This is a genomic window from Haloferula sargassicola (assembly GCF_040362925.1).
Lineage (GTDB): Bacteria > Verrucomicrobiota > Verrucomicrobiia > Verrucomicrobiales > Akkermansiaceae > Haloferula > Haloferula sargassicola.
The window spans coordinates 57,672-115,342 of sequence record NZ_BAABRI010000008.1 but is presented as its reverse complement, the minus strand read 5'-3'; the positions used below and the strand labels follow the sequence as shown (position 1 = coordinate 115,342).

The following is a 57,671-nucleotide window of genomic DNA, read 5'->3' as shown; positions in this document are numbered from 1 at the left end:
CCGCTGAAGTCGTTGTAACCGGTGATCGCCAGTGTTCCCTCACCCGTTTTGAGGATCCCACCTGCGCCGGCAATGTAGCCGGACAACTCGATGGTATGCTCGCCCGTGTTGATCTCCACATCTTCACCGAGACCCGTCAGGTTCATGTCGATGTCCGAACTCCAGTCCGCCAGCGCACCGATCATGGCCTCACCCACGTTGAACTCGTAGAGCGAGGATGCAGAGGTAATCCCCATGTCTCCGATATTCATCTCCCCGCCGTTGAGGTTGAAGATGCCGGTTCCCGTCGTCAGGAAGGCCCCGAGCTCAAGATTCCGCGCATTGAGCACCCCGCCGTTCTGAGTGAAGGTGGCGGCGATCGGTCCGAGAGCGATGCCGAGGCGTTTCGCCGGCATGTCGATCAGACCGTCGTTCAACACATACGACGCCACCGTGGCGGGATCGTTGGTGGCACCGACAAAGACATACTCATGACCCGTCGGATTGAAGGTGAAAACGCCTCCGTTCTGCACCACGGATGAACTCCCGCCATCTCGGCCGAACACCAGCGAGTCGTTGATGGCGCCCTCGACCGTCAGCGAGGCCCCGGGCTGAATCGTCACATTCGATGAATTGCCCGGACCGCTGCCGAGCCAGACCACACCTCCCCCGGTGATGGTGGTATCACCTGTCAGAGTGAAGTCGGCATGGTAGCCGATCAGCCCGGCGAAGGAGTTGGTTCCCTCCAGGGAAACATCCCCCTCCTCGGCAAGCATGCTGCCGGTGAAGACCGAGGTCCCCGTCAAGTTCGCTGCCAGCGTGCCGGCCTCCAGGGACAACTCGCCCCCGATCTGGTTACTACCCGCCATCGTCAGTGTTCCGCCCTTGACCACCAGAGAGCTCCCGGAGTTCAGGTCGACGCCGAGTGTCAATTCACCGTCGCCTGTCTTCTCAAGCCCGCCGGAGGTCTCGATCGAGCCGCTCCCTGTGAAGGTGTAATCGTTTGTCGCATTATCGACCACCAGTGTGCCGGTCGACACGTCTTCGGTCACATCGATGTCCGGGACCGAGGAGCCGGAATCATCGAACGTCACCGGATCGCCATCGGCGAAGGCCACCGCCGACGATCCGTCGCTCCAGTTCGGGCTGGTGAAATCCCACTGGTTCGCGGTGCCGTCACCGGTCCAGACGAGATCACGGCGACTGGTACCGAAGACCACATCCGACCAGGACTGGCCGATGCGTATTTCATCATGCTTGACGGTTCTCCCATTGACAAAGGCAGCCATGGAAAGGCCATTAAATGACATATCGGAGGCAGCGATCTTTGACAGGGTAGGAATTCCGGGCTCGGTGGCGGACACCGGGTTTTGATAGACGTAAACGTCGTCGTCACCGGGCTGGAAGTCGATGCGCAGGACGTAGAAATTCACGCCGGTGCTGCCGGGGCCGATGGTCGTGGTGGTGCCCCCGGTTCTCAGCCCGACGACGGGGAGATTGGTATCGTTCCCCACTCCGCCGATCCGGCCGGGATCACCCAGGTCATCCCGGTGAAATTCGAATTCGTAGAACAGGCTCGTACCATCGGGCTGTTGCAGGAAGCTGATATAGAGTGTTTTGCCGTCGGCGCCAACATTCCCATCGGCATCCAGAAATCCGGCGGCATCAAAGACGCCACCCGGCGAGGTATCAAGATAACGTCCGGCCCGCTGCTGGTTTAGGACACGGGAGGCGTTCCCGGTCGATTCGTCATCAAGTCCGTCGGGAGCGTTGGCTCCGGCGGAGAGGCTTCCGTCCACCACCAGTCCCCCCGCACCATTCACAGCGGCCCAGTCACCGTTCCACCCGAGCCCGCCACGGTCTCCCGGCAGTGTCCCCGAAGGATACGCGAAGCCATCGTAGGCAAGCAGGCCGGGAGGAGCCGCCAACACCGTCAGATTCGCCGCGTCGGTCGTCACGCTGCCGGCCCCGTTGGTGGCGGTGAGGGTGTAGTTTCCCTCGCTTGCGGCAGCCAGGTTCTCCAGCACGAGCGAGCTTGCCGTTTGGCCGGGCAGGACCTCGCCATTCTTGGACCATTGCAAGCTGGGAGCCGGCAGGCCGAAAGTGCCGGCGGTCAGCTTGACGCTCGACCCCTCGTAGCCGGTCACCGTGGCAGCGGGCTGCTGTGTGATCACCGGAGCCACGTCCGCGGGAGCCGCGACTTCTTCCCAGCTCAACCCGAGGCGTACCTCGTCGTGGGCCACGGTGCGGTCGTTGTCGAAGGCACCGAAGGAAATCCCGTCGAAAGACATGTCGGCGGCACCCAGACGGGTCAAGGTGGCGGTTGCCGGCTCGCTGACCGAGCCGGGATTCCGATACACGTAAACATCATCATTGCCGGGTTTAAAATCGATCCGGACGATGTAGAAGTTCACCTCGGTGCTGCCCGTTCCAATGAGGGTATGCGTTCCGTTGGGGGCCCTCAGATTGACATTGTCACCGCCTTGGTCGTTGCCGATGCCGGCGATCCGGCCCGGGTCGCCAAGATTGCCGCGGTGAAACTCGAACTCGTAGTATTTGCTCGTTCCGTTCGGCTGCTGGGTAAAGCTGACGTAAACCGTGGTGCCATCCGCGCCGATGCGATTCGAGCCGTCCACCAATCCCGCTGCGGCAAACGGCCCGGTGGAGGAGACATCCAATGCCCTGCCCACCCGCCGGGAGTTGATCAAGGCACAGTGGTTTCCCGAAGACCGGCTGTCATAGCCCGGGGCGGCGTGGGAGCCGGCCGTCAGGCTTCCCGGCTCCACATCGCCTGTGCCATTGTTGACGGTGATCCAGGGACCGGACCAACCGATGCCTCCATTTTGACCGCTCAGCGTGTCGAAGCCCTCGGGATAGTCGAATCCCTCATAAGCCAGAGGAACCGCGGTCAGTTCGTGAGTGATGAGCCCACAGCAGAATACTCCCAACAAGGCCGGGAAAGGCCGGTATCTCAATTTCATGGGTTTGAAGGGTTTTTCCATCCCCCCCGCGATGCCCGCTGAGCCGGGATCGGAGGACGATGGATGTCTCCCCTTCTGTTAACGGAACGAGGCCGGCATGGAGATGCCTGAATGACAGACCGGCAACGAATGCTGAAGTTACCGTTCGGAGAAGCTGGAAAGGAAAGCTGTAAAGCCCGACGCCGCCGCCGAGGGATGGCTTACGCCTTCCACATCGCTTCGATTTCCTCGAGCGAGCGGCCCTTCGTTTCCGGCATCATGAAGCGCACCCACAGCAGCTGGAGAAGCATCATGGCAGCGAAAAAGGCGAACAGATAGCCCGGTTCGACACGGCTGATGACGAAGGGGAACACGGTGGTCAAGAGAGCTGCGCAAATCCAGTGGGTGGAGCTCCCGAGCGCCTGCCCGGCCGCCCGCCGGTCGTTGGGGAAAATCTCCGAAATGAACACCCAGATCACCGCTCCCTGACCGACGGCATGAGCGGCGATGAAGGCCATGAGAGCCGCCAGCACCATCAGCCCGACCGGCCCCAGCATCTTGGAAACCTCCGTCTTGGTGTCGCTGGCCATGCCCTCGACCACGGACGGCGACGCGTTTTCGGGAAACACCACTTCGTCGCCGGGATACCATGGTTCCGCCGTCAGCGCGGTGAGCTTTTTCCTGGAAGCGGCATAGCCCTCGTCGAACGCCTGCCGGTCCTTCCCGGCCATGAAACGCTCGCCCCTTTCGACTTTCGCCAGCGTGGAGGCCGAGGCGGCAAGGTCGCCGGCCGCCGAGGCCACCTTCAACACCGGCGTGGACAGGAAGACCCAAGAACAAAGCCCCAACGATACGATGTAGCCGAAGGACCCGATGTAGAGCAACGCACGTCGGCCGATGCGGTCGATCATCCACAGCCCGACGAACGTGAACACGAGGTTGGTGAGCCCGAGGGCGATCGACGCCTTCAGGGTATCATCGACCCCCGCCAGGCCGAGCAGGCGCGGCGCAAAGTAGAAGACGATGTTGATTCCGGAAAACTGGTTGAAGACCGCGATCAGAATCGCCAGCAGGATCGGAGTCTTCAGACGCTTGGACCAGAAGCTGCCGCTCGGCCCCGCGATGCTGGCGGACTCCGAAACCTCGGAGCAGAGCCTCTCGATCTGCTGCGCGTTGAAGCCCGGATTGATTTCCCGGAAAATCCGGGCGGCCTCCTCTTTCCGCCCGGCGTGAGTGATCAGCCACCGCGGGCTCTCGGGCAGCCCGAAGGAGAGCACCAGATAAACCAGCGCCGGCAATGCCTCGATTCCCAGCATCCAGCGCCAAGCCACATCCATGTCCATGCTACGGCCGAAGGCGTAGTTGGACACGAGGGCGATGAGGATGCCGAACACGATGTTGAACTGGAACATGCCCGCGAGCTTCCCCCGCGAGCCGGCGGGCGAGATTTCCGAAATGAACATCGGGGCCGCCACCGTCGCCGCCCCGACTCCGAGCCCGCCGATGAAGCGCGCGACCATGAAAGTGTAGACCTCCGGCGCGAGACCGGATCCCAGCGCCGAGACGAAGTAGAGGAGACCTACCCAGATCAGGGTCTTACGTCGCCCGAGCTTTTCGGCCGGGATGCCTCCGAACATCGCTCCGATCACCGTCCCCCACAGGGCCATCCCCGTCGCGAGCCCGTGGGTGGCGGCATCGAGCTGCCAAAGCCGCTGGAAGGTTTCCTCCGCTCCGGAGATGACAATGGTGTCAAATCCGAAAAGAAATCCGGCCAAAGCCGCCGTAATCGACCAATAGATGAGCCTGTTCATGATGGGTTTCCCGATTGCTCGAATCGGTCTGGGGATCGAGGCGGATTCCCGGCCATCACGCAAGCCATCAGGCTGTCTCCGCACGGGCGATGCTTGGCAGCTTTGCCACGCTGCAAGGACAGGAACTGTTCCCCGCACCATTTCCAACGCGATATCCCGGGCAAGGTTTTGCTACTTCCCAGCTGCTTTGCAGACCTTCCGACCTTTCCCTGACATGAGTGCCTCCACCTCTCGATTGCTTTCGTTTCTGCTCGTCCTGCCCGCCGCGGCCGCGCCCATCGACACCGGACGGCTGCTTCGGGAAATGACCGACTACGACGCGGTGGCCCGCTGGCCCGGTCCGGCCTATCACTGCCTTCAGGCGAGCAGCCACGACCGGCGCACCACCGCACCGGGCGAGCCGGGGTGGTTCGCCAACGACGACCACACCCAGTATCTCCGGGAAGAGCGGAAGCACGGCCGCGCGGAAAAGGTCATGCTCGATGAGGATGGCCCCGGAGCCATGGTGCGCTTCTGGCTGACCACCGTGGAAAACAAGAGCGGTACGCTGCGCGTCTACCTCGATCACTCGGACGAACCTACTCTGGAGTTCCCGGCCTTTGACCTCATGTCCGGCAGCCTTGAGCTGGACCGCACCCTGCTCCTGCCCCATCCCGGGTATGCCCGCGAAGGCAATGGCGGAAACACGCTCATGCTTCCCGTTCCCTTCGCCCGGCATTGCAAGGTGACGTGGGAAGAAAAGGGCTCCGGACCCAGATACTACCAGATCAACGTCCGCCGCTACGCCCCGGGAACCGAAGTGCGGACCTTCACCCGCAGCGATCTCGTGACCTTCAGGGACGCGCTGAACGAAACCGCCACCCGTCTCGCCTCCCCGCCCGAACCGCCACGCACCGGCACCGCCCGACTTGAAGGACCCCTGGTGCCGAAGATTACAAAAACCCTCGATCTCCCCCCCGGCCCGGCCGCCGTTTCATGCATCCGTGCGAAAATCCCCGTCAGCGAAGACGCCGGCACCACCCGCCTGCTCCGCTCGTTGATCGTGAAGCTGGACTTTGATGATGAAACCACGGCGTGGTGCCCGCTCGGGGATTTTTTCGGTAGCGGAGCCGGTCTCAACTCCCTGCAAAGCTGGTACCGCACCATCGATGCCGACGGCACGCTCACCTGCCGTTGGGTGATGCCCTATCGCCGCTCGGGATCCATCAGCATCGAAAACCTCGGAGACCTGCCTGCCGAGGTCTCGCTGGAAGCCTCCACCAAGCCATGGTCGTGGGACGCAGACTCCATGCACTTCCACACCGCGTGGCACTCGGAGCACGATCTCGACACCCCGCCGGTGCGCGACTGGAACTTCGCCCGACTCAGGGGCAGGGGCGTCTATGTGGGCGACACCCTCTCCCTCTTCAACCGCATCGCCACCTGGTATGGCGAGGGCGACGAAAAAATCCTCGTCGATGCCGACCCGGCCCTCCGGCACTTGGGCACCGGCACCGAGGACTATTACAACTATTCCTTCGCCCCGAGGGGCATCATGCAGACCCCCTTCGCCAACCAGATCCGTGTCGACCAGCCGGCCACCCAGGGCCACAACGTCCTCACCCGGACCCGTCACCTGGACGCCATACCTTTCGAGCGCTCCCTGGATTTCGATATCGAGTTGATGTCGTGGAAAAGGACACGCCTCAACTATGCCGCTACCACCTACTGGTATGGCTTTCCCGGCATCACCGCCAACGTCACCCCGGAGCCCGACGAGGCGCTTGCGCCGGTTCCCACGCTCGAGGAAGCCATGAATCCACCGGCTTTCGAGGGCGTTTCCGACGCGGAGCTTCTCCGAATCGTGGACCAAAGCGACGGTCTGGTGACGGAGGTTCAAGACATGAGCCCCTTCGGATTCGACAGCTGGAGCCGCGGAGCCCAGCTGCTCGTCAAGGCATCGAAGAAAGGCGACTTCGTAACCATGGATCTCCCTGCGCCGAACGCTGGGAACCACCGGATATGGGTCGCCGCCACCCAAGCCGTCGATTACGGGAACCTCCGCTTCACTATCAATGGGAGTCCTTCCCGGGCCATCCACCGCGGCTTCGCTCCTGAGGTGCGAGCCGCAGAACCCCTGGACCTCGGCGTGTTCAAGCCGGTCGATGGCCGATACCGGATCACCGCCGAGGTTTCCGGCACCTCGGCATCCTCGGAAGGTGCCCGCTTTTACTTCGGTCTCGATTCTTTCCGGATGGAAAAGCCCTGAGCGGAAAAGGCCGTCTTACGCTCCGCTTCGCGAGGCCTTCGGAAGACGCTTCCGGATCGATTGCTTCAGCGAAAAGAATCGGCCGCCACGTGAACTCCCACGCAGCGGCCGACCCACCCAATACCTTGAACGAAAGCTCAAATCCGTCGGCGAACCAGCAGGAAGGGCAGCGCGCCAAGCGAGAGCAGCAAGCTCGAAACCTCGGGCACGGTGTAAACCGCCTGGAGACCATTGAATGGAGCCTCGCCCGACCCCAGGCCGTTGTCGTATGAGACCGTGATCATCCCCGTGGCATCTGCGACCAGTCCACTCAGAACCACGTAGTCGCCTCCCAGCGTCAGCGTGTGGGACACCGGGCTGCCCCCGTCTCCAGTGATCGTTCCCGTAGTGGTTGCCGTATGCAGACCGTTGACGTCGGTGACGGCGAAAGTGGTGTCACGGTTGTCGGTATCACCGGCACCGTAGAGATAGAGATCCACCATCGTGCCCGGGCCGAACCCGGTGATTTCCACGGTGCGGGGATCACCGAAACCGATGAGATAGTCGCGCATCAGGTTGACTGCATCGGTCGCCACGGCGCCAATGTTGGTCGATCCGGCGAGAATGCCGAAGGCACCCGTCCCGTCCGGACCGGCGGCATGGATCGTTACTCCGAGCGTGGTGGCGAGGCCTTGGGAGTCCACCAAGCCCGGAACGGAGACGTTGGTGGTCCAGAATCCGAATTCGCCCGGCGGACCGGTGAAGGCCGAATTGTCCACGACCGTCACTTCATTCCAGACCGTTCCGGAGTCAGGAGCGGCGGCGGTTCCCGAATACAAGGCCGTGACCTCTCCGTCCGGGTGATTGTCGGTCAGACCGAAATCAATGTTCACGGTCACAGCCGAGACCACCGAACCGGCGGTCGTCAGCAGGGGCAGGGCGAAGCCCAGCAGGCAGGATCTGGATGTCGATTTTTTCATGTTGCGATGGGGATTTTGGAAACCGACCACCCTCATCCTGAGAGCAATCGGCTCCTCATAAGATCGCCCGTACTGAAGGCTCAGAAAAAGGAGAATGGGAACGGCTCCGAACCAAGCTGCCATCACAAGTTCGTGATGATGTCAGCCCGCCACCACGAATCCCCCGCCTCCCGGCTCGCTATTTCCAGACCGAATCCAATGCGAAGAGGCTGAGTCGGTCGAAGTGGACCTTGCCCCCCTCGGCGATCAGCTCCACGGGGGGGGCCTGCTGCTCCAGATAGCGGGCCACATAGGTTCCATTCACGAAAACCTCACAGGTCCCCACGTCGGAAAAGACCCTCAGGTGCACCTTTCCTTCATCCTCCACCTGCGTCCCTCCGGCGCCGGAAAACGTCTTCGTCGCCGAATCCCAGGCAAAGGGCTCCCCAAAAATCCGGAAGCCGAAGCGCTGGGCATCGGTTGCCTCCAGATCAATGGTGGCATCGATTTCAAACGACTTGCCCTCAATCGAGGCCAGGCTGCCGAGGTCGGTGCCATCGGTCGTGATATCCGTGTTTTCGGCGATCGCTTTTCGGAGAGATTCCACCTCCTTGGACGGTTCGATCCACAAACGCGGTTTGCCATCGAAGCTGCGCAGGCGAAAATCCATCGGCAGTGACATCTGAAGACTGAAAGGCGCTCCGTGAAAGGAAGCGATGTCACCCCGCATCCAGCCGATGTGAACCCGCCGGCCGTCCGGGGCATGGTCATAGCTCTGACCGGCATAGACATTGCCCCAATAATTCCGCTGCGGCGCGCTGCTTGGCTCGAATTTGCGGCCGTCGAAATCTCCGATCATGTAAACCCCGTTCGCCCCCCATACGATCCAGCGAACCTGGTCCGGATCCCCTTCCAAGGGCAGCGGGAACAGGTCCGGGCACTCCGAGTCACCCGGGATCTGATAGGTGGAGGTCTGTTCCCAGCTCACCAAATCCTTGGAGACATGAATTCCGTATTCGCTGCCATCATGATAGAGCGCCATGACCCAACGCCGGCTCGGGTCATGCCAGAACACCTTCGGATCCCGGTTGCCGCCGATGATATGATCGATCACCGGATTGCCGGCGAACTTGCTGAATGTCCTTCCCCCATCGTTGCTGTAAGCCACTCCTTGCGTGGCCTTTTTTCCCGGCACGATGCTACCCTCACCCCAAGCGGTGAAAGCGAGGCCGATGCCGGGGTTCGAGGTGATCGGCAGGCCGCTGTGCTTCGGGGGCACGATAAAGCCCGAACCTGAAAACATCACCCCCAGCTCGCCCGGCCACAGTGCGGGCGGCCTCTCCACCCAATGGAACAGGTCATCGCTCACCGCATGACCCCAGGTCATGTTGTCCCAGAAGACGTTGTAAGGATTGTGCTGATAGCATAAATGCCATTTCCCCTCCGAATACACCAACCCGTTCGGATCATTGAGCCAGCCGCGGCGGCTGGTGAAGTGGTACCGGGGACGCCGGGATTCATGATAAACCTCCTCTTCACCGGGAAAGGTGTCGGAGAGCACCACCTTGTCCCACGCCGCCTTCAGGTCACTGGAAATCCGGCCTGACACGGTGATCGTCTCACCCTGCAGATTCGCCAGATCCGTGAAGACCCAGTGGTCCGGCCGCTCGGCCAGGGCCACCGTCGCATAACTCATCCAGCCGTCCTGGGAGCGGAATACGAATCTCCGGCTTTTGCCCTGATCCATCACGATGGGCCAGACGAGGTAACGCTTGTTCACCATCAGCTTTTTCTCCACCTCCAGCACCCGCGCATCGCTGCTCAGCCCAAACTGATCGACGCTGATGTGGCCCCATCCCTCCTTGCGGCGGTCGATCACCTCGATCCGGACCCGATCCCCATCGAACTTCGAGACGTCCCACGTGTGCCATTCGAGCTTTTCGCTCCCTCCGGGATGCACATTCGGCCCCACGGCCGTGAACAGCAGCTTGCCGGTTTCCGAACGCAGGTTCACGCAGGTTTCCCCCTCGAAGCCTCCGCCTCCGATCAGGAAATTCAGATACGGTCGGGTGATTTCGAACGCCGGTGAAACCGCTTTGCCGGTCGCTTCGTCGCCCCCGTGATAACTTGAAAGGTAGCCCGCGCCTTCGAAGCCGGAAACTTCCATCTGGTTCGGCAAGGAGCCCGTCACCGGAGCTTCGCCGAAGGCCTTCCCCGTCACTTTCCAGTCTCCGAAGCCGCCGTCGTCGAAGCCGGCCACCAGCACGTCCTCGGCACTCCGCGCCGGCACGACGGAACCCAGGAGACAGCCGGCCATCACGGTTTTCAAAAAGTGGTTCACGATTCTTTGCATGTAAGGTATGTGCCCGTTTTACGTAGAAGCTGGAAAGCGCCCTTTCACCAATCAGCCACCTCTTGCCTTATCAGGTTCAACAAGTTGTAAACCCCAAAACCCATGAAAACCCCCGACGCGGCCCGTCCGCGATTTCAGGTAATTGCAGCGCAGATCCGGGAGGACCTCGCCTCCGGCCGCTATGGATCGGAGGGCCGCATGCCCAGCGAATCCCAGCTCACCAAGCGTTTCAGTGTCTCCCGGCCAACCATCGCGCGGGCGCTGCAGGTGCTCTCCAACGAAGGCCTGATCGAACGCCGTGCCGGCTCCGGCACCTTTGCCAGGCCGGGTGGCAAGCTGTCAGCCTCCAGCAAGCTTTTCGCCCTCCTCATCCCCGAGCTGGGGAATACCGAGATCTTTCAGCTGATCTGCGGCGAGCTCGCCTCCCTGGCCCGCATGCATGACTACGGCCTCGTCTGGGGGAACTCGGAACACCCCCGGCTCGACTCCGAACTCACGGTTCAAAATGCCATCCAGCTCTGCCGCCAGTTCATCGACCGCAACGTGTCCGGCGTGTTTCACGCCCCCCACGAACTGGTGAAGGAAAAGGAAGAGGGTAACCGGCAAATCGCGGTCATGCTGCGGGAGGCCGGCATCCCCGTGGTGCTGCTCGACCGCGACCTCACCCCCTTCCCCTCACGCAGCGACTTCGACCTCGCCAGCGTCGATAACGTGGCGGGAGGTTTCATGCTGGCCGACCACCTGCTGAAACTCGGCTGCCGCCGGCTCCACTTCGTCGCCCGGCCGCTCTCCGCCCAGACCGTCGAAGCGCGCATCGCCGGCGTGCGCGAGGCCGTTTCCCGTCGCAACCTGCCCTGCGATCCGAACTGGGTCCACATCGGCAACCCGGAGGATCGGAAATTCGTCAAAAGCCTGCTCGGGCCCGCCCGACCGGATGCCTACCTCTGCGCCAACGACCACACGGCCGCCATCCTGATGCGGGAATTTCAGAAAATGAACGTCCGCGTTCCCGAGGACATCCGCGTGGTGGGTTTTGACGACGTCAAATTCGCCACCCTCGTCTCGCCCCCGTTGACCACCATTCAGCAGCCCTGCCGGGAAATCGCGCTCACGGCCTTCCGTGCCATGATGGACCGGGTCTCTGACCCGACGCTGCCACCATGCCACATGTCACTGCCCCCGCGGCTTGTCATCCGCGATTCCTGCGGAGCCTACATTCAACAGAGCCCCGCCAAAACCCACGACAATCCGTGGGCGAGCTGACGGCCGGTCAACCGGCCCGCCGGACGGCGAGCCTCACGAAGCGGCAGCGGGCCGACTTTTCCAGCCTCACCGTGACTTCGAAGGGCGGAGAGCTTCCCTCGACCGAAAGCGTGATTCCTCCGAGATAAGTGCCCATTCCCCGGCTGATCGGAATCGCGTGCCACGGCCCCGCGAGATCGTCGCTCCACTCCAGAACCAGCTCATCTCCTTCCAGAGGCAGCGCTCTGAGCTGGAAATCCAAAACCAGTCCGCTCCCCGGCTCCCGGACCTCCGGCGACGGAGCATCCGCCTGCCGGGGATCGCCACCCAACAGCCACTCCAGACCATTCGGCACGCCATCTCCGTCCGGATCCTGATTGAAACCGGAGTCAGCTCCCCGCAGGTCAACCGTTGCTTCCCAGCTGAGATAGGGATCGATGGCCAGGGCCTGCTGCCAGGTCGCTGACAAGCGCACCTCGTCATGGGCCACGGATCGACCGTTCACGAAAGCACCGAAGGAAAGCCCGTTGAAGGAGAGATCCCCCACATCCGCCATCTCCAGCGTGGCCACCGCCGGCTCGGACAAGTCGGTGGGATTTCGGTAAACCCGGACGTCATCGCCACCCGGCTTGAAGTCGATCCGCACCACGTAAAGGTTCACGGCGGTATTTCCCGGCCCGATCACCGGCTGCCCGCCGTTCGGCAAACGCAGGTGGACATCGTCACCGGAGCGATCATTGCCCACGCCCGCGATCCGCCCCGGATCGCCGAGGTGATCGCGATGAAATTCGAATTCGTAAAACAGGCTGGTCCCGTTCGGCTGTTGCAGAAAGCTGACATACAGCGTTTTGCCGTCCGCCCCGATGCACCCTCGATCGTCCAGATAGCCGGCAAGCCCGAAAGGCCCGACCGGGCGGGTGTCCAACCACCTCCCCACCCGCCTTCCATTCGGCAGATCGCTGTGTTGACCTTGGGATTCCTCCGCGTAGCCCTCCGGAGAAACCGCGGCTGCATCGAGGCTGTCCGCCACGAGATCGGCGCTGCCATGGTCGACCAGCTCCCAAGGGCCCAGCCAACCCGTGCCACCGTCTTTTCCCGACAAGGCCGCCGAACCGCTTGGATAGTCGAAAGGCTCATACGCCATTGGACCGGAAAAGGGCAGCGGCGATCCCGTGCTTAGCGCCACGTCGTCCACCAGAAGTTCCATCATGGCGGCCGGCGGGCTCGTGCTCATGCGGGCCAGATCGAGGACCAGAAAAACCTCCGTGCCGAGGTCTGCCGCGGCAGGCGTGAAGCTCGCGCTGCGGGGCGAAAAGCCGGCCGTCTCCAGCGTTGGCGGATCCCCCGATCGACTCGTGATCACCCGTGATGCGGCTTCTCCCAGAAGCGTTCCCCGGTTTCCCGCAAGGCCACCATTCACGCCCTTGCGGAAGGAAATCGTCAGCTCACCGGTCTGCGATGCCCCGCCTGCCTCCGTCGGGATCCGCGCGCCGAACTGCGCCCCTGCGGTCAGCGTTTTTCCCACATCTTCCAGACCGATCACCCCCAGCGATTGATAGATTCCGGCAGTAGGCGGATTGTCAGCCTCTCTCGTTCTCAGGGCGACCGCACCGAGCCCGTGGAAAGCGGGATAGCCCGCACTTTCCGAAAACGCATCCCCCGAATCGTCCAGCAGCTCCACCGCCTCATCCCACGCTCCGAAGCTCCCCCACTCCGCCACCGTGGGGCGGGTCGCGCCTGCCAGCGGAAGTCCCTCCTCGAAATCGGGATTTGCCAGCGCCCCCGCAAGGCCCGCCTGGGAATTCCATGCGGAATCCAGAGACTTCACGCTCAAGGCGGACACCTGCACATTCCCACCCACCGCATGAATGGAGGGAGTCTCGGTGCCATGGTCGGGACCCACGTAATGGCTGCCGAAGCGCTCACCGTCGAACACATAGGCCTCGACGCTCAGGCGGTCGAGCAGCAGGCGCAGCCGAACCTTTCCATCGCGCGGCATCACCGGCCCATCGACCAACTCGCTGACATTTCCGCCGGCATCGACGAAGGTCAACTGCCCGGATTCCCGTTGATACCGGATCGAGGTTCGCGGCAGGTCCATCACCAGAGCCTGTGCCTGACCGGGCGAGAACTCGATCGACAGATCCATCAGGTCGAGATCGCCCGCGCCCGAGAGCAGGTTCATCCCCGGCTCCAGGACCGTCGCTTCCGGCTCGAAGGTGGTCGTGACCAGCCCATCGATCTCCACCGCCGGCGTGGCACACAGGCGGATCCCCTCCGGCGTCGTCCGCAACGAAAGATCGCACGGAAACGACATCTGTTGATTGTAGGGCAGGCCGTAGGCGGCGGCGGAGTCCGGGCCGTTGGCCATCCAGCCGATCTGCACGACCCGCCCTCCCGGGGCCTGGTTGAAGGTCTGCGCGGCATAGAAATTCCCCCGGCCGGCATGAAAGGGACCCAGCTCGGTGGTGAACGAAGTGCCGTCGAACGTCCCGATCTCGTAGTCGAAGCTCGCATCATAGATCAGCCACTTGGTGCGGCCCGGATCGCCATCCACCGGCAGGGCCACCAGGTCCATGCACTCGAAAGCCCAGTCCCGCCGCAGGTCTGAGGCAAAGGTCCAGTCGGTCAGGTTCGGCGATGTGAAAAACCGCACCCTGCCCGGGCTTCGCTCAACCCACAATGCCATCACCCATTGCTGGCTCTGCTCGTGCCAGAACACCTTGGGATCCCGCTCGCCGACATCGAATCCCTGGTTCGGCACCACGGCTCTACCATGATTCCAGTAGGTCCACGTCACCCCGCCATCGGTGCTGTAGGCCATCGCCTGGTAAAAGGGATCCCGCATCCCGGCAAAGGTGAAGAACGCCACCAGGGTCTTCCTTTCCCCCTGCTGGACCCCCAGGCTGTTGTGGAGATCCACCACCGCCGTCCCGGAATAGATGGTGCCATACTGCCCGTCCACCTGGTATGGCAGCAGGGCGTGCGGCAGCTGCCGCCAATGCACCATGTCCGGACTGATGGCGTGTCCCCAGGTCATGTTGCCCCACCCGGTGCCGATCGGATTGTGCTGGAAGAACAAATGATACGCCTCGCCATCGAACACCATCCCGTTCGGATCGTTCAGCCAATGGCGGCGGGAGGAAAAGTGGAACTGCGGCCGCAGATCCTGCGTGTATCCCACCGCTGGCAGGTCCGCCACGGGCAGTCCGGGGGTGATCTCGAAGCCGCCATCCTCTCCAGGCAGCTCCTCATCACTGGCGCGGAAGTCGTCCACATTCACATGCCCCCACCCGCCGACCGCCTCGTCGAACACCACGATCCTCGCGGTTTTCCCCATCAAGGCCACCGCGTCGAAACTCACCGGCACCATCGCCTCGCTGTCATTGCCGGTGGCCATGAAGTAATCCTCTCCCTCACATTCGAGCTTCACCCCCACTTCCGCCGGCAGTCTGCCGCCGCCGATGCGAAAGGCGATGTAGCGGCGATTGATGACGAACGGCTCCGAAGTCAGCGTCCCGGTCGCCGCATCACCCCGAGCCGCCCCCGGGTTCCCCTGCTCCCCGTCGTGAAATTCAAAAGTGCCGATCCAGCGTTCGCCCTGAGGGAAGGCCGACTCCCGCCCCCGCTCGATCGGATTGTCCCCCAGGGTTGGCTGGGCGTTGTCAAACGCGTCGCCGACCGCCGTCCAGTGCTCGAGCGTTCCACTCTCGAAGTCCGAGTTGGGAAACAAGGGCGTGGCCGCGGCATGCAGCGGCGCGGCGGCAACCAGCATCGCCGACACGGGGCGGAAGATTTCAATGGGTGAAAGCATGGGTTTGATCGACCAAGTCGAAGCTCATTGATCCGACCGATCCCGCGGTGCCTCAAGCGGCAAGCCGCCCTCTGGCAGCCTCCCGCCTTACCAGATTGCGATGACAGGCACCTCCGAGCTGTCACCCCGCGACCTGCTACCATCCCGCGCGAAGGACCTTCTCGCTGACCTTTCCGACCAACGGGACATCCGGCGCGAAGAGGGAAATCCGGAACTCCTCCAGCGCCCATCCGTAGTCCCACAAACCCGGATCGGCCGGCCTGGCCGTCCACTCGCGGAACCAGGGAGTCCATAACTCCCGCACCCGGTCCATCTTCTCAAGATCTTTGCCAATCGGGAGGCTTTGCAGCCGCCCCAGCCTGGATTGGATTCCTTTCACAAACCGCCCGTAGCCCGCCGCCCGGGAATGCCCGGCCTGCCAGGCGAAGCGCCGCCGAAAAAGCCACTGCAGCTCTTCGTCGATATCATCGGCGATCTCGCCCAGATTCCGGTCCCCGCGCATCGGGGCCAGCCGTTCCTTGACCGGCTGCAGCCCCTCGATGGTGGCATCCATGCCTTCACCCAACGCCAGCGCGGCGCGCCACCACTCGCTGCGCGCCCGTTCAGCGCGGCGGTCGAATTCTTGCCGATCCGAGATCCGTCCCCCGCCCAGCGTGCCTTCGGCGGAAAGCGCGATCAGGTCCTCGACCGGGCAGCCCATTCGGGGAAGTTCGAGCTTTGCCATCAGACCCAGCGGCAGCTTCTTCTGCAGATAGGCGACCTGATCCGGCTGACGGAGCATCAACAGCCTCACGGTTCCCGCTCGATGGGCCTGCTCCGCTTCCTCCGATTTGGAAAACGCCCGCGTTCCCACGCTTTTCCCCTCATCGACCAGCGCCGGAAACGCCGGCCCCGCCGAAGTTTCCACCTGCTGCGGCACCTCGAAGTCCGGCCATGCCGTGTGCCCGCTCGATTCCCACTCCTGGTTCGCGGATTCCTCGAAGCGCTCCTCCAGCATCCCCGCGAGCTTGCTCTGCAGCGACGTGACGTCCGTGCCGAAGGCCACCTCGTCGCCCGCGTCATCGCAGACCCACACTTTCGTCACCCACTCGTCGGGCATCCGCGACAAGTCGAAGTCCCGGGCCTCCACGGGAAATCCCGACGCGGCACTCAAATACTGCGCCAGCCGTAGTTCCAGCGGGCCATCCTTTTCCCGGTCGCGCCATTCATTGGAAAACCCCGCCGCCCGGTCCGCCACCGGCTGGCAGGCGCGGCGCAGGTCCTTGGGCAGGGAGCGGATCATCCATTCGGCCCGCAGCTCCAGGTTTCCCGGCACGCCCCAGCCCGGCAACCAGCCGGGCAGATGAGGCAGCTGGTCGATGTGCACCCCCAGCGTCACGCCGTCGTCGCGCGCGCCGGGATCGCACTGGTAGTAAACGGCGAACTGCTGACCCTCGTGCTCGATCCAGTCGGGAAAGCCGGAAAGGTCGAACTCGTCGAGGTCCTCCAGCACCACATCCGCGCGCCCCGGCAGATTCTGCTCCTCGTGCTGCTTGCGCCAGCGGTGGAAGGCCTTGGCCGTGCTGAGTCCCTCGGGCAGCCGGTTCTCGTAAAAATCCAGCACCGCCTCGTCGCTCCACAGCCCGTCCCGACGCCGCAGCTTGTTCTCGATTTCCGCAATCTCGTCGCGCAGGTCGCGGAGCCGCTCGACGATCTTCGACTGCCCTTTCACGCCACCCTGCATCAGGCCCTCGCGGATGAAGATCCGCCGCGCGCCCTTGGGATCGATGCGGCCGAAGTGCACCCGCCGGCCGCTGACCACCGGCAAGCCTCCGCAAATCACCGTTTCCTTGGCATACACCGCGCCCTGGCCCTCCTCCCAGTGGCCCTCGGAGTAGCGGCTCCGGCACAGGTGCGGCGCGACCTGCTCGACCCATTCGGGATCGATCCGCGCCAGCTTTCTCGCCCACGGCCGGGTCGTCTCCACCAGATCCATGCCCATCACCCACTCCCAGCGTTTCCCGCCGAAAAGACCGGAGCCCGGAAACACCGCGAAAAACCCGCCGTTCGCCGACCGGTAAGCCTTTTCCTCCCGGTCCCAGAGGCCGAACTGCCGCGGCACGCCCGCCAGCAGAGACCGGTGAAAGGACGGATAATCCGGCAGCTTGTCGCCCATCACGCCCAGCGTCAGCCCGACCTCGCGCTTCACCACGTCGGCCAGTTCATCGTGGACGTTCGCCCACTCCTGCAGCCGCCGGAAGTTGAGGAAATGATCGCGGCAGAACTTTCGCAGCCGGTTGCCGTGCCACCCGCGGCCCTTGCGGAACTCCTGCAAGGCCTTCCACAGCATCAGCATGGAAACGAAGTCGCTCTCCTCGTGTTTCCATTTCGCCTGGGCCTTGTCGGCCTCCTTCTGCTTGTCTTGCGGACGCTCGCGGGGGTCCTGCGTTTCGAGTCCCGCCACCACCGGCAGGACTTCGGCCAGCACTCCTTCGGCGGCGGCCTCCATCAGCATCCGCGCCAGCCGCGGATCGACCGGCATCCGCGCCATGCTGCGGCCCTCGTCGGTCAGGTTCCGCTCCTTGTCGAGCGCCCCCACCTCGCGCAAAGTACGATAACCCTCGGAGATCGCCTTCGGCGCCGGCGGGTCGAGAAACGGGAAGTCCTCGATCGGCGGCAGGCCCAGCGACTTCATCCGCAGGATCACGCCTGCCAGCGAGCTGCGGCGGATCTCCGGATCGGTGAACTCCGGCCGCGCCGCCAGGTTCTCCTCGCTGTAGAGCCGCACGCACACCCCGGGGCGCACCCGTCCGCAGCGGCCCTTGCGCTGCCGCGCGCTGGCCTGGCTGACCTCCTCCACCTGCAGGCGCTGCACGCCGCGTCCCGGACTCCAGCGGCTCACCCGGGCCAGCCCGCTGTCCACCACGCAGACGATGCGCGGGATGGTCAGCGAGGTCTCGGCCACATTCGTCGCCAGCACCAGCCGCCGCTTCGGCCCCGGATGAAACACCCGCTGTTGCTCGCCCAGGCCCAGCCGCGCGAACAGCGGAAGCACTTCGGTGTTTCGATACCGCCGGCCCTCCAGCGCGTCCGCACAGTCGCGGATCTCCCGTTCCCCCGGCAGGAAAACCAGCACATCCCCCGGTTCGCCCGCATCCGTCAGCCAATCGACCGCACGCACCACGCCATCGGCGAGGTCCTCACTTTCGTCGCCCGGGAGAAAAACCTCCTCCACCGGAAAGGTCCGGCCCTCGGCCTCGATCACCGGGCAGTCATGGAAATAGGCGGCAAAAGCCCCGGCATCCAGAGTGGCCGAGGAAATCACCAGCTTCAGTTCCGGCCGCCGCTCGAGCAGGCGTTTCAGATAGCCGAGCAGGAAATCGATGTTCAACGAGCGCTCGTGGGCCTCATCGAGAATCAGCGCATCATATCGTCGCAAGTCCGGATCCCCCTGCGCCTCCGCCAGCAGGATCCCGTCGGTCATGAACTTGATCCGCGTTTCCTTCGAGGTCCTGTCCTCGAAGCGGACCTGGTAGCCGACCAAGCCACCCAACGGCGTCTTCAACTCTTCCGCCACCCGCTCGGCCACGCTGGAGGCGGCGATCCGGCGCGGCTGGGTGCAGCCGATGTAGCGTCGAGCAGGGAGCTTGGGGCTTGGAGCCAGACTCCGCGCTCCGAGTGCCTCCGCCACCATCTTCGGCAGCTGCGTGGTTTTTCCCGATCCTGTTTCGGAAACGACCACCACCACCTGGTGGGCGCGGATCGCTTCCACGATCCCGCCATGGCACGCCACCACGGGCAGCGCCTCGGGATAGTTCCATGGGATCGGGCCGGCTTCCATCGCGCCCGCGGGTTAGCCCAGCTTGGCGCCGGCCTCAAGCCCGGGCCGGTCACCACCCCTCACGCACGGGTCCGCACTTGTTCAGCCAGCCGGTCGATCACGCCTCCCTCGTGATCGGCCTGGGTGGAAGGCGTCACGCCGCAGACCACGCGGTCGCGGGGAAATCCCAGCCAGGCATCCAGCTGCCCGGCATCGAAGCCGGGATGCCGGTCGCTGCCATGGTACTGCATGCCGAACGGCCGGTCGAGCAGCTCGAAACCCTCGCGCCGGGCGCTTTCCCCCACTGCCATCAGTCGGTCCCAGCCAAGCCGCAGCTGGTCGGGCTGGACGTCCATCACGAACAGGATGGCATCCGACTCGCGCAGGGTGAGGTCGAGCGCGGACGGATGATCGTCCTCGACCAGGCCACGCAGCAGGCAGGGGCGTCCACCGGGCCCGCTCCAGGCCACGCGGGCCACCGTGATCCCACCGATGCGGCTCAGCTCCGGGGCCACGCCGCTGCGGCGGGCTGCGGCCGTGGACATCAGTTCACCGACCACCCGTGGGTTGGTGCCACAAACGGCGATCCGGACCGGATCGCCGTTGGAACGATGCCTGGGGGCACTCATCGAGCGGTCGCGGCCCTTACATGCGATTCAGCTCGCGAGCCACGATCATGAGCGTTTCGCGAACGCCCGGGGCGAAGCCGCCATCGGTTTGGACCGCCAGGAGGACGTTGCCTTCCCGCACGAACTCGACCGGCGAGCTGCCGCAGTAGAGCTTCACCTGCCCGTCGCCGAAGCCGATGCTGGAGAGCACGCGCTTGATGCCATCGATGGCGCCCATTTCGGAGGCCGCCACCCGGGCGAGCTGGCGGATGCCGGGAAGTGAGCGGGAGCGCTGGAGAATTTCCCCTTCGTTGAGCTCACGATCGACGCCGAAAATGGCGCGCAGCTCGAGCTGGCGGATGCCTGCCGACTCGGAAATGGAAGCGGAGCCCGGGGGTGCCGGGGCCGGAGCGGCCTCATATTTCGGCTCGGGCTTGGGCTGCGGAGCGGGCTCTTCTTTTTTCGGCTCCGCCACGGGATGGCCGAAGGGGCTGGACGTAGCGCTTTTCGCCGGTGCCTCTTCAACGGCTTTGCCGAAGGGCGACGCACTTTCGGCGGGCTTGGACGGCATGCCGAAGGGAGATGCGGCGGCAGAAGACTCGGCGCTGAACGGCGAGGCCGCGGGCGATCCACCCCCGAAGGGCGAGGCGGACTGCTTCGACTCGGGCGCGGCTGCAAACGGGCTGGCGGGCGGCGTCGGCCGCGAACCAGCGGAGTCATCCGCCACGGCGAAAGGAGACTTGGGTGCGCCCTGCCCGCCCTGCGAACTGCTGGCGAACGGGTTGTTCGGCGTTTCCTCGGTGGCGAACGGGCTCTTGGGGGGAGCGGCGAATCCTTCCTGCGGCTCGAAAATTCCTTTGTTATTGCTCATGGTTCCGTGGGGTAAACCGACAGTCAGGGGGGACACCACCGGCCTCAAGGTGCCTGATTGTCGCAATAGCTTAAGAAAAGTCGAGGATTCTGTGCGACTACTTTCATTCCAATAGTCGCTTCAACTTGCCCTTCAGCCGGACTTTCGCCGCCGGCGAGACGCGGTCGACGAAAAGGACGCCGTTGAGGTGGTCGGTCTCGTGCTGGATGGCCCGTGACAACAAGCCATCGGTTTCGATGACCAGCTCACTGCCATCGAGTTGCGGCAGCCGGGCGACCACGTCGGCCGGCCGGCTGACCTCGGCCCGGATCTCGGCGATGCTGAGGCAGCCCTCGGTGTCCTTCTCCTTGCGGGAGCCGAATTCGAGTTCGGGATTGATGAACACCAGCGGCATGATGTCCTCCAATTTCGCATCATTTCCATTGACCCGGAGATAGGTGATGCATTCGGGATCGTGGGAAACGTCCACCACCGCCAGCCGGATCGGCACCCCGATCTGCGGCGCGGCCAGTCCCACCCCGTTGGCATCATGCATCGTTTCGAGCATGGAATCCACCAGCTCGCGCAGCTTGTCATCGACCTTCTCCACCGGCACGCAGCGGTCGCGCAGGACCGGGTGGCCGTATTGTACGATTTCCAGAATCATTCTTCGCTTCCGTCCGGAATTTCGGTCCGGACCGGCACGTCCTTAATGTCCAGCCCCGCCTTGGTCAACGCATCGCGGACCTCGAACAGCTGCTCGAGCGACACGCCCTTGTCGGCCTCGAGTTCCAGCTTGCGGGTGGGGTTTTCCTTCGCGAAGGCCTGCAGGTAGGCCCCGAGCAGGCTGATATCGGGAATGGTCAGCTCATCCAGCCGGACCACGCCGTCGGCCGTCACCGCGAGCACCGAGCGTTCGTCGGAAACGAGCTTCGCCGGGACCTCGCGGGAGGTCGGCAGCTGGATCTGGACGACCGGCCGCTTGGTTTTGAACTCGGAGGAGACGATGAAGAAGATCAGCACGATGAACAGGATGTCGATCATCGAGACGATCGGCAGCTGACGGGGCCGGGGTGCTGGCTTTTCGAAAAACATCGTCGTCAGTCGTCGCGGGCCGGGCCGGGGCGGGGCGTGCGCTCGCAGACGTGGGCGAGCCGGGTGAGAAGGACCTCGAGGCGCGCGGCGAAGGTATCGATCCGGCGCGTGAAGTAGCCCTGGGCGATGATGGCGGGAACGGAGATGGCCATGCCCACGATGGTCGTCTTCAGCGCCCGCCCGATGCCGGCGGAGATGGCCAGCCAGTCGGCATCCGACTGCAGGCCGGAAAACACGATCACCAGCCCCGAGGCGGTGCCGAGCAGGCCGAGCAGCGGGGCCACGCTGATGACCACATCGATGACCGTCATGCCGGCCTGCAGGCGGACGATTTCCGCCCGCGCCATCGACTGCACGGCTTCGGCGATCTCCGACTGCGACCGCCCGCGGTGGCGGATGACCTCCGAGCACAGGCGGGCCAGCGTGCTTTCGCCTCGCTCGAACTCCTCGAGGATCGGCTCGACCTTCTCGGTGCGCACGACGTCCTCGAATCGCGCCAACTTGGCGGCCAGCGAATCCGGCAGGATGCGCGCCTTCGAGAGCGAGAGGCACTTGAACAGGATGGCCGCCAGCGCGACGACCGAGGTGATGGCCAGCAACACCATGAAGGTGCCGCCCTCGTCGAAGAACTTCGAGATCTGCGCCGCGAATCCCTCGTCGGTCTGCGCCAGGAGCATCGGAAAGATCAGCATGTGCGGCCCACTCGAACTTAAAAGATGAAGTTGTAAAGCAGTTCCAGCGGTTCGCCGTTCAGCTCGCGGCGGACTTCCTCGGGCATCTCCGGCAGGTCGGCCTCGCGGATCGAGGAAAAGGTGAAACCGCGCTGGATGGTGGTGGTTCCCACCTCGTCCATCAGCCCGACGGTGCGGACCTTGCCGGTGGGATCGAGCACCACCTGCACCCGCAGCACGCCGGGGGTGATGAAGTCCCGGTTCCGCACCGCGGCGCGCTGCCAGCTCTTCTCGATGGCGCGGCTCAGGGCGGCATGATAGCGGCCCAGCGGGCCCGCATTCACATCGAGCGCCGGCTTTCCCGAGCGGGAGATCGCGCCCTTCAGCCGCACCCGCTGCTGGTTGCCGCGGAAACCCGGAGCCTTTTCCGCCACGGGCTGCGGCTTCGGTTTCACCTCCTCGCGGGGCTTGTCGGCGACCTTTTCCTTCGGCGTTTCCTCCACTTCGGCGGACTCCATCGCCAGCTCGGCCTCTCGCGTGGCCACATCGATCGGATCCGGCCCGGTGGCCAGGGAGGTCGTGGGCTTTTCCCGCGATGCCGGCCTCGGAGCCGCTGCTTCGGACGGCTCCTGCCGTTCGTTCGGAGGAGTGGGTTCCGCGACCATCGGGTCGGCGGACGCATCGCCGAGGTCGCGGTGCGCCAGATCACCGTCCTGATAGTCGCTCTCGGTGGTCTCCATTTCGCGGTCCTTCGCATCGATCCCCTGCTGGCTCGCCGTCAGCGGGTTGGCGGTCGCATCGGCCGGCAGGTCGCCGGCGGCCCGGGTGTCGTTTTCGCCGATGAAAGGGGCGTCTTCCGGAGCCGGCCCGGCTTGGTCCGGCGTGGTGCGGGCGAACTGTTTTTTCGGCACGGCCGGCTCCGCAGGCGCGGCCGGCGGCTGGGGGATCATTGGGACGATCACCAGCGGTGCCTCCGCGTTTTCCTCGACCTTCGCCGCCGGAGGCTCCGGCTGACGGATCCAGTGCTGGATCACCGCCACGGCGAAAAACGCCAACCCCAGCAAGTGCAGCAACAGCGCCGCCAGCGCGGAAGCCATCCACAGGCTCGCGTCGCGCGGTTCACGTGCTGGAATCGCCGGGTTCATCGGTCGCGGGAGACTCGTTCCGCCGCCCACGCCTTGCAACGCTGCAATTCCTAACGGCGGCCCCGCGCCAGCGCCCAGCACTCGAGGAAGCCGCTGGCGAAATCCTCCGGCCGCGCGGCGGTCCAGGCATCAATCTCCGCCGCCGGCAGCCACAGCACCGCATCGACCTCCGCACAGGGAAACTCCGGCCGCCCCTCCCAGCGGACCTGATAGAGCACCACGTGCTCCCAGCCGGTGGCCTCGCAGGGCGCGATCCGGCCCACCTCGCGCGGCTCCACCTCCGTGATGCCCATTTCCTCCTCCATCTCCCTCACCGCGGCGGAAGGGTAGTCCTCGCCGCTGTCCAGATGTCCGGCCGCGCTGGAGTCCCAGACGCCCGGGTGCCGGTCCTTCAGCAACGAGCGCCGCTGCAGCAGCAGCTCGCCGCGGCCGTTGATGGCGAAGATGTGGACGGCCCGGTGCATCAGGTCCTTGTCGTGGACCTCCCGCCGGGTCGCCTGCCCCACCACCTCGTCGGCCTCGTCGACCACGTCGAAAACCTCGTCGTCCTTCTGGGGAATGTCGCTCAGCGGGTGCTCATCGTAGCAACGCGTCAGCTCGATCCACTGCCGCAGATCCAGCTCCTCGGCGCGCGCGGTTTCCGGCACTCCGAGCTTGGCGGCGACCTCCTCCCACGGTGGCGATTCCGGCAGGTGCTTGCGGACCTGCTTGCGCCGCTGCGAAAACCCGCGCCGGATCAACTCGTCGAACCTCCGCGCATCGAACGCGCCCAGCTCCCCGGCGCGCGGCTCCAGCACCGCCACCGACGAGTCGATCTGCGGCCGCGGATGAAATGCTTCCGGCGGCACGATCTTCACCGACTCCACCCGCCACTCGCTGCTCACCCGCAGGGTCAGCACGCCGTACTCCTTCGTCCGCGGCGGCGCGTTGAGTCGATCGATGACCTCCTTCTGCAGCATGATCACCGCCCGCGAGAACGCGAACGGCCGGCCGAGAAAATTCTTCAGAATGGCCCCGCCCGAGGAATAGGGCAGGTTGCCCAAAAACTTGACCGGCCGGTATTTCCACAACCCCCGTGGGTCAAAGCGGGCCCCATCGGCATGATGCACCTCGACCTCCGGATGAGCGGCGAAGCGGGCTTTCAAATACGCTGCCAGCCGCGAGTCGAACTCGATCAGCACCAGCCGCCGCACCCGGCCGACCAACCATTCGGTCAGCGCGCCGGTGCCGGGGCCGACCTCGACCACCGTGTCGTCCGGCTGCGGGTCGAGCTGGTCGCCGATCCACCTGGCCACCTCCCCATCGCACAGGAAATTCTGGCCGAGCTGGCGGTTCGGTCGCACGCCCGCTTCTTCGAGCACCTCTCGGATTTCCTTGCCGGTCACGGCGCCCATCCCATGCCGGCCCGCCGGGGTCGGCAAGCCGTCATCGTCGCGGGGTTCGTGATTTTTCGCAGCAAAGTTTGAACGCCGCATCTTCTCGGGAGTCTGACCTCTCTGAAAGCCGCGCTCTGCGCAGTTTTCATGTAAGGGTGAACAGCAGTTGTCAGTCCCCACGCCGATCCGGCGGAAGGATGGACAACTCTCCGCCGCCGGGGAGTGGGTGCTCCCCGGCGGCAACTTTTTTTACGGGAAACGATTTCCCCTCGCCCCGGTCCCGGCTCCATCGGCCACGCCGACATAAGGGTTGAAGCGCCGCGTGCGCCCCCCTTTACTTCCCGCCCGCGCGCGCCGCGCCCCTTTCGCATGATCGAAAACATTCGCAAATACACCGGGCTGATCATCGTCGTGATCGTCCTGCTGCTGCTCGGCTTCATCTTCATGGACACCCGGAACTTCTTCAACCGCTCGGTCGGTGGGGGGGCGACGGTCGTCACCATTGATGGCGTCGGCTACAACCAGTCCGACCTCACCGCCCGCGGCAGCGCGCCGTTCCGCCTGGCGATGGCGCTGCGAAGCTACGACGCGAGCGGCCTCGAAATCGTGGGCTTCGCCAGCACCCTCGCAGGCGACGCCGAGGATCCCGGAAACACCGAGATCCAGTTCTTCGCCAGCCGCCTGATCCTCCAGCAGGCGGCCGAGGACTTCGGCATCCACCCGTCCGATGCGGAAGTCGAAAAGTTCATCAAAACGCTTTCCGCCTTCAGTGAGAACCCGCCGCCCGGCGCCGCCCCCGGCACCCAGGGCGAGTTTTCCCAGGAAAAATACAATGCCTTCGCTGAAAAGGAGCTGCGCTACCGCGGGCTGAGCGAAAGCGACTTCCGCGACCTGGTCCGCGATATCCTCGCCTACCGCGAACTCCGCAAGATCATCGGCGGCGGCCTCGCCGGCAGCCGCCACGAGGCCGAGGCCATGGCCGTGGTCAACGCCCAGAAGATCGCCCTCGACGAGGCCTCGATCGACATCGCCAAGCTCAAGGCCGGGATCAAGCCCAGCGACGAGGACCTGAAGGCCTACTGGGAGCCGCTCAAGGAAGCCTTCAAGACCGAACAACGGATCAAGGTGACCTACGGCATCCTCAGCCCGAAATACCCCGAGGCTCTCGCCGGCGATCCGGCCAAGCCCGCCGACAACGAAACCGACGAGCAGCGCAAGGTCCGCGACGCCGCCGAAGCGGAGCGCCAGGAGGCCCGCAAGAAGATTGAAAAAGCCCTCTCCGAGTCCGTCGGCCAGTTCAACGACCGCCTGGACGAGTCCGAAGGCAAGGATTTCGACAAGCTCGCCGAAGCGGAGGGCTGGGAGCTCCAAACCACCGACTGGGTGACCCGCAACACGCTGCCGGACGACCTCAAGACGCCGACCCGCGGCATCTCTTCCTCCAAGACCATCTCCGACGAACTCTTCGACCTGACCCTCGGCCCGGATCCGCTCGATCCCTTCCCGCTGCCCCTCCCGGTCGGCGACAACCAGTGGTTCATCGGCCGTCTCGATGCCCTCGAGGAGTCTCGCGAAAAGACCTTCGAGGAAGCCAAGGAAGAGGTGACGAAGCGCTACGTCGCGGAAAAGGCCGACGAGGCCGCCAAGAAGGAAGTCGAGGAGAAGCTCGCCGCGATGAAGAAGGACGTCGAGGCCGGCAAGACCTTCGCCGAGGCCGCCCAGGCCCAGGGGCTCGAAGCCAAGTCGATCGGTCCCTTCGCCGTCTCCGAGCCGGTGCCCGAAGAGCCCGCCGCCCGCCAGGTCTTCATGCAGGCCGCCACCACCCCGCCCGGCGAATTCTCCGATCCGCTCTACCTCGAGGACCGCGCGCTGATCCTCCATGTCACCGAGCGGCAAATCGTGAAGGATGACAACCGCGGAACCCAGATCGACAACTACGCTTCCCGCCTGGAAACCCAGAACGAGAACGCCGCCTTCTCCGCGTGGCTCCGCGACCGCATCCAGGAAGCCGGCGTCTCCACGACCCAAGGCTGATCATGGACGACCGCGACGCGCTCTTCGACCAAGCCAACGGCCACCTCGCCCTCGGCGAACTCGAGGAGGCCGCGTCGCTCTACCGTCGCTGCCTCGAACTCGACCCCGATTTTTTCGACGGCTGGCACGCCCTCGGCATGGCGCTGCTGAAGCTTGGGGAGGTCAAGGAGGCCATCGGCTGCGGCCTGAAATCGGTCACCCTCAAGCCCAACGACCTCCTCGCCTGGACCTCGCTCTCGCAGATGTATGTCCGCGATGGCAACATCCCCGAGGCCGAGGCCGCCAAGGGCAACGCCCGCATCCTCTCGCTCGGCGGCAAAGTCGACCGCTCTTCCTAAGCGGCCCGCCGACTTCTTACTCCAAGCTCTCCGCTCCATGCTCCTCACCACCGCCATCGACTACACCAACGGCGCGCCGCACATCGGCCATGCCTACGAGAAAGTCCTCGCCGACGTCCTCGCCCGCTACATCCGGCTGCGCGGCGACGAGTGCTACTTCCTCACCGGCGTCGACCAGCATGGCCAGAAGGTCCAGCAGACCGCGGAAAAAGAAGGCATCCATCCCGCCACTTTCGCCAAAAAGAAGACCAAGCTTTTCCTCAACCTGTGGAAAAAACTCGGCGTCGATTACGACGGCTGGGCTGAAACCACCGACGACCGCCACAAGGCCTGCGTCCAGCAGATCCTCGCCGCCCTCAAGGAAAAGGGCCAGCTCTACAAAAAGGGCTACCAGGGTTTTTACTCCGTCCGCCAGGAGCAGTTCCTCAACGACCGCGACCGCAACGAGGCCGGCGAGTTCGGCCCGGAGTGGGGCGAGGTCGTCGAGATCGAGGAGGAGAACTGGTATTTCCGCCTCTCCGACCACATCCCGTGGCTCAAGGACTTCGTCGAAAAACACCAAGCCTGCGTGATCCCCGGCTTCCGCCGCAACGAGCTGGTCGGCGCGCTCGAACGCTCCGGCGACCAGGATCTCTGCATCTCCCGCCCCAAGGAGCGCCTGCGCTGGGGCATCGAGATTCCTTTCGACCCCGAGTTCGTCACCTACGTCTGGTTCGACGCCCTCATCAACTACGCCTCCTTCGCCGGCTACCTCGCCGATGAAAAAGCCGGCCTCCCCGACTTCGCGAAGCTTTGGCCCTCCGACGGCTCCCCCACCCCCGTCCACATCATCGGCAAGGACATCCTCGTCCCCGCCCACGGCATTTATTGGCTCTGCATGCTCCACGCCATGGGCTTCCCTGATGAGCAGATCCCCCGCCTGCTCGTCCACGGCTGGTGGAACATCAAGGGCGAGAAAATGTCCAAGTCGCTTGGCAACGTCGTCGACCCCGACGAACTCGCCGACCGCTTCGGCCCCGACGCCGTGCGCTACTACCTCGTCCGCGACATCGTCACCGGCAAGGACTCCGACTTCGACCCCGAGCGCCTGGTGATGCTCTACAACCAGGAGCTGGCCAACGAACTCGGCAACCTCTGCAACCGCGCGCTCAACATGACCGCGCGCTTCACCAACGGCATCTGTCGTACTTCGCACGAGCCCGGCGAAGCCGAGATGGCTCTGCGCCAGTCGCTGGTAGAGTCCACCGCCGCCTACAAGCTTGCGATGGATGAATGGGATCCGGGTCCAGCTTTACTCTGCCTCAGAGACCACGTCACCCACTGCAACGCCTACACCGAGCAGAACAAGCCGTGGGAACTTGCCAAGGACCCGGGGCAGAAGGCACGCCTCGAAACCGTGCTCGCCCACCTCGTCGAAAGCCTCGCCCACCTCACGGTGCTCCTTTCCCCGGTCCTCCCCGAGCCCGCCTCGCGCCTCGCGAACCAGCTCCGTCACGACGGCCTTCTTTCTCTCAAGCTCGACGACCTCAAGTGGGGCCTCATCAAAGACGGCCACCCGACCGGCAAGCCCAAGCCCGTCTTCCCGCGGATCGTCATCGAGGAAGAAGCCTAACCGTAGGCGCAGCCACCGAAGGGGCGTCAGCGATCAGCCGCGATCGCGATGCACCATTCCCGGTGGGCCGACGGGGGATTTGATCGCCCTCCGTCAGATTCGCTCTCGAATCGACCGGCGACACGAGCCCATTTCCCGCAGTGGCACCGAGAAGAGACAGGAGAACGCAGAGGTCACGCTAGGGCGCTGCATAGGAATCGATTTCATTCATGGATTTGGGCTCGGTAACCTCATCTCTTCCTCGGTGCGGTGAGTCGGCCGGTCGTGCCTTCAGGCGCCGCGGACCTGACGGAGAACCATGATGTTATCCGCTATGACCTCCCGCCGCTTTTCCAGTTTTTGGCAGGCGCAATGAATGGCAGGGGCCGATGACCCCCATCCCCTGATCAACAGGGAAGGCTTTCAGCCTGTCAAACTCCCGCCAGGCTCATCCGGCTCCTTTGCGATACGGCGCGAAAGATAAGCGCTCGGGGTCATCCCGACGAGCGTCCGGAACTCGCGCGTCAGATTCCCCGGAGTCGCAAATCCCAATTCCGCAGCCACCTCGCGGAGATCTGCTCCCTGATCGAGTCTTTTCCTCGCCACTCCGAGCCTTTCCTCCCTCATCCACCGCTTCGGGGTGACCCCGAGATCGCGCAGGAACATCTCCCGGAGATAGCCTTCACAGACCCTGATCCTCTCGCTCACCGCCGCCACTCGGTAACCCTCCTCCAAGGCCAGCGACGCCAGGCAGCCATGCACCTCACACCCGAACCCCAGGATCTTCAAACGGTTCCCGTGTCTGACGATTCTCACGACGATAACAATACCAAGTTTCCAGCAGGACACTCTTTCTCGGGGGACAAGTCAATACCGCTGATAGAATACCTGCTTACACTTCATCAAGCCGTTTGAATTTTTTCCCAACCGTTAACCATTCCTTATCATAGCTTCGAATTTGCACACGACGAACGCTTGTCTCAGACGGCATTCATTGGTTTACGTCACACTAGAACGTTAACTCGTTCCGAGTCCCCCAAATCTCATGAGCACCCATCGCGGCCAACGCCGTCGTCCGAAAACCAGCGGATCCTCCGAGCCAAAGCTAGGGGGTCGGATCCTGTCAGCGCGTCCCGACACACTTGATTTCCGCGACTTGATGTATGTGCCGACTCTGGTGGAGGTGCCCGCAACCCGCCCTTTGGAACTCTACCAGACGCACGGTCCGTCCGTCCTCGACCAAGGTCAGGAAGGGGCATGCACCGGATTCGGACTCGCTGCCGTCGCCAACTATCTTCTCGCCACCCGTCGCGATTCCCCGGACCCGACCCCCGTCAGCACCCGCATGCTCTATGAAATGGCGAAGCGCAACGACGAATGGGCCGGTGAAGATTACGAAGGTTCCAGCGCCCGCGGCGCGATGAAGGGTTGGCACAAGTTCGGAGTCTGCAGCGAGGATCTGTGGCCCTATAAGTTCGGCAAAAGCGACCCGAACCCGAACCACCCACGGCTCGATGATGCCCGCAAGCGGCCTCTCGGCGCTTATTTCCGAGTCAATCATCGCGACCTGGTGGCCATGCACTCGGCCATCAGCGAGACGGGCATCCTTTTCGCCACCGCCATGGTCCACGGCGGCTGGGATGCCGTGAAGAAGAACGGCACCATCCAATACTCCGCCCCAGCGCTCGGCGGTCACGCCTTCGCCATCGTCGGCTATGACTCCAAAGGATTCTGGATCCAGAACTCGTGGGGAGACGGTTGGGGAAAAGAAGGTTTCGCCCACCTTTCCTATTACGACTGGTTGCAGAACGGCACCGATGCCTGGGTCGCGCGGCTTGGCGCCCCGGTCCAGATCGACAGCCCGATCGCCTATGCGGCCGGGACTTTCCCATCCGCGCAAATGGGCCAGGCTTTCACGGCGGCGGATCTCCGCCCTCACATCGTCAGCCTGGGCAACGACGGGCTCCCCAGCGACCGCGGGGATTTCGCCAACACCACCGAGGAAATCCGCAACTTCATCCGCCGGGATTTCCTCCGCATCACCGCCGATTGGCCGAAGAAACGCATCCTTCTCTACGCGCACGGTGGCTTGGTTGGAGAAAAGGGTGCCGTCCAACGAGTGGCCGAGTACCGGGAGGCCATGCTCAAGGCCCAGGTCTACCCCCTGGCCTTCATCTGGCACAGCGACTTCTGGTCAACCCTCGGCAACATCCTCAGCGAGGCCTTCAGGCGGCGGAAGTCCGAAGGGATCCTCGATGCCACCAAGGACTTCATGCTCGACCGACTCGACGACACTCTCGAACCGATCGCGCGGCACCTGGGTGGCAAGGCTCAATGGAGTGAGATGAAGGAGAACGCCATCGGAGCGACCACCCATGCAGGCGGCGGGGCACGGACGGTGATTCACGCGCTCAAGGCCTTGGTGGCGGAGGACCCGTCCATCGATATCCACATCGCCGGCCATAGTGCTGGATCGATCTTCATGGGGCCTGTCATTTCGGCAATCGCCAAATTCTCGACCATCTCCACCTGCCACCTTTGGGCCCCCGCCTGCACGGTGCCGTTTTTCAAGAAACACTACCTGCCCCACCTGTCGGGCCCCGGCCGCCGCATCCGCGAACTTGCTCTCTACACCCTGAGCGATCGGGCCGAGCAGGACGATCACTGTGCCCGGATCTACAACAAATCCCTGCTCTATCTCGTCTCCCGAGCCTTCGAGGAAGAATACGAACCGTTCCGCTGGAAGTGGCCGGGAGCGCCCATCCTGGGAATGGCGAAATTCATCGACGCCGATCCCGAAATCCACGGCCTCTTCAGCAACAAGTCCGCCACTTGGATCGTCGCCCCGAACAACCACTCCGAACCACTCCTCGCCTCCGGTTCGACCAGCCACGGCGGCTTCGATGACGACGAGCCAACGGTGAGGGGAACGCTGGCGCGCATCGTTGACGCATCCAGCGGAGGCCCGGTCACCTTCACCGCTTCCGCGGGGGGAAGCCTCGACCGCCTCCACAAGCTGAGAGGGATCTGACTCAAGCCATTGACCCGGACGTGCCCTATCCCTTCCTTGCCATGACTCTTGGCGCCGCGAGCGCCCTGCTGACAGGATGTCAATCCCCTCCCGGCCCGGTCGCACGGAAGTGGATCATCGGATTCGGCTGGGTGGATACCGTTAGAACCCACGCAGTGGACAGCCAGTCCCTGAGTGCCATCGGAGTCGTGGCGGGATCCGACGGGGTCTCCGCAGGAGTCGTCCTACGCCATCAGACAGGGATTGATCCGTCCGCAGCCGGTGATGAGCTCGTTGAGGTTCAGGCAACACCATTCGATCTCACCGTGCGCGCCCGCAACCTCGCCCCACAAGCTCCCAACAACCAGAACCAATGATCCGCCACCTGTACTTCGCGCTCCCTGCTTTCGTCATCACCTCCTGCAACGTCGCCAGAGAAAACGTTCTCGCATCGGTCAATACCGTGATCGGATTGAGCGTCGCACAGAATGAAAAGAACGCGGCCTACGAAGCCAAGGCAGGCTACATCCGCAATCAGATCTACTCTGTCCCTACTGGCAAGACGGTCGAGAATTCGTCCGGGCAGCCCGTCTATAGCCCCATCAATGACGCTGATCGGGTTCCCAACGTCGTGGGAGCCCTCGTGGTGGAATCCGGCGTCAAGGAACTCTTCATCGGGATGAACGTGAAGGAGCTGTTCGCCACAGGCACCGATGGCGTCAACAGCGCCGCCGCCACCGCGATGTTCGTAGCGAACGCCGAGACGCCCGCCCATACAGCGGAAACCATCAAGGCCGTCGAACAGATCGATGACTTGTAAAACCGACATTCAACTTCGAATCATGAAATACCTTGTTAGAAAGATCGCTGGCTCTGAACTCGCGCATCTCGAGGACAAGCTCAACGAAACACGCACTCGTCCCGAGTTCGCGGGATTCAACCTCGTTTCCAGCTTCCTCAGCCCGGATGACAGCAAGCTTGTCGTGATTTTCGGCAAGCCCGATGACAGCCCGGCAGCACCTGAATCACCCGACCCTGTCGGTTGAAGCCGCGACCACGAATGCGAATCGCCGATTCGCATGAGGTCATCTCTTGGAAAGCCGGATGACGCTTCATTGCCAGTCGAGCCCCTCGGCGCCCCCATTCCAAACCATCATCTCCATGAGCGATCCTCACAAACGCATCACCGATCCTGCAACGCTCCATCCCGTCGTCCGCGAAATCGTCGCGCGCGTGGAAGCCCGCCTGGCCGTTGAAGGGATTCTGAACCTCCCATGAAAACCATCCCCCTTCTCATAGCCAGCGTCTTGGCCCCCCACTGGATGTTTGCTCAGACCGCGACATCCGAGGACCGCGTGGTCCACGTCGAGCTGCCGGAGAACTTTGCGGAACTCCGCGGGGATATTGCCACCGCGACGACTTCCGAAGAGCGGGTTGCCGGCGTGGCCGAGCTGGCGAAATCCATCCCCTCGATACGCGAGCTTCCCATTGCAGATGCGGACACCCTCGCATCAGCCTTGAGCGGAGACAAACTTACCGATGCCCAGTCCCGGGCGATCATCACCTCCTTCGCCAAAACCCTCCGCCCGCCGGATTACTTTCCACCGGCGGGTGCCGGCAACCCAATGACCCCCCAATATCCACCTTCAACTCCTCCTGGGCCCTCCAAGTCGGAGTTTGCCATTCTTGTGAGGGAGGTCGCACGTCTGCGCGCTGAGGTGGTCGCCCTCAACACACGGATAGAGAATCTCGCTAAAACCGAATAATCCCCATGGCAAAGAACCATCCAGACCCAGGCGACCCCTTCGCGGGCCTCGTGGAGGACTACCTGGATCCGACCCGGCCAAACACAATCGGCGGCAACACGAACGGAGCCGACTTGGGGCCCCAGGGAACCCTGCCGAATGGTTGGGACGCCAATCACGTGATCTCCCTGTCCCTGGCCGTGCTGCTCTTCGGCATCATCATTTTCGGCATCATGTCGTTCCTTCTGTATCGTGACCGCGAACCGATGGCGGTGCTGAAAATCTGTGCGCTCCCGTTGATCATCATCAGCGCGGTGTTCCTCGTCATCGTCGGCTACAGCGCCGAGCAAATCGCCCCCGTCCTCGGTCTGCTAGGTTCCATCGCAGGCTATTTACTAGGCTCGGAGAAAGCTCACCGCCGTCTGCCGCCCGACGCGTCTTCCCCCGCGATGCCGGGAAATCCACCGCCGCCAGCTGGCTCTGGCCTGCCGCCGTCCCCCGATACCGCGGACGCCGGTTCGTGACCGCGGGTCCAAGGGCAACGACCCCGCCTGCCCACCACAAACCGCCGAGGAACGCGGCCATGCGCGGAGGCTCCATGAGTGCGGCTGCGTTTCCATCCACTCGCCTGATGGCTCCTGCTTCAAGGGTGGGAGGTCGGTGCTCTCCGGAGGGTTCATGGCCACTTCCGCACCGTTCCACGCCCTCCCGGGATGGTTTTCCCCTCTCCGTGTGCGTTTTCCGGAGTCCATGAGCGGCGCGTGGCTATCCGTGCGGCGTTGCGCGGGCCCGGCGGGAGGTTTTCCAGCCTCCGTGCGGGGCTTCCGGAGATGGAGGCGTGTTTTTTCCCCTCCGTGCGTGTTTTCGAGCGATCGAAGACATCTCTTTGCGGCTCGTGCCGACCTTCTCGTCACTCCGCACATTTTGATTTCCTCTGCGGATGTGCCGGTTAGGATGGGCTCCAACCTCGTAAAAACCCGAGGTTATTCCACTCATGAACAACGACACGATTCGAAATCAGTATGCTGCCTTTGCCCGTATCAAAGGCTTTGGCGAGAAACATGGGGCGGCTTTCGCAGCGGAGTCGCGCGGTGCCAAGCTATTCATCAGGGTGGGCGAGGTGGTCGCGGCGATGGAGGAGAACGGAGTGCAGAAGCTGGTGGGCAGCGATGCTTTCCACGGCGGCACCAGCGCCAAGGCCCACGCCGCCGGGCTGGTCAGGGAGGACATGGAGGCGATCCGCCGCACCGCGGAAGCGATCGCCGAAGCCGAAGATACCCCGGAGTTCGACGATGCGTTCCGCCTGCCGCGCTCGGGCTCCTATGAGACGTTGTTGACCCGCGCCCGCGCCTTCCACAAGGAGGCGGCCAAACATGAGGCGTGGTTCATCGAGTTCGAGATGCCGGCCGATTTCCTTGAGGATCTGGACGACGACATCAAGCTGCTCGCCAAGGCGGACGATGACCAGGACGCCGGGCTTTCCAACCAGGTGGCGAATACGGCGGCACTGGCCGACAATGCCGCCAAGGGCATGAAGATACGCAGGCAGCTCGACGCGGTGGTGGAAAACAAGTTCCGCGCCGATGCGGCGACGCTGGCCGAGTGGCGCAGCGCTCAGCATATCTCCTGGCCGAACCGCCGGAAGGCGGAGGAGCCGGTGACGGGCTGAGATCCACGTCTTTCACTCCCCGAAGTCCCACTCCGTCGGCCGCCGCGGCTTGAACCGCGAGCGGCCGCCGTTTTGTTGCCGGATGGGGTCGAAGATCGGGTCCATCCCGTTCGCCTTCAGCTCCCACACCCACTCCATCAGCTCGCCGAGCCGGCCCTTCGGAAAACCCCGCTCCTTGAAGTAGGTCAGGTATTCCACCGGCAGATCGTAGATCGGATAGCCGCGCGGCGGGTGCTCCTTCGGCCCGTATTTTCCGAAGGGCATCCGCGTCCGCCCGATTTCATCGAGCAGATTGCGGAAGTCCTCGCGGTCGATCTCGTTCATCCCAAGCATTCAACATCGCAGATGGACGCAGAGAAACGCAGATGTGAAAAAACTCCGCTTCATCCATCGGCGTTCATCGGCGCTTGATCATTGTTTCTACTCCGATGGTGGCGGAAAGGGCACTTCGCTGAGTTCCCACTTCTCGTTTTTTTCCGAAAAGGTCCCCAGGATCCAAGGGCTCGGAATCAGCGCCACCAGGTGACCGTGCGGGTCGCGCACCAGCCGAACATCCATCGAAAGTTCGGGCAGATCGTCCTTGGTCGTTTCTCCCTCTTTCAACCGCATCCAGCGGGAGAGCTGCCAATGCGCGTGCTCGATCCGCGTCTCGGCGTCGTATTCGCCCTGCAGGCGGTGCTGCATGACCTCGAACTGCAGCGGCCCGACGGCGCCCAGCAGCGGCGTGTAAACCCCGTCGTTTTCCAGCGGCGTGAACTCGCTCACCACCCCTTCCTTGAGCATCTGTTCGAGGCCCGCGCGGAAGCGCTTGTATTTTGCGGTGCTGGCATTGTGCAGCCAGGCGAAGCACTCCGGAGCGAAGCGCGGGATTTCGTCAAAACTCAGATCCTTCTTCGAGCTGAGCGTGTCGCCGATCAGGAAGTCGTGATTGCCCACCAGCCCGGCCACGTCGCCCGCGTAGGCGTCATCGACCGTCTCCCGATCCTGCCCGAAGAGCGTCATCGAGTTCGACAGGCGGACCTTTTCCCCGGTGCGGGTGTGGAAGACGTTCATGTCGCGCTCGAACTTGCCGCTGACGATGCGGATGAAGCTCACCCGGTCGCGGTGCTTCGGGTTCATGTTCGCCTGGATCTTGAACACGAAGGCGGAGAACTCCTCCGACTCCGGCTCGACCTCGTCCTCGCCCGCCTTGCGGCCGGATGGGGTCGGTGCCAGCTCGATGAAGCGGTCGAGCAGCATTTGCACGCCGAAGTTGTTCGCCGCGCTACCGAAAAACACCGGCGTCAGCTCGCCGGACTCGACCGCCGACACATCGAAGTCCGCGCCCGCTCCATCGAGCAGTTCGAGTTCCTCGGTGACCTGCTCATACACGCCGGTATCGAGCTTCCCCGCCACCGCCGGATCGCTGATGTCGCTCACGGAAACGGCGGCCTTGAAGGCACCGCCGGGCGTCCGTTCGAACAGATGGACCTGCTTCTTTTCGCGATCGAAAACGCCCTTGAAACGCGGTCCGTCGCCCAGCGGCCAGTTGAGTGGAAAGGCCTGGATGCCGAGCACGTTTTCCAAGTCATCCAGCAGCTCGAGCGGCGGCCGCGACGGCCGGTCGAGCTTGTTCATGAAGGTGAAAATCGGCACCCCGCGGCGGCGGCAGACCTCGAACAGCTTGCGCGTCTGGCTCTCGATGCCCTTGCCCGCGTCCACCACCATCACGGCCGCGTCCACGGCTGTCAGCACGCGGTAGGTGTCCTCGGAAAAGTCCTTGTGCCCCGGCGTATCGAGGATGTTCACGACCATGTCCTTGTATTCGAACTGGAGCACCGTCGAGCTGATCGAAATGCCACGCTGCTTTTCCAGCTCCATCCAGTCCGAGGTGGTCGCGCGTTGGTTTTTCCGCGCCGTCACGCTGCCCGCCAGGTTCAGTGCTCCCCCGTAGAGCAGGAACTTCTCGGTGAGCGTGGTTTTCCCGGCGTCGGGGTGGGAAATGATCGCGAAAGTGCGGCGGCGCGCGACCTCGCGCTGGATTTCGTTCGATACGGACATGCGGCCCGCAGGGGCTAACCCCGCGAGCGACCGGCATCAAGCGGATAGGTAGGGTCGAGCGCCCTCGCTCGACCGCGAAGGGTCCCCTGGTGCCGGCCCCGTCAACAGGCGGCGGACGACCGAGGGCGGTCGTCCCTACCTTCAGCGCTCGCTAGGGTCGAGCGCCCTCGCTCAACCGCGAAGGGTCCCCTGGTGCCGGCCCCATCAACAGGCGGCGGACGACCGAGGGCGGTCGTCCCTACCTTCAGTCGGCGGTGGTCGCCACTGCCCTTAGTTGTCCTCCGCACCCTGCTCGATCCAGCGGCGGATGGCGGCAAGTTCTTCCGGCGTCACCTGCTTCTTGCCTTCCGGCGGCATGTGCTCTTCGTCGTCGAGCGGCAGTTCCATGCGGAAAAGGATGTTGCTGTCGAGGTCGCCCGGCGCGAAGCCCTCGCCTTCCTTGCCGCCTTCCAGAGTGAGCTCGTAGCTGTCCATCCTCAGCTTACCCTTCGACTTGTCGGGGCCGTGGCAGGTCACGCATTTCGCATCGAAAATCGGCTGGATGTGCTTGGCGTAGCTGAGTGCGGCGTCATTCACCGGCAAGCTCTCGGCGACGGGCTCGGGTGCCGTAGGGCGGGCGGGCGTCGCTTCGATTTCCTCCGCCAACCAGCCTTTCAAGGGCTGCGGTGCTTCGTCGGTGAGGAAGGTTTTCCCGTGGGTGATCGATCCGCCGTCATGGCTGGCCACGGTCATCACGCCGCCGCTCGCGAGGAGCATCGCGAAATAAAGCCAGCCGCCCTTTCCCAAGGCATCCACCCACGACTTCACGACCAAGGCCGCAACGGCGAGGCCGGCGAAGATCATCCCCCAGCGGAGGTGGCTTTGCAAAAGATCGCCCGAGTAGTCGTCGGGATGGCCCTGCCACAAAAGATAGCCGAGGCCGGCCGCCACCACCGCCGAGGCGGCGGTGAAGAACATCGGCCACAACGTCGAGGCATCCGAGCGGCGGAACCAGCGCCCGCATTCCATCAGCACCACCAGGGCCAGCATGCCGATGGGCAGGTGCAGCATCACCGGATGGAAGCGGCCGAGGAAGCGGAGCCATTCCGCGGTGGCGAGATCGTCAACCTGGAGGTTCAGCGTCATCAAAAACGCCAAACCCGCGATCACCGCCAGCCCGCCCAGAGTCAACAGGACCGCAAGAATGATCGGCCGGCGGGAGGGATTCGTATTCGGCATCGCTGCGGGCATTCTAACACCCATACGAAGCCGCGGCGGCGATTCTTATTCCGGTCATGCAGGGGCGGTCAGACATCGACCACCGGGCCGTCCTTGTCCTTTGCCGCCGGCTTCTTGCCGCTCTTCATGAAAGGGATGAAGCGGCTGATGTCCACGCCCAGCACTTGCAGCGATTTCACCAGAATCATCAAAGCGACGGCCTCATCGATAAACGGCAACATGTCCGGAATAAACAGCACCACTCCGGAAGCGAGCGCAAACAGCATGGCCAGCAGCTTTTTCATGACCGGCAACCTACGTCACCTCGCGCACGAATCAATCCCGCCCAGGTTCCAAATGCCGCCTATGATTCCAACTTCCCGATCGAGATATTGCGAAACTCGATGGTCATTTCGACGCCCGGGTGGACTTGAAAACCGACCGGACCTTTCTCCGCCGCTGTTTTCGAATGATACACCGCGACCTCTTTTCCGCCGAGAAACACCCGGTATTCCGGGCCCCGGGCTTCGATGCGCATGCGGTTCCAATCGCCCTTCTTGAGCAATTCCGCCACGCCTTTCGCCTCCACGGGATAGCCGCCTTCGGAGGCGATGTACGGCGAGCCCGTCATGTCGCGCTTCAGCGAGCGGCTGACTCCGATCTGGATCTGGTCGTTTTCCTTGCGCAGGAACACGCCGGAATCGATGTCGCCGGAAAAGCGGAACTCGAACTCGATCGCGAAGTCCTCGAACGACTCCTTGCTCCACAGGATCGAGCCGGTCTTTTTCTCGTCGTTGGTGCCGGTGAGGACCCCATCGGCCAGCGACCAGGCATCCGCCCCTTCCCTCTTCCAGCCATCCAGGCTGTTATTCTGAAACTGCGGCTCGGGATTGGCCAGCGCGGCGAGGCTGGTGGCGAGAAGAATGAAGATGGCTTTCATCAGACCGTTTCGGTTTGCGGAAGTTTCGCGCGGTGGCGTTGCAGGAAGAGATCGAGCGAATCGACGATGGCGATCCACGAGGCCTCGATGATGTTTTCAGAAACACCGACCGTGCCCCAGGTGGACTTGCCGTCACCGCTGACGACGAGCACCCGCGTTTTCGCCGCGGTGGCATCGTGACCATCGATGATCCGGACCTTATAGTCGAGCAACGAGACCTCCGCAATCTCCGGATAGAAGGGCTTCAGCGCCTTCCGCAAGGCCTTGTCGAGCGCGTTCACCACGCCGCGACCCTCGGCCACGGTGTATTCCGCCTCGTCGCCCACATGGACTTTCACCGTCGCCTCGCAGACCGGATCGTGGCCATCTCGATAAAGCCGGTAGGAGGTGTGGAATTCCTTCAACTCGAAAGGCTTTTCGTAGCTGGCGGTCTCCTTGCGGATCAGCAGCTCGAGCGACCCACCGGCAGCCTCGAATGAGTAGCCCTCGTGCTCGAGGTCCTTCACCCGGGCCAGCACCGACTTGGCCTCGGGCGATCCCTTTTCCAGTCCGAGCCCGAGTTTCTCCGCCTTGAGCAGGATGTTCATCTGCCCGCTGAGTTCGGAAACGAGGATCTGCTGCGTGTTTCCGACCGCGCCAGGCTCGATGTGCTCGTAGCTGCGGGCGAGCTTCTGCACCGCATTCACGTGCATGCCGCCCTTGTGGGCGAAGGCCGTGCGCCCGACGAAAGGCGCGCGGGCGAAGTGCGGGTTGTTGGAAACGTCGTCGACGAAGTACGAGAGGCTCTTGAGTTGCTCCAGCTCCGGCACCACCTCGATGCCCATCTTGAGCTGGAGGATCGGAATGACCGAGGTCAGGTTGCAGTTGCCCGTGCGCTCGCCGTAGCCATTGATGGTGCCCTGGACCTGCACGCCGCCAGCCTTCACCGCGGCGATGGCGTTGGCGACCGCGAGCTCGCAGTCGTTGTGGGTATGGATGCCGAAGGGGGTGCCGGGAATCGCCTCGGTCACCGCCCGGCAGATCTGCATCACCTCGCTCGGCAGGGTGCCGCCGTTGGTATCGCACAGCACCAGCACGTCGGCGCCGCCCTCGGCCGCGGCCTTCAGCGTGGCCAGCGCATGCTCGGGCGAGGCTTTGTAGCCATCGAAAAAATGCTCGGCGTCATAGACCACCTCGCGGCCGTGGGTCTTCAGGTGCCGGACCGTATCGCGAATCATCGCCTGGTTTTCGCCGGCGGTGGTGCGCAGCACCTCGGTGACGTGAAGGTCCCAGCTTTTTCCGAAAATCGTCACCACCGGGGTCTCCGCCTCGAGCAGCAGGCGGACCTGCGGGTCGTCCCCGACCGCCATGCCGGCGCGGCGCGTCGAGCCGAAGGCCGCCAGCTTGGCATGGGCGAGGTCCAGCTTTTTGGCCTCCTGGAAAAACTCGATGTCCTTCGGGTTCGAGCCCGGCCAGCCGCCCTCGATGTAATCCACGCCGAAGGCGTCGAGCCGCTGTGCGATCCTCAGCTTGTCGAGCATCGACAGCTGGAATCCCTCGCCCTGCGTACCGTCGCGCAGGGTCGTGTCATAGAGTTGGACGGATTTCATGGGTTCCTCCGGGGGGCGGGGATTTAGCAGCCCGGGGCGAATCCCGCAACCCGTGATCCGCACCCGGCGCGCGGTCCGCCGCGGCCGACCGTGCACCGTCATGGCAGCCGACGATCAGGTCTCGGGCCGAAAAGAAGCCCGCCCCGGAACGAATCCGGGACGGGCCCTTGTCTTGCCTCCCTGAGAAATCTTTTTTTCGCCGTCAATCGCCAGCCGGAGCCGGGTCCTCGAGCCCTTTAGGCGCTTCGAGTTGATCTTCGGTCCGGTAACGGCCTCCCTTGTTGAAGCGGAACCGGATGCCGTTTCCATCCATCGATTCGAGCGCACCGAAATCCATCTGGTCCATCCGTTGCCGGATGGGTTCGGGCGCGGCGGCCTTGTCCTCTTCCGTTTCGTAAGGACCTTCCCAGAGCACCTTGCCATCCCGATCACTGACCTTGGCCTTCTTGCCGGAGCCGTCGTTGCTGAGTTCCACGCTTCCCTCGTCGTCGGTGAAGCGGATCGACGAGTTGAGGCCGCTCTTCTGGATGCTCATGCTTTTGGATTGCATGCTCATCTGCTGACTCAGCCGCTTCATCATGTCGTTCGGAATGGCGTGGTCGAACTGCGGCATTTCCTCATCGAACTGCTCGAGCAGCTGCATGTTTCGCTCCAGCGCATCGCGCAGCAGATCCCGGTGACGGTCCGGCAGGCCGTTGAGACCCTGCTCGTCCAGGCCAAAACCCTGGCGTTGGAAGGATCCGATGTCCGGCGGCGTGGGCCGGGCGCCGAGCACCACGGTGAACTCCTTCGTTTCGCCACCCTGGATGGCCTCGACCGCCACCTGATCACCGACCGCCATGTTGCCGGTGATGTCGATCACGTCCTGCCGGGCACCGACCTCGCGGTTGTTGACCTTGAGGATGACGTCGTTCTTCTGCAAGCCGGCCTCAGAGGCGGGCCCGCCATCGACGATCCCGCCGACGATCACTCCCTGCCCGGGAGCCAGCTTGAGATGTTCGGACAGGAAATCGGGCACCTTTTCCAGCACCACGCCGAGATAGGCCTGGCCTTCCGCCGGAGGCGCGGGGTCGGACGCCATCTCCACGGGCCGGGGCGCGGGCACCGCGCGAGGCGCGGAAGCCGCATCATCGACGGTGGCCGGAGCCTGCCGGGGCGGGATCGGCGTCGAGTCCACCGGCGGCTCGATCGCCATGAGGGGCGGGACCGCCAGCGCGAGGATCGGGAAAAAAGTGGGCGTCTTCATCGCATTCAATCGTTTCACTACTAGAAGCGCAGTAGATGGCGTTTCGTGTCTCGGCATTTTTTTCAATCCACGCGTTCGGGGATCACCACGTATTCGACCCTCGGGACCTTGGTCTCGATGATTTCACCCTTCTCGTTGCGAAGTTTCATGTGATCCATGTAGGTCACGCGCACCACCCGCATGGGCTTGGCCTGGCGATTGTAGCGGACCCCGAGGTCGTCGGTGCTGCGCACCGCGCTGTCGATCGAGGCGGGGACGAAATTCCCGCCCAGACCCCGGGATGCCACGGGGGCCGGCGCATCCACCGCATCCTGCCGGACGAGCGCCGGAGCATTCGTGATGGAAGGGGACTGGGGGCTCATCTTCGTCGCCGTCCAGGCCCCGGCCAGAGCGACCGCGGCGGCCGCGGCGAGCCACGGCATGCGGGATTTTTCCGCGGGAGCGGCGGCAGGAGCGGCCGGAAAGCGCAGCGTGTTCGCCTCGGGCTGGAAGGGAATCCGGTCCAGAGTGGCCACCAAACTCTCCGACAAGGCCGCGCTCGGACGGCTGGGCCGCGCCTGGTGAAGCCGGGCCTCCAGCGTGCCCTCCGCGACCTCGTCGCCCAGCGAGACCGCCAGACAATCCAGCAGAGCCGGATCGAGGCGCCGGGGCATCAGCAGCTTCAGCTCGTCTTCGAGGCGTTGGAATTCGGTTTCCATGACAGGTTTCAAATCGACAGGTCGCCCTTCCTGCGGGCTCCGGAAAGTTTCTTGTTCAAGGCTTCAAGACCGTAGCGATACCGGGAGGCCGCGGTGTTTGGGGAAATGTCGAGCGCCTCGCCGATCTCCGCAAAAGTCCGCTCGCCCCAGATCTTCATCACGATCACTTCGGCGAACTTCTTCGGCAGCTCCTTCAAGCCGCTCTCGAGCAGCTTGCGCGTTTCGTCGTCGGAGCCATCGCTCTCGAACCACGGGTGGAACTCGTCCTGCGACTGCACGATCGAATCGCCCACCACCTGGTCCTCGCGGCGCTTGCGGCGGTCATCCTTGCGGCCGAGGTCGATCGCGAGCCTGCGCAGCGCGGTGTAGAGATACGGCATCCAGGCTTCCTGGCCGCCGGAAAACTCGTTGGCCTCGATCTTGTCGACCAGCTTCACGAGCGCGTCCTGCAGGATGTCCTCCGCGTCCTCCTGGGAGCGGGTCTGCTGGCGCGCGAAGAGCAGCAGCCGGGGGCCGTGCTCGCTGAGCCACTCGCGCCACGAGGACGGAGTGGAGTTCGGGGAAAGTGGGGCAGGCTGAGGCATCACCTGGTCTTCAGGAGGGTTCATGGTTTCAAGCGATACCTTTTCCGCGGCTTGTCTAATTCTCGCTCCGTAGTTTTGCGGCCAGCGCCCGCCCGGTCGGCGAGTCGGGGATGCCCGCGATCTCCGCCGGCGACCCCACCGCCACCACCCGGCCACCGCGTTTTCCCCCGCCGGGACCGAGGTCGATCACGTGGTCGGCGGCCAGGATGACGTCGAGCTGGTGCTCCACCACCAGCACCGTGTGCCCCGCCTCACGCAGGCCGCGGAAGGCCTTCAGCAGCCGTTCGACATCGCCGAAATGCAGGCCGGTCGTCGGCTCGTCGAAAAAGTAGAAGGTGTGCGGCGCGGCGGGCTTCGCCAGCTCCACGGCCAGCTTCAGCCGCTGCGCCTCACCGCCCGACAGCGTGTCCGCCGCCTGGCCGAGCCGTAGGTAGCCGAGGCCGAGGTCCTCGATCACCCCCAGCAGCGGCGCCAGTTTCGGCACCGCCGAAAACACCTGCTTCGCCTCGGCCACGGAAAGCGCGAGCACGTCGGCGATGTTCATACCCTTGAAGGCCACTTCGAGCGTTTCGCGGTTGAAGCGCTTGCCGCCACAGGCCCCGCACGGCACCCAGGCATCGGGCAGGAAGTGCATCTCGATCTTCAGCCGGCCCGCGCCCTCGCAGCGCTCGCAGCGGCCGCCGCGGGTGTTGAAGCTGAAACGCCCCGGGCCGTATCCGCGCTGCCGGGAGAGCGGCAGTTTCGAAAACAGCGACCGGATCAGGTCGAAGGCCCCGGTGAAGGTGGCGGGGTTCGAGCGCGGGCTGCGGCCGATCGGCGCCTGGTCGACGATCACCGCCTTGCCGATGTGCTCGAAGCCGTCGATCCCGTCGTGCGCCCCCGGCCGATCGGTCGAACCGTGGAAATGCCGCCGCATCGCCCGCATCAGGATGTCGTCGGCCAAGGTCGACTTGCCACTGCCGCTCGGCCCGCACAGGCAGGTGATCGTGCCCAGCGGGATCCGCACGTCGATGCCCTTCAGGTTGTGCTCGCGCGCGCCGCGGATGACCAGGTCGTCGCCCCAGTCGAGCGTGCTTTTTCCTGCTCCCGGCTCCCGGCTCCCCGCTCCCCGCTCCAGCCACGCCTTGGTCGGCGAGCCCGCCACCTCGGTCATCGGCCCGTTCGCCAACAAGGCCCCGCCTTCCCGACCCGCGCCCGGCCCCAGCTCGACCAGCCAGTCCGCCGCCCGGATCACCGCCTCGTCGTGTTCTACGACGACCACCGTATTTCCGCGGTCGCGCAGCTCTTCCAGCGCCCCGATCAGCCGCCCGGTGTCCTCCGCGTGCAGCCCGATGCTGGGTTCGTCCAAAACGTACAGCACCCCGGTCAAGCCGCTGCCCAGCTGGGTCGCCAACCGAATCCGCTGCGCCTCGCCGCCGGACAGCGTCCCGCTCGCCCGATCCAGCCCGAGATACCCGAGCCCCACCCGTTCAAGAAATGACAGCCGCTCCTCCAGCTCCTTCACCAACCGCCCGCAGATCTCCGCCCGGTCCGACGGCACCTGCACGCCCTTCAGCCACTCCAGCGCCTCCTCCACCGGCAGCCCGCAGAAATCCTGGATCCCGAGCCACCGTGGCTGCTCCGGCCCGGAGCAGGCCGTGGCGTCGGCGGCCCGCCGACCGCCCTCCATCCTCACCGCCAGCACCGCCGCCTTGAGTCGTTTCCCGCCGCACACCCGGCACGGCCGCTCCGCCATCACCCGCAGGATCCGCCGCCGCACCGCCTCGCTGCGCGCCGCATGCAGCTTCCGCTCCGCCTCCACGCACAGGCCCTCGTATTTTTTTAACTGCGGCTTCTTCTCCGCGCCCATCTTCCAGCCGGTTTCCAGCGTCCCGCCATGGAAAAGCAGCACCTTCAGAGCCTCCGGCAGCTCCGCGAACGCCACGCCCTCGACCCCGAACATGCGCTCCATCGCCTCCGCCTCCCGCGCGAACATCTTTTCCCGCTGCGACTTCGGCTTCCACCACCCCTTCACCGCCTGCGCCAGCGGTTTTTGCGGATCGTCCACCAGCAGGCCCGGATCGCAAAACCGCTCCGTCCCCAGCCCTTCGCAAGCCGGACAGGCTCCGAGATGCGAGTTGAACGAAAAGTGCCGCGGCGTCAGCTCGCCGATCGTGAAGCCGGTCTTCGGATTCCGGTAGCTGGTCTGAAACGATCGCACCTCCCATTCGTCCGACTCCGGCCGCTGCACCAGCACCCGCGACTCGCTGCCGCAGATCCGCAACGCCGTTTCCACCGAGTCTGCGATCCGCGACTCCGCCCCCTCGCGCACCACCAGCCGGTCGACCACGATCTCCACCTCCCGCGCCCGCGCCGGCCAGGCCGACTCCGCCTCGTCGAGGTCGATCATTTCCCCATCCAGCCGCACCCGCACGAAGCCCTGCCGCTTCAGGTCCGCCACCAGCCGCTCCCCATCCGCCGCCTCCTCCCGCGGCACGGGTGCCAGCACCACCACCTTGGTCCGTTCCGGCTCCGCCGAGAGCGCCGCCACGATGTCGCCCGCGCCCATCTTTTTCAGCCGCTCGCCTGTCTCCGGATCATGCGGCGTCCCTGCCGCCGCCCACAGCACGCGCAGGTGCTCGTAGATCTCCGTCGCGGTCGCCACCGTCGATCGTGGGTTCAGTCCGCCGCTCCGCTGCTCGATCGCGATCGCCGGGCTCAGCCCCTCGATCGCATCGACGTCCGGCTTTTCCAGCTGATCCAGAAACTGCCGTGCATAAGCCGAAAGCGACTCCACAAAGCGCCGCTGCCCTTCCGCGAACAGCGTGTGAAACGCCAGCGACGACTTCCCGCTTCCGCTCGGCCCGGTCACCACCACCAACTTTTCGCGCGGGATCTCGAGGTCGAGATTCCTCAAATTATGCTGCCTCGCCCCACGAATCCGGATCACGCCCCCGAGCTTCGAGTTTCCTCCGCACCGATTCAAGCGGCGAGGCACGTCGTGGGGTATCGGGCTCCTTCGAAAGAGTCGCAGGATGAAGAGGATGAGATGGATTTGCAGGATGGCATTCAAATTGGAGAATCCCCCATCCCATGCATCCTCCCCCTCTGGTTCATCCTGCAACCCACCCTTGGCAGCCCGGCTTGAAAATGACGCATGAAGGCCCAAGAGTCCCCCCGTGCTCGCCCGCTTCCTCGATCCTTCGTGCTGCTCGCTGAAAATCTGCGGCGTCACCCTGCCCGCGGACGCGGACCGGCTCGTCGAGCTCGGCGTCGATGCCCTCGGCGCGAATTTCTGGCCGAAATCGAAGCGCTACCTCGATCCTGCCAAGGCCGGCTTCCTCGCCGACCTCGCCGGCCGCATCCTGCGCGTCGGGGTTTTCGTCAATGCAGGCACCGACCCGCCGCGCGAGCTGTTCGAGGCCGGCTTCATCGACGCCGTCCAGCTTCACGGGGATGAACCCGAAAGCGACCTGCACACGCTCGCCGGACACGGCATCCCCGTGATCCGCTCCGCCACCCTCTCCAACGCGCAACCGCCCGCGGTGCCGGCCGCCCTCCTCCTCGACGCCCACGCCCCCGGCGTCTACGGCGGCACCGGTCGGACGATCGACTGGCCCGCCGCCGCCGACTTCATCCGCCAGCACTCCGGGCTCCCCGTCATCCTCGCCGGCGGCATCGTCCCCGGGAATGCCGCCGAAGCCGTCCGCCTCGTCCGCCCCTGCGCCATCGACATCGCCTCCGGTGCCGAGAGCGCTCCCGGCATCAAGGACTTCGACAAAGTCCGCGCCCTCCAGGCCGCCCTCGCCTGATCGCCGGACCGGATCACGGGTCAGGTCGGGGATTGGAAATGCACCTCGAGCTGGTCGAGAATCTCAAGCCCGGCTTCGGGAGAACCCTTCGCGGCGAGAGCGCGGAAACGGGTTTCAGCGTCAAATTCAGCGATGCTGATCGTGGCCAGCTCTTCGATGAGTTTGTTGAGGCTGACCCCGCGGTGCTTGGCGAGTTGGCGGAGACGAGCGTGTTTATCGTCGGGGATGCGGATGGTGAGAATGCTCATGGCAGGGATGCGAGAAATTGAGTTGGGGTCTGGATTTTCAGCTCGGGAAATCGAAGTTCGCCATGGGCGAGATCCTTGTTGTTGTGAGTGACGACAGTCCCCGCGTTTCCAGCGAGAGCGAGCTCGATCAGATGATTGTCGCCCTCGTCAGGGAGATGGGGCCGCCAAAGGAAATAGACTTTGATCCATTCGCTGACGGACAGGAATGCCGCGAAGAGAGTCTGGCGATCACCCGCCCCGATCGGGCTTTTCACCATCAAATCCTCTCGCGACAGCAGGTCCTCATACTCGTGAAACAAAGCCGGGCCCATGACCGAGGACGCCCGTCCTTGCAAGCACACCCGGATCACCTCCCGGCTGCTTCCGTCCGGACTCAGAATCGCGGCAATGAAAACGTTCGTATCCACAACGATTCGGGGAATCATTTCCACGCATGATAGCGCATACGCTATCACCAGGTCAAATAGGAAGTACGGGCGACCGCCCCGCCTACCCTGCGAGCTGAACCCCGCGTTCCATCCCGACAAACGCAATCCCCTTGCGTTTGCACCCGCCCCGCCTTTCACTCCGCTGCGGCGGTCACCATGCGCGGCTCACCCCTCACACGCACCCTCATCCTCCTCATCGGCCTCGTCGTCGCGGCCGTGGGAACCCGTGCGCTCACCGCCCCGAAAGCTCCGGTTTCCTCGCCTTCGAAAATCACCGCTCCGACCGACCGCGAACTCACCGAGACCCGCTTCGAGCTGACCCTCTCCGCCCCCGCCAAGGAGGTCATCCTCGAGAGCGCCGGAAAGACCGTTTCGCCGGAAATCATCGGCCTCATCCTCACCGGCAGCCTGCCGACTGAGGGCGGGCACCCCACGATTTTCCTGACCATCCGCTGGGCTGAAAGCGATGACACCCCGCGCTTCGCCAAGCTCCGCCTGGAGCCCCCCGGCCTGCCCACCCTCACCCAAACCTTCGACGCCATCGGCGACCTCGACGACGTCTGGGAACCCCATCTCCATGTCTCCACGGATCACTGATCACCCGGCACTTGGCACTGCCGCGCAGCGGCCGGACCACCACACTTGCTGCGAGCATCACGACCACCACCACGAGCTGGTCGTCTCGGACCTCCGCGTCCGCTACCGGCAGGTGATCGCGCTGGAAAACATCGACCTCGCCACCTCCTGCGGCAACCGCGTCGCCCTGATCGGCCCCAACGGTGCCGGCAAGTCCACGCTGATCAAGGCCATCGCCGGGCTCGTTCCGCGGGCCGCCGGCAGCATCGCCTGGCGCGGCACCTCGATCCGCCGCTGGTCGCGCGAATTCGCCTACCTGCCGCAGCGCGAGGAGGTCGACTGGTCCTTTCCCATCACCGTCCGCGGCCTGGTCGAGATGGGCCGCTACCCGCAGACCGGCATGTGGGGCCGTTTTACGGAAAAGGACGACGCCGCCGTCGAGCATGCCCTCGCCACCCTCGACCTGCTCGACCTCGCCGAACGCCAGATCCGCGAACTCAGCGGCGGCCAACAGCAGCGCGCCTTCCTCGCCCGCTCGATCGCCCAGGAAGCCCACGTCCTGCTCCTCGACGAACCCTTCACCGGTCTCGACCGCCGCGCCGCGGCCCAGCTGGGCGAGACCCTCGGCAAGCTCGCCCGCGAGGGCCGCCTCGTCATCGCCTCCCACCACGATCTCAACAGCGCCACCGTGCTCTTCGACGAAGCGCTTTTGCTCGCCACGCGCCCCATCGCCTTCGGCCCCGCCGCCGAGGTCCTGACTCCGGAAAACCTCGCCCTCACCTTCGGCGAAACCTCCAGATAACCATCAACGCGGAACTCCTACACTCACCGTTTTTCCAGCGCGCCCTCGCCGCCGCGCTCGTCATCGGCTTTGCCAATGGCTTCTTCAGCGGCTTCGTCGTGCTGCGGAAACACGCGCTCTCCGTCAGCGCGCTGTCGCACACCATGCTGCCCGGCATCACGCTCGGCATCGTCGTCGCCGGTGCGCTCACCCAGGCCAGCGCTTTCCTCGGCGCGCTGTTCGCCGCCCTGATCGTCGGGCTCGGCTCGGTCGCGGTCGCCCGCGGAAACCGCATCTCGCAGGGCACCGCATTGGCCGTCATCTACACCAGCGCGTTCGCCGCCGGGGTCGCCATCCTGCCGCGCCTCGAGACCCGCCAGGAGCTGGAGCATTGGTTGTTCGGCGACATCCTCGCCGTCGGCTCCGCCGACCTCTGGACCGCCCTCGGCATCGGCGCGGTGATGCTCGTCACCGCCAACCTCCTGATGCGGCCGCTGCTGCTCACCCTCTTCGAGCCCAACGTCGCCGCCGCGCAAGGCGTGCCGGTACGATCGATGCAGTACCTCACCTTCGGCCTGCTCGTGCTCTCGCTCGTCGCCTCGCTGCAAGCGGTCGGCTGCGTGCTCTCGGTCGGCCTGCTCGTCGCCCCCGCGGCCACCGTTTCCCTGCTGACCGACCGCACCTCGTGGCTCTTCTGGGGCGGCGGTCTGCTCGGCGCGCTCGGCGCCGTCGGCGGCGTGCTCCTTGCCGGCGCCACCAACCTCGCCCCCGGCCCGGTCATCGTCATGGTCCTCGGCGCCTGCTTCCTCCTCGCCTGGCTCTTCAGCCCGAAATACGGCGTCGTTTCCCGCTCGCGGGCCTGACCGTGACGCCAACCTCCCCGGTTCCATTCTGCGTAAATCCGGATTCTCGGACGCCGCCCCGCCTCACCCCACCCACGCGACATAGATGCAGTGCCGCGGCTTCTTCGCCTTCTCGTGGGCCTTGACCGGGTGGACCTCGACCCGGAAGCCGGCCTTTTGCAGTGACTTCTCCATCGCGGGCGTCGGGTGCGCCATCCAGTAGGCTGCGCAGCCGGCCGGAGCCAACGCCTCGCGCACCCTGGCGAAAAACGACGGCGTGTAGAGCCGCGAGTTGTCGCCGGTGATCAGCATGTCGGGGCCGTCGTCGATATCGATCAAGATCGCGTCGAGCCCGCCCTTGCCATGCTTTTTCAGCGCGTCGAAAAAATCGCCCTGATGGATCTTCGTCCGCGGATCGGCGAGGATCGGGCCGTTGTGCTCGGCGAGGAAACTGCGGTTCCACTCGATGATTTCCGGCATCAGCTCCGCCACCTCCACCGTGGCCGGGCTGCCGATCCCCTCGAGCGTCCGTTTCAGCGTGAAGCCCATTCCCAGCCCGCCGATCAGCACCCGCGGGTGCTTCGGACGGGTCGGACTGCCCTCCGCCAGATGCGCGCAGCCCAGTTCCGCCAGCTTTTCCTCCGACCAGGTCAAGCGCGTGCTCATCAGCTCGCGGCCGTCGTTTTTCAGATAAAAGTGCCCGTCGTGCCGGTGCAGGGAAAACACGGTGCCGTCCGCGAGGCGGGCTTCGGCGAGCTGGACATAGGGCTTCATGGCGCGACCATCCGTGGAAGGAGGAAAATGACAATCCTCCGCTCCCGCCAAGAACTCGGAAGCCTCGGCGATTCTCTTGAAAACCGCGATAGACGGATCGCTCAGAAACGTTTCATGCTCCCACCATGTCCTTTTTCCCCGACGTTCCGAAAATCTCCTACGAGGGTCCGAAGTCCAAGAACTCCTTCGCCTTCAAGCACTACAACCCCGACGAAGCCATCGAGGGAAAGACCATGCGCGAGCACCTGCGCTTCGGTGCCGCCTACTGGCACGTGATGCGCAACGAGCTGTCCGACCCCTTCGGCGGCGGCACGGCCCTGATGCCTTGGGACGACAAGTCCGACTCGATCGACAACGCCAAGAAGCGCGCCGACGTGTTCTTCGAGTTCCTCGAAAAGATCGACATCGACTACTACTGCTTCCACGACCGCGACATCGCGCCGGAGCTTGGAGATTTCACCAAGTCCACCGAGGCGCTCCAAGCGGTCACCGACCACCTCGAAGGCCTCCAAAAGGACAGTGGTCGCAAGCTGCTCTGGGGCACCGCCTGCCTGTTCGCCCACCCCCGCTACGCCCAGGGAGCCGGCACTTCGCCGGACGCCCGCGTTTTCGCCTACGCCGCCGCGCAGGTGAAGGCCGCGATGGACGCCACCCACCAGCTCGGTGGCGAAGGCTACACCTTCTGGGGCGGCCGCGAGGGCTACGCCACTCTGCTCAACACCGACATGAAGCGCGAGCTCGACCACCTCGCCGCGCTGCTCCACATGGCGGTCGATTATAAGAAAAAGATCGGCTTCACCGGCCAGTTCTACATCGAGCCGAAGCCCCGAGAGCCCTCCACCCACCAGTACGACTCCGACTCGGCGGCCTGCCTCAATTTCCTCCGCGAATACGAGCTGCTCGATCACTTCAAGCTCAACATCGAGACCAACCACGCGACGCTGGCGGGCCACACGATGCAGCACGAGCTGACCGTCGCCATGGGCGCCGGCGCGCTGGGCTCGATCGATGCCAATCAGGGCGACACCCTGCTCGGCTGGGACACCGACCAGTTCCCGACCGACCTCTACGGCACCACCCAGGTCATGCTGAAGGTGCTGGAAATGGGCGGCTTCACCACCGGCGGCCTGAATTTCGACGCCAAGCGGCGCCGCGAATCGCACGAACCGATCGATCTCTTCCACGCCCACATCGGCGGCATGGACGCCTTCGCCCGCGGCCTCAAGATCGCGGCCGCGGTCCGCGCCGATGGCCGCATGGCCGAGTTCGTCAAGAACCGCTACTCCAGCTGGGACGATGGCATCGGTGCCGTGGTCGAAAAGGGCACCGACCTCGACACGCTCGACCAGTGGGTCCGCAGCCACGGAGAACCCGAGCTGAAGTCCGGTCGCCAGGAAATGCTGGAGAACCTCCTCAACGAGTTCATCTGAGCGTGACTCAGGGGGCGCGGGCATGCGACGAATGCCCCCGTTCACCGCCTCATGACCCGCTCCACCCGCGCCCCGCGCCGATTCGGCTGGCTCCTGATCGGCGTCTCGCTGGCGCTCCATTTCATCACCGTTTTCGCCTACTACCGCCAGCCGGCCGCGCTGGCTGCGTTCACCGTGATGCCCATCTGGGTGTGGGGCGGCATCGGCCTGCTGTGCTCGTCGCTGGCCTTCCTGGGCCTGCGGGCGCCGCTGTCGCTCATCGTGACCACCATCTGGGCGCTGACCCTGCTACTCGGTGCGGATGAGGCACGCGTGATCGGCCACTTCGGAGCCCGCACGCCGAAGCCCGGCCCGCCGGTGCCCTACGAGGGCGTCCGGCCGATCCGGCTGCTGACGATCAATACGGCTGATTTCCGCTTCGGCGATCCCACCGCGGACCTCGCCGTGTGGCAGCCGGACATCGTCCTGCTTCAGGAAACGGGCGGCGCCAAGGTCCAGCGGATCGCCACCGCGCTGTTCGGGGCCAAGGCCTCCTACTACAGCTTCGCCTCGAACGGCATCGCCACCCGCTGGCAGCTCGGCCGCCAGGTCCAGGTCAAGGCCCCGCGCTTCAGCAACTTCAATTTCGACGCCACCGTCCACCTGCCGGATGCCCGCACCGTCGAGATCGCCAACGTCCACCTGACCTCCGCGGCCACCGACCTCAGCCTGTGGCGGCCGTCCTGCTGGCGGCGCCACCGTGAAAACCGCCGCAAGCGGCAGTTCGAGATCTCGGCCGCGCTGTCGATCCTGGAGGACAACTGCGATTTCCCCGGCGTCCAGCCCGTGATCCTCGCCGGCGACTTCAACGCCCCGCCCACGGACCCCATCCACCGCCTGCTCGCCCGCGATTTCAACGACGCCTTTGTCGAGGCCGGCACCGGGTGGGGAAACACCTTCCAACGCCGCATTCCCATCCTGCGGATCGACCAAATCCACGCCACCCGCCATTTCAAGATCCTCGGCTGCCGCGCCGTCACCACCCGCCACTCCGACCACCGCTTCGTCGTCGCCGACCTGATCCTCGAATAGCGCCCGTCTGTTTTTTCCCACCTGCTGCCCCCATGTCCGAAATCACCCGCGAAACCCTCGCCAACGTGCTCGAGGAAATCGCCCTCCTCCTCGAGATCCAGGGCGAGAACCCCTTCAAGACCCGCGCCTACCGCCAGGGCGCGGAAATCGTCAGCGGCTTCGATGGCGACATCGTCCAGCGCGCCAAGGACGACGACCTCACGGGCATCAAGGGCCTCGGCGACGCCCTCCAGCAGAAGCTTCACGAACTCGCCACGACGGGAAGACTCGGGTTCCACGAAAAACTACGCTCCCAGTACCCCGCCACCTTTTTCGACCTGTTCGAGATCGAGGGACTCGGCCCGAAAAAGATCGCCGCCCTCCACAAGGAACTCGGCGTGGGCTCGATCGCCGATCTCAAGACCGCCAGTGAAGCGGGTAACGTGGCCCTGCTTGCCGGCTTCGGGAAAAAGACCGAGCAAAAGATTCTCGCCGCCCTGGCCCGTCGTGAGGCCTTTGCCGATCGATTCCTGCTCGATGCCGCCAGCCATGCCGCCGAGATGATCCTCGACCGCCTGCGCTCGCATCCCGAAGTACTACGCGCCCAGTATGCCGGCTCGTTGCGACGCTCCAAGGAGACCATCGGCGACCTCGACTTCATCGTCGCCACCGCGAAGCCCGCCGAGCTCACCGCCTGGTTCGCCGGGCTCGACCTCGCGGAAAGCGTCATCGCCCAGGGTGACACCAAGTGCTCGATCCGCCTCGACAACGGCCTCCAGTGCGACCTCCGCGCCGTCTCCAGCGCCCAGTTTCCCTTCGCCCTCCAGTATTTCACCGGCTCCAAGGAACACAACGTCGCGCTCCGATCCCGCGCCTTGAAGCACGGCCTTTCGCTCAACGAATACGGCTTCACCGCCGGCGGCAAGTCGGTCCAGCACGGTCCCATCCCCGCCGTCCACGACGAGCGCGACATCTACCGCACCCTCGGCCTCGAGTTCATCCCGCCGGAGCTGCGCGAGAACCGTGGCGAAATCGAGGCCGCCGATGAAGGACAACTGCCCAAGCTCGTCGAACTCGAGAACCTCCGCGGCACCTTCCACAACCACACCACCGCCTCCGACGGCAAGGCGACCCTCGACGAAATGGCCGAGGCCGCGCTCGACCTCGGCCTCCGCTACCTCGGCATCGCCGATCACTCGAAGGCCTCCTTTCAAGCCAACGGCCTCGACGAGAGACGCCTCCTCGAGCAGATCGAACAAATCCGAATCTGGAACAAGAACCGCGGCGACGAGCTCTGGATCTTCGCCGGCTCGGAAGTCGATATCCTCAAGGACGGCAGCCTCGATTTCCCCGACGACCTCCTCGCCCGGCTCGACTACACCGTCGCTTCCGTCCACGCCTCCTTCACGCTCGATGAGAAGACCATGACGAAGCGGATCATCCGGGCCATGGAAAACGAGCACGTCACCATGCTCGGCCACCTCACCGGCCGCCTCCTGCTGCGCCGCGAGGCCTACGCGGTGAACCACGACAAGATCATCGACTGCGCCGCCGCCACCAACACCATCATCGAGATCAACTGCAACCCCCGCCGCCTCGACATGGACTGGCGGTGGTGGAAAAAAGCACGCGACAAGGGTGTCCTCACCTCGATCAACCCCGACGCCCACCGCCCCGAGCAGTTCCAGTTCCTCAAGTTCGGTATCGGCATCGCCCGCAAAGGCTGGCTGCGAAAGGAAGACATCCTCAACACCTACGAACTCGACAAGGTGAAGGACTACCTCGGCACCCCCAAGGACCGCCGATCATGAGATCGGCATTGGCCTGTTCGGGGAGCCTGACTCCCCAATAATAGAGAGCTGCCAGGCACCCTATCGGAAACGAATCCGGCCGATGCTGGCGAGGCGGTGCCGATTTCATCATCGGCGCTCCTACCAAGGCAGAATCGTCTCCCACACGCTCGCCCGCGCGCAGCGCAGGATCGCCTCCTCCTCATCCATCCGGCGGAAACGCACCTGCTTCCCGAGCTCGGCCCAGCCGCGTTTCACCGCCTCCAGCTCCACGGAAATCCCGGCGATCCGCACCACCACGTGCCCGGCGATCAATAAGGCCCCGATCGCCAGCACCCACGGGACCGGCGCCCACTTGCTGACCAGCGACACCACCCCGAGCATCACCACCAGCGCCGGCAGGATCCGCAGGTTCCACCAACCGAGCCGGCGCCGTTTCGCCAGCGCCACGCCGTCCTTTTCCATCAGCCGCAGGCCGCCTTCGCGCACCGCATTTCCCAAGGCCGCGGCATCCCGGAAAGCCCCGGCTTTTCCCGAGCTACCGCCGAGGATTTCCATCACCTCCCCGACGGAGATGCCGCACTCCACGCGTCGTCCCTGGTCCCGAACCCGCCGCCAGAACCACCAGCGCGCCACCATCGCCGCGACCAGCGTCAGCACGGAAAGAAGAATCAACAGTCGAGGCACGCCCGACCTTCCTCCATTCCCCCATCCTCATCCAAGCCCGAACCGTTTCGGGTCTTCCGGCCAGGGATGCTTCGGGTATCGCCCCGCCAGTTCCTTGCGCATCTGCGCATAGCCTCCCTTCCAGAAACTCTCCAGGTCCTTGGTCATCTGCCACGGCCGCTGGTTCGGTGCCTGCACGTGCACCAGCACCGGCACCTTGCCGCCGGCGATCCGCGGCGTTTCCCAGACCCCGAAGAGGTCGCGCACCCGCAGCCCGATCCGCGGGTCCTCGCCGATCCCATACACCACCTTCGGCGTCTGTCCGTTGGCCAACTTCAGCCGCTCCGGCGCATACGCGTCCAGCGCCGCCTGCTGCGGCCCGCTCAGCCAATCCTTCAGCACCGGCCACACCGCCGCCTCCTTGATCTCCTTGTAGCTCACCGCGCCGTGACAGATCTGCGCCACCGCCGCCGCCTTGTCCTCGTCCGTCCACGTCGGCAGCTCCAGCTCGGGCATCCAGGCGGAAAGGCAGGCCAGCCGCGCGCACCACTGCTCCACCGCCGCGTCCCACTTCTTCAAAACCAGCTCGCCCGAAAGCACCCGCTCCGCCAACAGTTCGGCCGCGGCATCGAGATGCACGCCCTGGTCGATGTCCCTGCTCTCCAGCACCAGGTCGCGGAAACGCAGCTCCTTTCTCGCCACCGCCCGCCGCCGCTGCTCGTCCCACGCCGCGCCGTCGGTTTCCACCAGATCCTCCGGAAACAGCTCGCGCAGCCACTCCAGCTCGATCGCCGTCGCGCGGTTCAGGTGGGTGATCACCTCCCGGCCTTCCACCTCCGTCATTTCCGCCGCCACGAAGGCATCCGCCTGCTTCGCCGCGCTGTGCTCGTCCAGCTTTCCGCGGCGTTTCCCCACCATCCGACAGGCCAGCGTGGCTTCGCCGAAACGCACGCCCAGCCGGTCGCTGAAGCCCGCCAGCATCGCCTTGCCCACCGCGTCTTTCCCGCCCCCGAAGTCCACCTCCTCCACCGGCCAGCCCCGCTGCCACGCCAGCCGCTTCAAGCGCTCGTATCCCTGCGCCACCTCACGCGCCCCCCGACCGTGGATGCCCAGCTGCGAGACACGGCGCGGGTCGAACTTCATCGCCTCCGCCGCCCCGAACCCGCGCCACTCGGCCTGGAAGTCCGAGTAGTCCCGTACTTCCACGAAATCCTTCATCCCGACGCCGCCGCGCTTTTTCACCCAGATCCCCTCGCCCTGCACCGCCGCGCAGACGAAGGCCATCTCCGCCACGCAGCCGTGCTCCACGCCCGCCATCATCAGCCGCGCAAACCGCGGCTCCAACGGCAGCGACGCCATCGCCCGCCCCTCGCTCGTGATCCCGCCCTGCCGATCGGTCGCGCCCAACCCGTGGAGCAGATCCTCCGCCCGCGCCAGCGCGTCCGGCTTCGGCGCATCGAGCCAGCGGAATCCCGCCACATCCTCCACCCCGCTCGCTTTCAGCAGCAGGCACACCTCCGACAAGTCCACCCGGTGCACCTCCGGCGTCTCGAACGCCTCGCGTCGCGCATGGTCCGCCTCACTCCACAAGCGGAAGCACCTGCCCGGCGCCGTCCGCCCGGCCCGACCCGCCCGCTGGTCCGCCGCGGCCCGCGAGATCTTCTTTACCAGCAGCGTCCCGATTCCCCGCCGCGCATCGAAGCCCGACACCCGCGCCTGCCCGGC

The 57,671-nt window shown here is 64.5% G+C and carries 47 protein-coding genes (2 of these 47 cut by a window edge); 18 read left to right on the top strand and 29 right to left on the bottom strand.

The genetic code is table 11. The features are described from left to right. Both ABXH26_RS08525 and ABXH26_RS08520 read right to left on the bottom strand, forming a co-directional pair. Positions 1–2,960, bottom strand: partial view of an immunoglobulin domain-containing protein gene (locus tag ABXH26_RS08525; protein ID WP_353566629.1) — the 5' portion only. The gene continues 856 nt to the left of window position 1, outside the view; 2,960 of the gene's 3,816 nt are visible here — the first part of the coding sequence; the start codon lies at positions 2,958–2,960; its stop codon lies beyond the left edge, outside the window. 200 nt (positions 2,961–3,160) lie between these two features. Beyond that, a complete protein-coding gene (locus tag ABXH26_RS08520) occupies positions 3,161–4,750 on the bottom strand; it encodes an MFS transporter (RefSeq protein WP_353566628.1) in 1,590 nt (529 codons plus the stop codon). Positions 4,751–4,964: 214 nt separating this feature from the next. Here ABXH26_RS08520 and ABXH26_RS08515 point away from each other — a divergent pair, with 214 nt between their 5' ends. Continuing rightward, entirely contained in the window at positions 4,965–6,998 is a 2,034-nt protein-coding gene (locus ABXH26_RS08515) for a glycoside hydrolase family 172 protein (RefSeq protein ID WP_353566627.1), read from the top strand. A gap of 137 nt (positions 6,999–7,135) precedes the next feature. On the opposite strand, the gene ABXH26_RS08510 is transcribed toward ABXH26_RS08515, so the two are convergent. Next, positions 7,136–7,957 (bottom strand): hypothetical protein, encoded by an 822-nt coding sequence (locus tag ABXH26_RS08510; protein ID WP_353566626.1) that lies wholly within the window; start codon positions 7,955–7,957, stop codon positions 7,136–7,138. A 178-nt stretch (positions 7,958–8,135) separates the two neighbouring features. Further along, positions 8,136–10,277, bottom strand: a complete 2,142-nt coding sequence (locus ABXH26_RS08505) for a glycoside hydrolase family 32 protein (protein WP_353566625.1) — start codon at positions 10,275–10,277, stop codon at positions 8,136–8,138. Positions 10,278–10,391: 114 nt separating this feature from the next. On the opposite strand from ABXH26_RS08505, the gene ABXH26_RS08500 reads away from it, so the two are divergent. Beyond that, the gene (locus tag ABXH26_RS08500) at positions 10,392–11,552 is read left to right on the top strand and encodes a GntR family transcriptional regulator (RefSeq protein ID WP_353566624.1); all 1,161 of its coding nucleotides are present in this window, start codon (positions 10,392–10,394) and stop codon (positions 11,550–11,552) included. A 7-nt stretch (positions 11,553–11,559) separates the two neighbouring features. Here the strand turns inward: ABXH26_RS08500 and ABXH26_RS08495 are convergent, their stop codons facing one another. The 9 genes from ABXH26_RS08495 to rsmA all read right to left on the bottom strand — a co-directional run bounded on the left by ABXH26_RS08495 (position 11,560) and on the right by rsmA (position 24,907). Then, on the bottom strand, positions 11,560–15,345 hold the full coding sequence (locus tag ABXH26_RS08495) for a glycoside hydrolase family 32 protein (protein ID WP_353566623.1): 3,786 nt from the start codon (positions 15,343–15,345) through the stop codon (positions 11,560–11,562). A gap of 136 nt (positions 15,346–15,481) precedes the next feature. Further along, positions 15,482–19,165, bottom strand: a complete 3,684-nt coding sequence (gene hrpA / locus ABXH26_RS08490; protein WP_353566622.1) for an ATP-dependent RNA helicase HrpA — start codon at positions 19,163–19,165, stop codon at positions 15,482–15,484. 59 nt (positions 19,166–19,224) lie between these two features. Next, positions 19,225–19,689 (bottom strand): hypothetical protein, encoded by a 465-nt coding sequence (locus ABXH26_RS08485; RefSeq protein ID WP_353566621.1) that lies wholly within the window; start codon positions 19,687–19,689, stop codon positions 19,225–19,227. Between the two features lie 100 nt (positions 19,690–19,789). Then, a complete protein-coding gene (locus tag ABXH26_RS08480) occupies positions 19,790–20,623 on the bottom strand; it encodes a hypothetical protein (protein ID WP_353566620.1) in 834 nt (277 codons plus the stop codon). Between the two features lie 103 nt (positions 20,624–20,726). Next, positions 20,727–21,269 carry a peptide deformylase gene (gene def / locus ABXH26_RS08475; RefSeq protein ID WP_353566619.1) on the bottom strand — a complete coding sequence of 181 codons (543 nt, stop codon included), beginning with the start codon at positions 21,267–21,269 and terminating at the stop codon, positions 20,727–20,729. Next, a complete protein-coding gene (locus ABXH26_RS08470; protein ID WP_353566618.1) occupies positions 21,266–21,697 on the bottom strand; it encodes an ExbD/TolR family protein in 432 nt (143 codons plus the stop codon). Before ABXH26_RS08470 ends, def begins: the two co-directional genes overlap by 4 nt. Before the next feature lie 5 nt (positions 21,698–21,702). After that, the gene (locus ABXH26_RS08465) at positions 21,703–22,389 is read right to left on the bottom strand and encodes a MotA/TolQ/ExbB proton channel family protein (RefSeq protein ID WP_353566617.1); all 687 of its coding nucleotides are present in this window, start codon (positions 22,387–22,389) and stop codon (positions 21,703–21,705) included. A gap of 17 nt (positions 22,390–22,406) precedes the next feature. After that, complete coding sequence (locus ABXH26_RS08460; protein ID WP_353566616.1) at positions 22,407–23,465, bottom strand: hypothetical protein; 1,059 nt, start codon at positions 23,463–23,465, stop codon at positions 22,407–22,409. Positions 23,466–23,563: 98 nt separating this feature from the next. Continuing rightward, the gene (gene rsmA, locus ABXH26_RS08455; protein WP_353566615.1) at positions 23,564–24,907 is read right to left on the bottom strand and encodes a 16S rRNA (adenine(1518)-N(6)/adenine(1519)-N(6))-dimethyltransferase RsmA; all 1,344 of its coding nucleotides are present in this window, start codon (positions 24,905–24,907) and stop codon (positions 23,564–23,566) included. Positions 24,908–25,258: 351 nt separating this feature from the next. Here rsmA and ABXH26_RS08450 point away from each other — a divergent pair, with 351 nt between their 5' ends. Genes ABXH26_RS08450 through metG form a run of 3 tightly spaced genes read left to right on the top strand, consistent with a single transcriptional unit; the run spans position 25,259 to position 28,873 of the window. Next, complete coding sequence (locus ABXH26_RS08450; RefSeq protein ID WP_353566614.1) at positions 25,259–26,923, top strand: peptidyl-prolyl isomerase family protein; 1,665 nt, start codon at positions 25,259–25,261, stop codon at positions 26,921–26,923. 2 nt (positions 26,924–26,925) lie between these two features. Further along, the gene (locus ABXH26_RS08445; RefSeq protein WP_353566613.1) at positions 26,926–27,261 is read left to right on the top strand and encodes a tetratricopeptide repeat protein; all 336 of its coding nucleotides are present in this window, start codon (positions 26,926–26,928) and stop codon (positions 27,259–27,261) included. Positions 27,262–27,298: 37 nt separating this feature from the next. Next, a complete protein-coding gene (gene metG, locus ABXH26_RS08440) occupies positions 27,299–28,873 on the top strand; it encodes a methionine--tRNA ligase (RefSeq protein WP_353566612.1) in 1,575 nt (524 codons plus the stop codon). 402 nt (positions 28,874–29,275) lie between these two features. Here metG and ABXH26_RS08435 read toward each other — a convergent pair whose 3' ends face one another. Beyond that, positions 29,276–29,668 carry a helix-turn-helix transcriptional regulator gene (locus ABXH26_RS08435; protein WP_353566611.1) on the bottom strand — a complete coding sequence of 131 codons (393 nt, stop codon included), beginning with the start codon at positions 29,666–29,668 and terminating at the stop codon, positions 29,276–29,278. Between the two features lie 343 nt (positions 29,669–30,011). Here ABXH26_RS08435 and ABXH26_RS08430 point away from each other — a divergent pair, with 343 nt between their 5' ends. The 6 genes from ABXH26_RS08430 to ABXH26_RS08405 all read left to right on the top strand — a co-directional run bounded on the left by ABXH26_RS08430 (position 30,012) and on the right by ABXH26_RS08405 (position 35,276). Continuing rightward, entirely contained in the window at positions 30,012–31,883 is a 1,872-nt protein-coding gene (locus ABXH26_RS08430; RefSeq protein ID WP_353566610.1) for a C1 family peptidase, read from the top strand. A 352-nt stretch (positions 31,884–32,235) separates the two neighbouring features. Beyond that, the gene (locus ABXH26_RS08425) at positions 32,236–32,682 is read left to right on the top strand and encodes a hypothetical protein (RefSeq protein ID WP_353566609.1); all 447 of its coding nucleotides are present in this window, start codon (positions 32,236–32,238) and stop codon (positions 32,680–32,682) included. 22 nt (positions 32,683–32,704) lie between these two features. Continuing rightward, positions 32,705–32,908, top strand: a complete 204-nt coding sequence (locus ABXH26_RS08420) for a hypothetical protein (protein WP_353566608.1) — start codon at positions 32,705–32,707, stop codon at positions 32,906–32,908. 228 nt (positions 32,909–33,136) lie between these two features. Continuing rightward, positions 33,137–33,628 (top strand): hypothetical protein, encoded by a 492-nt coding sequence (locus ABXH26_RS08415; RefSeq protein ID WP_353566607.1) that lies wholly within the window; start codon positions 33,137–33,139, stop codon positions 33,626–33,628. Positions 33,629–33,633: 5 nt separating this feature from the next. Beyond that, positions 33,634–34,131, top strand: coding sequence for a hypothetical protein (locus ABXH26_RS08410; RefSeq protein ID WP_353566606.1), 498 nt, complete (start codon positions 33,634–33,636; stop codon positions 34,129–34,131). A 470-nt stretch (positions 34,132–34,601) separates the two neighbouring features. Further along, the gene (locus ABXH26_RS08405) at positions 34,602–35,276 is read left to right on the top strand and encodes a hypothetical protein (RefSeq protein ID WP_353566605.1); all 675 of its coding nucleotides are present in this window, start codon (positions 34,602–34,604) and stop codon (positions 35,274–35,276) included. 12 nt (positions 35,277–35,288) lie between these two features. Here ABXH26_RS08405 and ABXH26_RS08400 read toward each other — a convergent pair whose 3' ends face one another. The 10 genes from ABXH26_RS08400 to uvrA form a co-directional block, all read right to left on the bottom strand. Then, a complete protein-coding gene (locus ABXH26_RS08400) occupies positions 35,289–35,600 on the bottom strand; it encodes a DUF3820 family protein (RefSeq protein WP_353566604.1) in 312 nt (103 codons plus the stop codon). A gap of 96 nt (positions 35,601–35,696) precedes the next feature. Then, on the bottom strand, positions 35,697–37,316 hold the full coding sequence (locus ABXH26_RS08395; RefSeq protein WP_353566603.1) for a peptide chain release factor 3: 1,620 nt from the start codon (positions 37,314–37,316) through the stop codon (positions 35,697–35,699). A gap of 270 nt (positions 37,317–37,586) precedes the next feature. Beyond that, a complete protein-coding gene (locus ABXH26_RS08390) occupies positions 37,587–38,534 on the bottom strand; it encodes a c-type cytochrome domain-containing protein (RefSeq protein ID WP_353566602.1) in 948 nt (315 codons plus the stop codon). Positions 38,535–38,602: 68 nt separating this feature from the next. After that, on the bottom strand, positions 38,603–38,818 hold the full coding sequence (locus tag ABXH26_RS08385; RefSeq protein ID WP_353566601.1) for a hypothetical protein: 216 nt from the start codon (positions 38,816–38,818) through the stop codon (positions 38,603–38,605). 59 nt (positions 38,819–38,877) lie between these two features. Continuing rightward, a complete protein-coding gene (locus ABXH26_RS08380; RefSeq protein WP_353566600.1) occupies positions 38,878–39,453 on the bottom strand; it encodes a 3-keto-disaccharide hydrolase in 576 nt (191 codons plus the stop codon). After that, positions 39,453–41,042: a citramalate synthase gene (cimA, locus tag ABXH26_RS08375; RefSeq protein ID WP_353566599.1), complete on the bottom strand. Its 1,590-nt coding sequence runs from the start codon at positions 41,040–41,042 to the stop codon at positions 39,453–39,455. Before cimA ends, ABXH26_RS08380 begins: the two co-directional genes overlap by 1 nt. Before the next feature lie 202 nt (positions 41,043–41,244). After that, positions 41,245–42,288, bottom strand: coding sequence for a S1C family serine protease (locus ABXH26_RS08370; protein WP_353566598.1), 1,044 nt, complete (start codon positions 42,286–42,288; stop codon positions 41,245–41,247). A gap of 62 nt (positions 42,289–42,350) precedes the next feature. Next, on the bottom strand, positions 42,351–42,986 hold the full coding sequence (locus ABXH26_RS08365) for a hypothetical protein (RefSeq protein WP_353566597.1): 636 nt from the start codon (positions 42,984–42,986) through the stop codon (positions 42,351–42,353). 8 nt (positions 42,987–42,994) lie between these two features. Further along, on the bottom strand, positions 42,995–43,594 hold the full coding sequence (locus tag ABXH26_RS08360) for an RNA polymerase sigma factor (RefSeq protein WP_353566596.1): 600 nt from the start codon (positions 43,592–43,594) through the stop codon (positions 42,995–42,997). A gap of 31 nt (positions 43,595–43,625) precedes the next feature. Beyond that, positions 43,626–46,499, bottom strand: coding sequence for an excinuclease ABC subunit UvrA (gene uvrA / locus ABXH26_RS08355; RefSeq protein WP_353566595.1), 2,874 nt, complete (start codon positions 46,497–46,499; stop codon positions 43,626–43,628). A gap of 229 nt (positions 46,500–46,728) precedes the next feature. Between uvrA and ABXH26_RS08350 the strand changes: the two genes are divergently transcribed. Continuing rightward, the gene (locus tag ABXH26_RS08350; RefSeq protein ID WP_353566594.1) at positions 46,729–47,361 is read left to right on the top strand and encodes a phosphoribosylanthranilate isomerase; all 633 of its coding nucleotides are present in this window, start codon (positions 46,729–46,731) and stop codon (positions 47,359–47,361) included. A gap of 20 nt (positions 47,362–47,381) precedes the next feature. Here ABXH26_RS08350 and ABXH26_RS08345 read toward each other — a convergent pair whose 3' ends face one another. Both ABXH26_RS08345 and ABXH26_RS08340 read right to left on the bottom strand, forming a co-directional pair. After that, on the bottom strand, positions 47,382–47,609 hold the full coding sequence (locus ABXH26_RS08345; protein WP_353566593.1) for a toxin-antitoxin system HicB family antitoxin: 228 nt from the start codon (positions 47,607–47,609) through the stop codon (positions 47,382–47,384). Then, positions 47,606–48,034, bottom strand: a complete 429-nt coding sequence (locus tag ABXH26_RS08340; RefSeq protein WP_353566592.1) for a putative toxin-antitoxin system toxin component, PIN family — start codon at positions 48,032–48,034, stop codon at positions 47,606–47,608. The genes ABXH26_RS08345 and ABXH26_RS08340 overlap by 4 nt, the downstream gene beginning before the upstream one ends. Before the next feature lie 159 nt (positions 48,035–48,193). Between ABXH26_RS08340 and ABXH26_RS08335 the strand changes: the two genes are divergently transcribed. From ABXH26_RS08335 to ABXH26_RS08325, 3 genes are read left to right on the top strand one after another with little or no spacing between them, the layout of a single operon-like run. Next, a complete protein-coding gene (locus tag ABXH26_RS08335; protein WP_353566591.1) occupies positions 48,194–48,634 on the top strand; it encodes a hypothetical protein in 441 nt (146 codons plus the stop codon). Next, the gene (locus ABXH26_RS08330) at positions 48,615–49,415 is read left to right on the top strand and encodes a metal ABC transporter ATP-binding protein (protein ID WP_353566590.1); all 801 of its coding nucleotides are present in this window, start codon (positions 48,615–48,617) and stop codon (positions 49,413–49,415) included. The genes ABXH26_RS08335 and ABXH26_RS08330 overlap by 20 nt, the downstream gene beginning before the upstream one ends. Next, positions 49,412–50,257 (top strand): metal ABC transporter permease, encoded by an 846-nt coding sequence (locus tag ABXH26_RS08325; protein WP_353566722.1) that lies wholly within the window; start codon positions 49,412–49,414, stop codon positions 50,255–50,257. Before ABXH26_RS08330 ends, ABXH26_RS08325 begins: the two co-directional genes overlap by 4 nt. Before the next feature lie 63 nt (positions 50,258–50,320). Here ABXH26_RS08325 and ABXH26_RS08320 read toward each other — a convergent pair whose 3' ends face one another. Next, the gene (locus ABXH26_RS08320; RefSeq protein WP_353566589.1) at positions 50,321–51,010 is read right to left on the bottom strand and encodes a spermidine synthase family protein; all 690 of its coding nucleotides are present in this window, start codon (positions 51,008–51,010) and stop codon (positions 50,321–50,323) included. A 125-nt stretch (positions 51,011–51,135) separates the two neighbouring features. On the opposite strand from ABXH26_RS08320, the gene xylA reads away from it, so the two are divergent. The 3 genes from xylA to polX are packed head-to-tail and all read left to right on the top strand — an operon-like array spanning position 51,136 to position 55,301. Next, positions 51,136–52,440 carry a xylose isomerase gene (xylA, locus tag ABXH26_RS08315; RefSeq protein ID WP_353566588.1) on the top strand — a complete coding sequence of 435 codons (1,305 nt, stop codon included), beginning with the start codon at positions 51,136–51,138 and terminating at the stop codon, positions 52,438–52,440. 51 nt (positions 52,441–52,491) lie between these two features. Then, positions 52,492–53,511 carry an endonuclease/exonuclease/phosphatase family protein gene (locus ABXH26_RS08310; RefSeq protein WP_353566587.1) on the top strand — a complete coding sequence of 340 codons (1,020 nt, stop codon included), beginning with the start codon at positions 52,492–52,494 and terminating at the stop codon, positions 53,509–53,511. A gap of 32 nt (positions 53,512–53,543) precedes the next feature. After that, entirely contained in the window at positions 53,544–55,301 is a 1,758-nt protein-coding gene (gene polX / locus ABXH26_RS08305; RefSeq protein WP_353566586.1) for a DNA polymerase/3'-5' exonuclease PolX, read from the top strand. Between the two features lie 120 nt (positions 55,302–55,421). Here polX and ABXH26_RS08300 read toward each other — a convergent pair whose 3' ends face one another. Together ABXH26_RS08300 and hrpB are read right to left on the bottom strand one after the other, a co-directional pair. Continuing rightward, positions 55,422–55,955 (bottom strand): hypothetical protein, encoded by a 534-nt coding sequence (locus ABXH26_RS08300; protein WP_353566585.1) that lies wholly within the window; start codon positions 55,953–55,955, stop codon positions 55,422–55,424. 39 nt (positions 55,956–55,994) lie between these two features. Continuing rightward, positions 55,995–57,671 carry the 3' portion of an ATP-dependent helicase HrpB gene (gene hrpB, locus ABXH26_RS08295; protein ID WP_353566584.1) on the bottom strand. It continues 894 nt past the right edge of the window, so the window shows 1,677 of its 2,571 coding nt (coding positions 895–2,571); its start codon lies beyond the right edge, outside the window; it ends in the stop codon at positions 55,995–55,997.

Excerpts from the sequence above, each read along its gene's own strand:
- ABXH26_RS08520 (WP_353566628.1), bottom strand. The coding sequence starts at position 4,750 with ATGAACAGGCTCATCTATTGGTCGATTACGGCGGCTTTGGCCGGATTT.
- ABXH26_RS08515 (WP_353566627.1), top strand. The coding sequence starts at position 4,965 with ATGAGTGCCTCCACCTCTCGATTGCTTTCGTTTCTGCTCGTCCTGCCC.
- ABXH26_RS08510 (WP_353566626.1), bottom strand. The coding sequence starts at position 7,957 with ATGAAAAAATCGACATCCAGATCCTGCCTGCTGGGCTTCGCCCTGCCC.
- ABXH26_RS08500 (WP_353566624.1), top strand. The coding sequence starts at position 10,392 with ATGAAAACCCCCGACGCGGCCCGTCCGCGATTTCAGGTAATTGCAGCG.
- ABXH26_RS08495 (WP_353566623.1), bottom strand. The coding sequence starts at position 15,345 with ATGCTTTCACCCATTGAAATCTTCCGCCCCGTGTCGGCGATGCTGGTT.
- hrpA (WP_353566622.1), bottom strand. The coding sequence starts at position 19,165 with ATGGAAGCCGGCCCGATCCCATGGAACTATCCCGAGGCGCTGCCCGTG.
- ABXH26_RS08485 (WP_353566621.1), bottom strand. The coding sequence starts at position 19,689 with ATGTCCACGGCCGCAGCCCGCCGCAGCGGCGTGGCCCCGGAGCTGAGC.
- ABXH26_RS08480 (WP_353566620.1), bottom strand. The coding sequence starts at position 20,623 with ATGAGCAATAACAAAGGAATTTTCGAGCCGCAGGAAGGATTCGCCGCT.
- def (WP_353566619.1), bottom strand. The coding sequence starts at position 21,269 with ATGATTCTGGAAATCGTACAATACGGCCACCCGGTCCTGCGCGACCGC.
- ABXH26_RS08470 (WP_353566618.1), bottom strand. The coding sequence starts at position 21,697 with ATGTTTTTCGAAAAGCCAGCACCCCGGCCCCGTCAGCTGCCGATCGTC.
- ABXH26_RS08465 (WP_353566617.1), bottom strand. The coding sequence starts at position 22,389 with ATGCTGATCTTTCCGATGCTCCTGGCGCAGACCGACGAGGGATTCGCG.
- ABXH26_RS08460 (WP_353566616.1), bottom strand. The coding sequence starts at position 23,465 with ATGGCTTCCGCGCTGGCGGCGCTGTTGCTGCACTTGCTGGGGTTGGCG.
- rsmA (WP_353566615.1), bottom strand. The coding sequence starts at position 24,907 with ATGGGCGCCGTGACCGGCAAGGAAATCCGAGAGGTGCTCGAAGAAGCG.
- ABXH26_RS08450 (WP_353566614.1), top strand. The coding sequence starts at position 25,259 with ATGATCGAAAACATTCGCAAATACACCGGGCTGATCATCGTCGTGATC.
- ABXH26_RS08445 (WP_353566613.1), top strand. The coding sequence starts at position 26,926 with ATGGACGACCGCGACGCGCTCTTCGACCAAGCCAACGGCCACCTCGCC.
- metG (WP_353566612.1), top strand. The coding sequence starts at position 27,299 with ATGCTCCTCACCACCGCCATCGACTACACCAACGGCGCGCCGCACATC.
- ABXH26_RS08430 (WP_353566610.1), top strand. The coding sequence starts at position 30,012 with ATGTATGTGCCGACTCTGGTGGAGGTGCCCGCAACCCGCCCTTTGGAA.
- ABXH26_RS08425 (WP_353566609.1), top strand. The coding sequence starts at position 32,236 with ATGATCCGCCACCTGTACTTCGCGCTCCCTGCTTTCGTCATCACCTCC.
- ABXH26_RS08420 (WP_353566608.1), top strand. The coding sequence starts at position 32,705 with ATGAAATACCTTGTTAGAAAGATCGCTGGCTCTGAACTCGCGCATCTC.
- ABXH26_RS08415 (WP_353566607.1), top strand. The coding sequence starts at position 33,137 with ATGAAAACCATCCCCCTTCTCATAGCCAGCGTCTTGGCCCCCCACTGG.
- ABXH26_RS08410 (WP_353566606.1), top strand. The coding sequence starts at position 33,634 with ATGGCAAAGAACCATCCAGACCCAGGCGACCCCTTCGCGGGCCTCGTG.
- ABXH26_RS08405 (WP_353566605.1), top strand. The coding sequence starts at position 34,602 with ATGAACAACGACACGATTCGAAATCAGTATGCTGCCTTTGCCCGTATC.
- ABXH26_RS08400 (WP_353566604.1), bottom strand. The coding sequence starts at position 35,600 with ATGAACGAGATCGACCGCGAGGACTTCCGCAATCTGCTCGATGAAATC.
- ABXH26_RS08395 (WP_353566603.1), bottom strand. The coding sequence starts at position 37,316 with ATGTCCGTATCGAACGAAATCCAGCGCGAGGTCGCGCGCCGCCGCACT.
- ABXH26_RS08390 (WP_353566602.1), bottom strand. The coding sequence starts at position 38,534 with ATGCCGAATACGAATCCCTCCCGCCGGCCGATCATTCTTGCGGTCCTG.
- ABXH26_RS08385 (WP_353566601.1), bottom strand. The coding sequence starts at position 38,818 with ATGAAAAAGCTGCTGGCCATGCTGTTTGCGCTCGCTTCCGGAGTGGTG.
- ABXH26_RS08380 (WP_353566600.1), bottom strand. The coding sequence starts at position 39,453 with ATGAAAGCCATCTTCATTCTTCTCGCCACCAGCCTCGCCGCGCTGGCC.
- cimA (WP_353566599.1), bottom strand. The coding sequence starts at position 41,042 with ATGAAATCCGTCCAACTCTATGACACGACCCTGCGCGACGGTACGCAG.
- ABXH26_RS08370 (WP_353566598.1), bottom strand. The coding sequence starts at position 42,288 with ATGAAGACGCCCACTTTTTTCCCGATCCTCGCGCTGGCGGTCCCGCCC.
- ABXH26_RS08365 (WP_353566597.1), bottom strand. The coding sequence starts at position 42,986 with ATGGAAACCGAATTCCAACGCCTCGAAGACGAGCTGAAGCTGCTGATG.
- ABXH26_RS08360 (WP_353566596.1), bottom strand. The coding sequence starts at position 43,594 with ATGAACCCTCCTGAAGACCAGGTGATGCCTCAGCCTGCCCCACTTTCC.
- ABXH26_RS08345 (WP_353566593.1), bottom strand. The coding sequence starts at position 47,609 with ATGAGCATTCTCACCATCCGCATCCCCGACGATAAACACGCTCGTCTC.
- ABXH26_RS08340 (WP_353566592.1), bottom strand. The coding sequence starts at position 48,034 with ATGATTCCCCGAATCGTTGTGGATACGAACGTTTTCATTGCCGCGATT.
- ABXH26_RS08335 (WP_353566591.1), top strand. The coding sequence starts at position 48,194 with ATGCGCGGCTCACCCCTCACACGCACCCTCATCCTCCTCATCGGCCTC.
- ABXH26_RS08330 (WP_353566590.1), top strand. The coding sequence starts at position 48,615 with ATGTCTCCACGGATCACTGATCACCCGGCACTTGGCACTGCCGCGCAG.
- ABXH26_RS08320 (WP_353566589.1), bottom strand. The coding sequence starts at position 51,010 with ATGAAGCCCTATGTCCAGCTCGCCGAAGCCCGCCTCGCGGACGGCACC.
- xylA (WP_353566588.1), top strand. The coding sequence starts at position 51,136 with ATGTCCTTTTTCCCCGACGTTCCGAAAATCTCCTACGAGGGTCCGAAG.
- ABXH26_RS08310 (WP_353566587.1), top strand. The coding sequence starts at position 52,492 with ATGACCCGCTCCACCCGCGCCCCGCGCCGATTCGGCTGGCTCCTGATC.
- polX (WP_353566586.1), top strand. The coding sequence starts at position 53,544 with ATGTCCGAAATCACCCGCGAAACCCTCGCCAACGTGCTCGAGGAAATC.